The organism is Cutibacterium namnetense, assembly GCF_001642025.1.
In the GTDB taxonomy this organism is placed as follows: Bacteria; Actinomycetota; Actinomycetes; order Propionibacteriales; family Propionibacteriaceae; genus Cutibacterium; species Cutibacterium namnetense.
On the sequence record NZ_LWHO01000010.1, the window covers coordinates 49,240 to 106,910 of the forward strand.

The following is a 57,671-nucleotide window of genomic DNA, read 5'->3' on the forward strand; positions in this document are numbered from 1 at the left end:
GTCACCTAATCCCGACCCATCCTCATCTGGTCAAGGGCCGTGCACCAGCCACGCTAGACGAGGTAGCCGTCAACCAGTCCACCGCCGACAATAACGCCGCAATCGGCTCGAAGATCACCGTCAACGATCCTTCCCGAGACGGGGCAAAGTCCATCACCCTCACGGTGGTCGGCGTGCTCGACCCGAACTCCCGCACCACGACTACCCCGACCTCCCCGGAGGTCTATCTGTCGGCCGCCAGCCTCGCAAGCATCAGCGGTCACCGCGGTGCCAACACCGTGTATGTGAACTCCGATCGCCCCGCCGCACAGATCGTCCGGGAGGTCTCAAAGGTCGTTGGCACCACGGCAACGGTCCGCACCGCCGACGACGAGCGAGCCCATCAAGCCGATCAAGCCTCCCAGGGATTCGCCGCCATGACGGCCTTCATGACAGCCTTCACCGTAATCGCCTTGGCTGTCGCTGCGATGGTTATCGTCAACACCTTTACGATCCTCGTCGCACAACGCACTCGCACCCTTGCCCTGGCGCGCTGCATCGGTGCCACCCGGAAGCAGGTGAGACGTTCGGTTCTCGGGGAGGCGCTCCTCACCGGTCTCATCGGATCGGTTGTCGGAACCGGCCTGGGCATCGGCGTCACCCAGCTAATGCTTATAGGTCTCAAGGCCGCTGGGTCCCCGATCGACACCTCGGTGAGCGTCACCGTGAGGTCCGCCATCATCCCGGTCCTCGTGGGCGTCGTCGTCACGACTCTGGCTGCCCTGCGTCCGGCGCGACGCGCCACCAAAGTCACTCCAGTGGCGGCCCTCCAGCCGGTGACCGAAGCGCCCGCCCACAAGATTGGACGGGTCCGCGTCGTGTTCGGAACGCTGCTCTTCCTCGCCGGTGCTGCCCTCGTCGTCATCTGCGCGGCGGGTAGCATGGAGACGAAGAACGCCGTTATGTGCGGGGTTGCCGGCGGGCTGATTAGTTTCGCCGGAGTACTCGTACTGGCTCCTGTCCTCATCAGCAGTCTGAGCCGAACCATCGGTGCCGCTCACCTTGGTGGGATCCCCGGGGAACTGGCTGTTGAAAACACCCAGCGCAACCCGCGACGCACTGCGACGACGGCATCGGCCTTGCTTATCGGCGTCACCCTCATCGCCACCGTGGCCACGGGTGCAGCCACCGGCCGGGCCTCTATTGGCAAGATGATGAACGGACACTTCCCCGTTGACGCTACCGTGAGAGCCCAGGGCCCACTGGACAGCACGACCATTCACGACGCTAAGAAGTCCGACGGCGTCTCACAGGTAGCCACTGTGACGACGGTCTCCGGCACGGTTGAGGCCGGTGGCACTGCCACAGAGGTTGCTGTCCAGGGAGTGTCTCCGGAGTTCCCCAAGGTCGTCCGTGACGAGTCCGCCGCCGAGGGACTTGACGACAACCACGTTGTGGGGGCTTTACCTGGGGTTGCCGATGGCAGCAAGATCACCGTCACCATTCATGGCAAGACGGCCAACTTGACCCTGATCCGGCACGGCGAGGAGAACGAGGGACTTATCGCCACCCGAAGCGTCGTCACCAAGCTGGCGCCCCATGCCCGGCCCACCGAAATGCAAGTGCGCTACCAGGACGGCACAGACCACGCCAAGGCCACCCAGGCCCTCTCCAAGTCGATGTCGGCCCACTCAGGGGTGACGGTCACGTCGTCGGCCGATCAGCAGGTCCAGATCGACAAGATCATCAATACCATGCTTGGGATGGTCGTCGGGTTGCTGGTGATATCGGTCATCATCGCCATGGTCGGCGTCGCGAACACCCTAGGGCTATCGGTGGTAGAGCGCACCCGCGAGATCGGACTATTACGCGCTCTCGGTCTGACCCGCGCACAAGTCCGATCGATGTTCGGCAAGGAAGCACTCATGCTTTCGGGCATCGCGACGCTCCTAGGCATCACCCTGGGAATCGGGTACGGCATCGCCGGATCCCACGCCCTCTTCAGCTCTCTCCTGACCGTTCAGGCATCCGTGCCGTGGTTGCAGCTGCTCATTGTCGCCCTTGTGGCCGTGCTGGCCGGATGGCTGGCCTCCGTGATTCCAGGCCGCCGGGGAGCCAACATCGAGCCAGCGGTAGCACTGACCGAAGAGTGAGCAGACTTGAGCGCGCCCCAAAGGGCTAGGTGACGTTCAGAGCAGGCCCTGCTGTTGCAAGGCCGGAATCACCCGGTCGCGCAGCAAAGGGGCCTGCCGCACGTCGTTGTGACAGTGGTCGAGGTCGGTCCACTCGTACTCGACGATCTCGGAGTCCGCGATGGGCTCGGGGTAGGTCTCACACCAGTTGCACAGGTAGACCGCGCACCGGATGCCGTCAGCGTCATGGTTAGCTGCGGGGGCTTCGAAGGTGCCGAGGTGAGTGAGGTCGGCAGGGTCAAGGACGAGACGGGTTTCCTCCCGGGCCTCGCGGATGGCGGCCTCCAGCGAGGTCTCTCCCGGCTCGATCTTGCCTCCCGGCAAGATGACGTGATCGGCTCCCCTCTTGCGGACGTTGAGGCAGGTTCGGCCGCGCATCAAGCACACGGCAGCAAGATTGAGTATCACGCGGTCAGAGTACTCGGCGCCCCGGGACCCATCCCACGGAGCCGCCACACGCCGGATTGATGACGTCTGGTCGCGCTCACCCCTCGATCAGCACCGGAAGGTGCCAACACCCGCCTCTAAACTCACACACCGTGACCGAACCCGACCAGCAACTGCATCGCAGCCTGCGCAATCGACACATCCAGCTCATCGCCTTGGGCGGCGCGATCGGAACCGGTCTGTTCTACGGAGCAGCCGACTCGATCACAACCGCCGGACCGGCGGTCATCGTCAGCTACCTCGTTGGTGGCGTGGTGATTTATCTCATTATGCGAGCCCTTGGCGAGATGAGCGTCCATAACCCAACTTCGGGTGCCTTCAGCGAGTACGCGCATCGATGGTGGGGAGATCTCCCCGGGTTCATCTCCGGCTGGAACTACTGGTTCAACTACATCTTCGTGTCGATGGCCGAGCTCTCGGTGGTCGGAATCTATATCAACTACTGGTTCCCTGCCGTCCCCCGGTGGGTGTCAGCGGCGGTACTGCTCGCCATCGTCACCACCGTCAACCTTCTCCACGTTCGCGCCTACGGAGAGGTGGAGTTCTGGTTCGCTATCGTGAAGGTCGTCGCGATCATGGCCATGATCGTCCTGGGGCTGTGGGTCATGTTCTTCGGCGCCCCCTCCGCCCCAGCAACTGGCATCGGCAACCTGTGGCGCCATGGCGGATTCTTACCTCACGGCATCACCGGGATGCTCGCCGGGATTATCATCGTCATGTTTTCCTTTGGCGGCACCGAACTCATCGGCATCACCGCCGGTGAGGCCGAAGATCCGCAGCGTTCCATCCCCAAGGCCATTAACCGAGTCGTCGGGCGCATCCTGCTGTTCTACATTGGTGCTCTCATCGTCATGGTGGCGATTGTCCCGTGGACGAAGATCGACGGAAATGCCAGCCCCTTCGTCCAAATTTTCGACCTTGTCGGGATCCCGGGAGCGGCGGCCATCCTCAACCTCGTCGTCCTCACCGCAGCGGTCTCAGCGTATAACTCTGGTTTATACGCCAATGGACGTATGCTCCACACTTTGGCTCATCAGGGGGATGCCCCCGCCTTCCTTGGCAAGGTTAATAAAGCCGGATCACCGTGGGCTGGAGTACTGCTATCTAGCGCGGTGACAGCCATCGCGGTAGTTGTCGTCGGGCTGCTGCCAGAACAGGCGTTCATGTACATCATGTCGATCGCCATGATCGCCGCCATCATCAACTGGGCGACGATCATCATCACCCAGATGTTCTTCCGTCGCCGCCTCGACTCCGAGTCCCGCGCCAAACTGCGTTTCACGATGCCGGGGGCCCCCATCACCAACTGGATCGTGCTGACCTTCTTGATGCTCATGGTCGTCGTCATGACGATCATGCCGCCCTACCGGATCGCGGTGGCCATCGGCCCGATCTGGCTGGCTGCCCTGACTCTCGGGTGGCGGCTGTCACGGCACCGTCAGACCTCATAAGCGGGCAGATCGGTGATCGAACAGCGCCCACGGCCGTTCAGACCAACACGATCACCTGTACCAGCAAGATCTTGACGATAGTTCCCAGCGCGAACAGGGCACCATAGGCGGACTCGATTCGTTCATCGTTAACGAGGGAGTTGGCGTAGCTAAGGATGGCCGGCTGGCCGACGAACCCTGCGAAGGCACCCGTAGCGCGCTGGGCCGAAAGCCTCATGAACCAGGCTGCCGCGATGACGACCGCACCACCAAGGACCAGGGTGACTGCCGAGACGCCAATAACCGCCAAGCCCGTCCAGCTCACTGCCTGGGACAGGAATGCCGGCCCGGAGGCCAGCCCGACGCATGCCAGGAAAATCATCAGGCCGAGCTGACGCAGGATCGCGTTCGTTGCGTGCGGCAGCTGCCAACGCAACGGCCCCGTCCGGTGAATCGAGCCCAAGATCATGCCCATGACCAGCGGCCCTGCAGCGGTTCCCAGCTCGAACTGCAAGCCCCCGGGCAGTGCCACCATGAGAGCGCCGAGCAACAAGCCAAGGGCGGCGCCCAACCCCAGAGACAAGGCGTCCACTTGGGAAACACGAGCTTCCGAGTCACCGAAGAGGTCCGCAGCGTCGGAAAGGCGATGAGCAGGCACAACGCACAGCACCCGGTCGCCGGGCTGCAGGACGAGGTCGTCGCGCGCCAACATATCGAGGTCCCTGCGACGCACTCGCGTCACCTTGCCACTGGTGCGCCCGCGCACATCGATGCTACCCAGAGTGCGACCCACCAGGGCTGGGTTGGATACCAGGAAGCGTCGGAAATCGATCTCGTTGCGCTCATTGGTGAGGCTGCGCTCGGAGACGTGGCCGAGGTGTTCGACAGCGCGATCAACATCGTCAGGGTTTCCGACCACCAGCACTTGGTCACCAACGTGGAGGTCGTCGTCAGGGGTGGCCAACCGCATCTGGCCATCACGCAGCAGATAGGACATCCGAATCTGGTCGTCAGTAAAGCCTGGGGTCTCCCGGATCGACGTCTCCTGGTCGACGACCGTCGACACCGAGGTAAGCCCAGCCTCAGCCATCGAGGTGTTGTCCTTGGTGGCCGACCAACGCTTTTTAGCAATAAATGCCACCATGATGAGCCCGACGACGACCCCGACGGGATAGGACAGCGCGTACCCCACGAGAGTGTCCCCGGCCCCGTGCGTAGCCGTCGAGGCGGCATCAATGGCTGGTGAGGTGAGGACACCGGCGTACAGACCCGCGACGTGGGCCGGAGTTAAACCGAACAGTCGCCCCAGGCCTAGTCCCGCTGCGGCCATCGCTGCCAACCCGACGACACCGGCGAGCATGAGGCCCCACTGGCGCTTGAGGTCAGATAAGAAGGTCGATCCAGCAGCCAGGCCGACGGTATAGCAGAACAGCACGACGCCCAGGCCCTTGATCATCCCGAGGTTGTGGCCGAAGCGAGGATCGAGCGCACCCACGACCAGTCCCATAAACAGGGCTCCAGCGGCACCGAACCTCAGCGGGCCGAACTTGACTTGGCCTAACAGGGCCCCGGAGGCCAGGACGATCAGGATCGTCAGCAGTTGATGCGTGGCGAGAAAGTCAGTCAGTACTGTCATGAAGCTCCTGGCATCGTGCAGACGCTCCCGCCGCGACGGCAGGATGCGTCGTCGCAGCAATCCCGGTAGATCCGGGACCTAACCCTTGGATTGTAGGCCTTAGCTCAGACACAGACGCCGCACACAGCTGCATGGATCAATACCATCCAACGTGAAAGTGGCGCCGCACCGAGTCGCGACGGCACCGGGGATGCGCCAAGTAGGACTACCATCACGGCTTGACGAAAATGCGAATTGGGTTGCCCTGGTGGGACTCAAGTTCCTCGATCCCCGTCTCGATCTCCTTCAGGGGGATGACCTTTGAGATCGACTCCGTGAGGTCCAGGCGGTGGTAGGACAGCATCTCGGCAAGCATGGCGATGTCCTGAGATTTGTAACCGAGGTGGCCGAGGACCTGCTTGCGGTGCAGGTTAAAGTTCAGGAACGGGCCAGCGTCAATATCCTGGGGGGACAACCCGACCGAAACTGCTTTGCCATCGACGTCGAGAGAATCGACGCAGGCCCGCAGGGTGGGCTCGATACCAACGGCATCGAAGGCAACGTCGATCATCCGCCCATGAGTAATGTCCTCGATCTTCTGCATGAGCTCAGGGTCATCGCTACGCAGGGTGTGATCGGCGCCGAGTCGCTTGGCACGCTCGAGGACGGCATCATTGAGGTCCACAGCAATAACAGGGACGCCGCCGGCAAGTTTGGCCAGCTGGACGAGGTGGGTTCCAACACGACCGACGCCCCAAATGGCCACGGCATTGCCCATGTGGACCTTGCCGGTACGCACGACGGCAGCGTACGGGGTGGATACGGCGTCGGCGAGCAGAGCGGCCTGGTCCATCGGAACGTTGTCAGGGATTTTTGTCATGCCGGAGGCCTGGGCAATGTGGTACTCAGCCCACGCGCCGTCGTAGGCGAAAGCCATGAGGTTCAGATCCAGGCAGTCAGTGAAGGCGCCGCGACGGCACTTGCGACACTTGAGGCAGGGACGGCCAGCAGAGGGGATAACGCGATCACCTTCCTTCCAGCCAATGACCCCGGCACCAAGTTCGACGATGGTTCCGGCCGCCTCATGGCCCTGGGTCACTACCGGAAGAGATGCCGGGAATGCGCCGCTAATGAGACTCAGGTCAGAGTGGCAAATACCGCAGTAAGCGACTTTGACGAGCACCTCACCGGGACCCGGGTGCGGGATTGGGATGTCCTCGAGGGTGATGGACCGATCTGCGGCGTGGAAACGTTCGGCAAGCATGGTTTCTGTCATCATTGATCCCTTGTGAGCGCGCCGACCCCGTTGCCGACACTACTGGTACCGAGGGTATTACGAACGGAGTGATTCATCTCCCGAAGCTCGATCGAAGACTCAGCTGCAGGATGCTGTTCGATGTCGGCGTAACCCCCAGCTAGTCAGGACAGTGCGGCCTCGACAGCCTTGGCCAGCACCTTGTGTCCTTCCTCGGATGGGTGATCTCCGTCGTCAGTGAGCAGCGCCGTGTCATCACGCATGCCATCTGCTCCCCTGAACGGGGTACGGACGTCGACGTAGACCGCGCCAACCTCATCGGCGATCTTCTTGACGTTGGCGTTGAACGCTTCGGTGATCATATCGGTCACCTTGACGTAGTCGGGCCCGTTATCGCGGCCGGCCTTGCCGTCTAGCCCCACATCCGAATACCCGGTGACGACAACAGTCGCCTTCGGCGTCTTCATCCCGGCCTTGACACGCTCCAGGATCGTCCGCACTCGATCAGCCACATCGTTAACATCATCAGCTACACATGACGCATCGGAATGGGCGCACTGTCCCACCATCGTGTCGAGGTCGAAGTCATTCGCTCCGATCGTCACTATCGTTAGATCAGACGTTGCCAGCAGAGCTTTCGCACTATTGGACTCAAGCTGGGTCAACACATCAGCGGTCTGGTAGCCCGATACTGATTCGTTATGCACAGCAGCCTTCGCCCCGGCTTTACGTGCCATATCGGTACCGACCCTCTCGACGAACGTCGTGCAGCCGATACAGGTGCCTCCCTGCGGTACCGAATCGCCCAGGCCCAGAGTCGTCAAAGTTCCGCCATGGCCTGTCAGGTGCCGGGTTGCGTGCGCCACGGGTATTGGGGCCGCTGACGGCGTAACCATCGACGGGACAGCCGAGAACATGGTCACTGCTGGGTCCGGCACGCTCGCAGCGTCGGATCCGTGGCGAATTTGAAACACTGACCCGAAGGCATGGGAATGAGGTCGCAACCCGATCGCGGCCCCTGCTACGACCGCCACGACGACCACAACACTGAGAATCCTAAGAATTCTCTTCATACTCTCATCATGCCTTGTTGAACCCCACCTGTCTGCTCCCCAGAGCGGCAATCCGATCGGCTTTCAGCGGATCCGCAGCAAGCCCACGCCGACGTGGTCTGAGGTTAACCGCGGTGAGAAGGCAGTGCCAACTGGGCATGAACGACCGTCCGCCCCATATGCACCCGGCCGGTCGACTCGGCAGTAAAGACCCTCGGATCCTCACTGCCCTGGTAACGCGCCACTTGCATCCCACGCATGGTGTCGGTGAGCTCGTCCACCTGCTCCGACAGCTGCTCGATCCGACGCTCCATCTGGAGGATTCGTCGGATCCCGTTTAGGTTAATCCCCTCTTCCTGGGACAGATGCTGAACCATCCGCAAAGCAGCGACGTCACGCATTGAGTAGCGACGCCCCCGTCCCCGAGTGCGTTCGGGCACCACAAGCCCGAGCCGATCGTAGGTGCGCAAGGTCTGCGGATGCATTCCGGCAAGCTCTGCCGCCACCGAGATAGCGAAGATGGCAGCGTCTTTGTCGATCACTGCCAGATCGACGGCGTCGGACAGGTTTCTGCTGCGCCGCACCATCTCACTTCACCTCCCACGGTCGCGGAGAGTCCTGCCGGATAGCGTCCCGAAGCCTCTCCACGGCATACCGGGCGTTGTCGTCAAGATTCTCCGGGACGGTGATCTCAACGGTAGCCAGCAAGTCCCCCCTGCTGCCGTCAGAACGCGGCACACCACGTCCTCGCACCCGGAAGGTCCGGCCATTCGGTGTCCCGGCCGGAATCCGAAGCCGGACGGTCGTTCCCGTCAGAGTGGGCACCTCGACCTCAGCCCCCAGAGCGGCCTCCGGAAAAGTCACCGGCACGGTGACGGTGAGGTTGTGACCGTCACGGCCAAAGATCTCGTGAGAACGCACCGCCACCTTGACGTAAAGATCACCCGCCTTACCACCGTTCTCTCCTGGGGACCCCTTGCCCTTAATGCGAATGCGTTGGCCATCCTCCACGCCGGCAGGGATACGGATCTGCATGGACTTGGTGGACTTGGCCCGACCCGATCCGTGGCAGACCTGGCAAGGATCCTCGACGACCATGCCTCGACCGTGGCAGTCGGGACAAGGCTCGGACATCTCGAACACCCCACCAACCGAACTGGCGTGCATGCCCGACCCCTGACACGTCGAGCACACTCTCGGCACAGTCCCAGCGCGAGCTCCAGTCCCCCGACATGCCTGGCAGGGGGCCTGAGAGACCAAGTCCATAGTGACGGTAGTCCCAGACACGGCGTCATCGAAGGAGATTGTCGTCTCCCCTTCAACGTCAGCTCCCCGACGTGGCGACCGGGATGCCGTGCGCCGGCCTCCGCTAGCCCCAAAGAGATTGCCGAACAAGTCACCGAACCCGTCCCCGTTAGAGGCAGTGCGGAGGAAATCCTCTACGTTAACGTTGGTCTGCGCTCCACCACGCGGGAACCGGAACCCACCTGCCGACCCAAACAGGCTACGAGCCTGGTCATACTCCTTGCGCTTCTTGGCATTCGACAGCACGTCGTTGGCCTCCGAAGCCTCCTTGAAACGGGCCTCAGCACTTTTATCACCAGGGTGGGAGTCGGGATGGTTGTCCCGGGCGATCGTGCGGAACGCTTTCTTAATTTCTTCGGGCTTTGCGTCCTTGGAGACGCCAAGGATCTTGTAGTAGTCCTTCTCGGCCCAGTCTTTGGTACTCATCTAGTTCCTCCCTCCCTGGTCATCGTCGGGTTTGCGGCCATGACCGCCTTCTTCAATCATTGTCGGCCAACAGCGCCGTCACTCGTTACGCGGCGTCTCGTCGGTCTCGTCCGCCGCAGCGGACTCGTCATCAGCTTGGCCGGACTCATCGGGCGATGTTGCGTTGGGATCCGGGTCCGAAACAGCCACGCGCGCCGGACGCACGACGCGATCGCCAAGCTTGTAGCCGGGCTGCATTACCTGACTAACGGAGGTGACACAGACCCCCTCCATCGGCATCTGCATGAGTGCCTCGTGGAGGTTCGGGTCGAAGGCGTCGCCCACCTCACCGAAGCTGGTCAGCCCGTGATTGCTGGCAACCTTCTCTAACTCGTCGACAACGAGCTTGAAACCACCCTCAACCTCACCGTGCTGACGAGCCATGGCGATTGAGTCGAGCACTGGCATGAGGTCGGTGATGACCTTGTCCACGCCGGACTGACGCGACAACGCGCGGTCACGGTCAACGCGCCTCTTGTAATTGACGTATTCGGCTTGTAGACGCTGCAGATCCTCGGTGCGCTCAGCCAGCAGGGCCTCTAGTTGGGATTCGCGGGATAGCTCCTCGGGGGCCTGCGAGTCAGTGGCCGACTGATCAGCGTCGATGTCGACGTCACCAACAATGTCGGCAAAGCGCTCGTCAACGTTGTCGTCGCGATTTTCGTCGGCCTGGTTGTCGTCAGGATTGACGTTCTTATCAGTCATCTGTGTTCCTCCACGTGAGTGCCGACCGCCGGGCCGTCGTTACGGCGACCCGGCGGCGGAATTGGGGTCAGGCCGTGGCCCCGGTCACTTCTTCTCGTCTTCGTCGTCTACGATCTCCGCGTCGACGACGCTGTCATCGCCGGACTCCGAGCTGGCCGACTCACCATCCTGCCCCTGCGGGTTCTCAGCCTGGGCCTGCTGAGCGGCGGCGTAGATCGCCTGGCCCATGGCAGAGGCCTTCTGGTTGAGGTCGTCCATGGCGGCCTTAACCTCATCGTCGTTGTCGGTGCCTTTCAAGGTCTCCTTCAACTTGGCGATGGCCTCGGTCACCGGGGCCTTGGTGCCCTCGGGGATCTTGTCGGAGTTCTCGTCGAGGAGTTTCTCGGTGCGGAATGCCAGGGCGTCGGCTTCGTTACGCATCTCGACGGCCTCGCGGCGCTTCTTGTCAGCCTCGGCGTTGGCCTCAGCCTCCTTGACCATGCGATCGATCTCATCCTTACCCAGGGCGGACCCGCCGGTGACAGTCATGGACTGCTCCTTGCCGGTGGCCATGTCCTTGGCGTGAACGTGGACGATGCCGTTGGCGTCGATATCGAAGGACACCTCGATCTGCGGGATGCCGCGCGGAGCCGGCATCAGGCCGGTCAGCTCAAAGTTGCCCAGCGATTTGTTATCGCGGACGAACTCACGCTCACCCTGGAAGACCTGAATCATCACCGACGGCTGGTTGTCTTCAGCAGTGGTGAACACCTCCGAACGCTTGGTCGGAATGGTGGTGTTGCGCTCGATGATCTTGGTCATCACGCCACCCTTGGTCTCAATGCCAAGGCTCAGCGGAGTGACGTCGAGCAGCAGCACATCTTTGACCTCACCCTTCAGCACACCAGCCTGCAGAGAGGCACCGAGGGCAACAACCTCATCGGGGTTGACGCCCTTGTGCGGCTCCTTGCCAGCGAGTTCCTTGACGAGCTCAGCGACGGCGGGCATGCGGGTCGAGCCACCAACGAGGATGATCTCGTCAATCTGCGAGACGTTGAGGCCAGCATCCTTCATGACGGCGTTGAACGGAGTGCGGCAGCGCTCGAGGAGATCGGAGGTCATGCGCTGGAACTCGGCGCGGGTCAGCTTCTCGTCCAGGTGGAGAGGTCCGGCTGCACCAGCGGTGATGTAAGGCAGATTGATGTGGGTCTCAGAAGCCTGCGACAGCTCGATCTTGGCGCGCTCGGCAGCCTCCTGCAGACGCTGCTTGGCCATTTTGTCAGCGGCCAGATCGATGCCGTTGGCGTTCTTGAACTGGGTGACGAGCCAGTCGACGATGCGCTGGTCCCAATCGTCACCACCCAGGTGGTTGTCGCCATTGGTGGCCTTCACCTCGAAAACGCCGTCGGAGATATCGAGCAGGGAGACGTCGAAGGTGCCACCACCAAGATCGAAGACCAGGACGGTCTGCTCTTTGTCAGTCTTATCGAGGCCATATGCCAGGGCGGCTGCGGTGGGCTCGTTGACGATACGGTCGACGGTCAGGCCCGCGATCTCGCCGGCCTCCTTGGTGGCCTGACGCTGGGCGTCAGAGAAGTAAGCCGGGACGGTGATGACGGCGTTCGTAACGGGTTCACCGAGGTAAGCCTCGGCATCCCTCTTGAGCTTCTGCAGAATGAACGCGCTGATCTGCTGGGGCTTGTAGGTCTTGTCGTCGACGCCCATGGTCCACGTTTCGCCCATATGACGCTTCACAGAGCGGACGGTGCGGTCAACGTTGGTGACGGCCTGACGCTTGGCGACCTCGCCGACGAGAGTCTCACCGGAGTTAGTGAAAGCGACCACCGACGGGGTGGTGCGGGCACCCTCAGCGTTCGGGATGACGGTGGGCTCGCCGCCCTCGAGGACCGCGACGCACGAGTTGGTGGTTCCGAGGTCGATACCGACTGAACGAGCCATAGTTGATTTCCTCCTGATGGACGAATGTTCTGGGACTACATCCCCTTGAGCGACTTCGACTCAACCTTAGACTCTGAGTCCCCGGCACTCAAGTTGACGTAGGCTGATTTTCCAAGAAATTGAGCTCAGTAGACTCAACCGATGGGCCGCCGGGGGTATTCCAAACCCATCGAAACTCTGCCAGGACACCTTCAGATGGCTCTGTGCGGCCATGAAAAATGCCGGACGGACAACCCGCCCGGCACGGCAGCTTCCGTACGTCAGATCAGTGGAAATACGGGATGAGCAAGTACAACCCGTACAAGACGATGAGGCCTGCGACGCCAATCGCCGTCCAGCCCAGCGCCACCAGCCCGGCGGCACCGTCACTGCCAGCCTCCGTGCGAGCATGCGCCCGGTCCAGCATTAATGCCCCACCCGAAACGACGGAGACAATGAGAACAGTGGCCGCGATAGTGACGATGGACACCAGCCCTAGCGAAGTCCAATCGATATTCATGCTGCAGTCCCTCCGGCTACGGCGGAGCCCTTACGGACGCCCACCTGGGTGGAGTCGTTAACGTTCCTATGGTCAACCTTGTGCTGGTTGGCCTGATGCACGATCAATGCGGCCATGATTGCCAGCAAGGCGAGGTCGACAATGACGCCCCAAGTACCGACACCGGCGACGGCGGAGGTGACGGCACCTACCAGAGCGGCTGCCGGCAATGTGACGAGCCACGCGATGACCATCTTTCCAGCGGTGGCCCAGCGAACCTCAGTACGACGGCCGATGCCCGAACCCAAGATCGACCCCGAACAGACGTGGGTGGTCGATAGCGCGAAGCCCAAGTGTGAGGAGGCCAGAATGGCGGCAGTGGAGGCCGTCTCAGCCGCAAAACCCTGCGGAGATTCGATATCACATAGACCCTTGCCCATGGTCCGCATGATGCGCCAACCACCCGAGTAGGTACCTAGACCAATGGCACAACCAGCAGCCAGGATGACCCACCATTCCGGGCCAGTGCCGGAGGCCTGGTATCCAGCCGAAATGAGGACCAACGTTATGACACCCATCGTCTTTTGGCCGTCAGAAGTGCCATGCGCCAGAGCGACCATGGAGGCTGAGGCCCGCTGGCCATTGAGGAACATCCGCGAGGAGTGGTGGGCAGTGTGGTCGGTGATGCGGTAAGCCAGCCAGGTGGCCAATAAAGCCGCGATACCTGCAACGAACGGGGCGACTAAAGCCGGCAGGACGATCTTGCTCATAATCTTGCCAGCGTCGATGCCGCCCATGCCGGCCTCAACCAGCACGGCGCCGATAAGGCCACCAAAGAGAGCGTGGGAGGAGCTGGATGGCAGACCAAACAGCCACGTTGCCAAGTTCCAGATGATGGCGCCGATAAGCCCTGCAAACACCATGGGGGCGGTAACCAGGTGGTCGTTGACGATCCCGCCTGAGATCGTCTTGGCGACCTCAGTCGACAGGCAAGCGCCTACGACATTGAGCACGGCCGCGATAATGACAGCCACCTTGGGCTTGAGCGCTCCGGTTGCCACCGACGTCGCCATAGCGTTGGCCGAGTCATGGAAGCCGTTAGTGAAGTCGAATGCCAACGCCGTCACAACGACGATGACCACGATTAACAGAGTCGAACTCATGCAAGATCCTTCGTGCGGGCCGTAACGCCCCCGGACGACGAGCTGGGATCCCCCGCCCCTCACCGGAGCGGGGAGGACGGTCAGCCAGAACCCGGGAGCAGCTCCGGCCGGCTGACACGTTACGCCCAGTTGGCCCATCTTCGCGCGGCGGGATCGACTCAAATGACATCGAGGTGAACGATTTTCGCCTGCCGCACTGCGTATCTGGCGCAAGGTTTCACCGGGCAAGCCTGACGATCACGGTATTTGGCATGGCAGTCCCCGCCATCGCACCACCGTGCTCATACTCTCGTTAGCCAAGAGTTCACCATGAGTTCACATCAACGCTGACCCCAACAGGCGCTAAGTCCTTTCCATCCACACCGGGGAGCACGAAGGCCACCAGGCAAAGCTGATTTTTCGCATTGCCCCTTGATTCATGGCACTCCCCCGCAACCTCACAGCTCTAGCCGCGCCCATGCCAGTAGGCTGGATGCACTTATCCAACCGAAGGAGTCGGCATGTCCCCCGCCCCACTGTCTGCCACCAAGCTGGCCCGCATGATCGATCACACCCTGCTGACCCCTGAGGCCACCCACGACGATGTCGCCAAGTTGGTCGCCGATGCCAAAGAGTATGGGACGTGGTCGGTGTGTGTGTCACCGTCGATGCTGCCGCTGGACCTCGACATGGGGGACGTGCATTTGGCTGTCGTATGCGGGTTCCCGTCAGGCAAGCACACCAGCGCTGTGAAAGCCGCTGAGGCTCGCGAGGCTATCGCCGCTGGAGCCGAGGAAGTCGACATGGTGATCAATCTTGGGCTGGTCAAGGAGGGACGTTGGAAAGACGTCACCGCCGATATCGCCGCCGTCAAGCAAGCCGTTCCGGATCCGAAAATCCTCAAAGTCATCATCGAGTCGGCGGTACTGACCGACGACGAGATCGTGCGGGCGTGCAGGGCTGCGGAGGGAGCCGGCGCCGACTTCGTCAAGACCTCGACGGGTTTCCACCCCAGCGGCGGCGCGAGCGTCGCGGCAGTCAAGACCATGGCCGACACCGTCGGTGGACGGCTGGGCGTCAAAGCTTCAGGTGGCATCCGCGACTACCAGACGGCATGCGCGATGGTCGAGGCCGGGGCGACGCGGCTAGGAGTTTCCTCGACCGCCAAGATCCTTGCCGGAGCACCCCAGGAGTGACGCCGTGAGCGGGGTTTGCGCTGTCAAAGCACAGGCTGGGTCGGCTCGGGGGTGACCTGAGCCGCGGCCTTGGCAGCAGTCTCGCGGCGCTTCCAGTTGAGCAGCCACGAAACTTCGTTGCATAGCAGTTGGCGGCGCGACGCCGAATAATACGAGCGCGGCGAATGGCCCATACCGTCGTATACGACGCTATTGCCTATCACCCAGCACATCGGCTGGAATTCCTCGCCGGTCTCGTGAAACAGCAGCGGAGTCGCAAGTGGGTTAATGTCCAAGTCGGAGTAGCGTTCGTCATAAACCACTACCTGCTCAACACCGCGCAGAATCGGGTGATCTGCCGCTTCAGGCATAGGCTCAAAAACGGCGTAGGACCTCTCAGGATGTCCACTCGTTCCCAGCACCCATTTACCGCCAAGGATGGACGGCCACAGCTCCCAGTCACAGAAGGTGTTGCATGCGGTGTGTAATCCGAGGATCGGCTTGCCAGCCTCGTGATGTTCCAGGATCTTGTTGTGGGCACGCGACCACTCCGGGATGTAGTCCCACTCCTCCTCCGGGTCACCACCCCCAGTATTGACAATGAGCAGATCCGCACCGGCGAGGTGATCCAAGGCTTCCGGGTAGGAACGCCTCACCTCCACCTGATGGCCCCGCTCAGTTAAAATCTGGGAGACGGCCTCAGAGGTCGCGTCAAAATCGTGGATGGTGTCCGCATAACGCCCAGCCCCCGATAACACGAGAATGTGTCCCATCGGACTTCCTTCCTGATCCTGGGTAAACCCAAGGGATCACACTAGGAGACTAGCCCGCAAAGGGCGAACCGGTGGCGTTAGAGCTTATTGTCGAACCCTCCTGCCAAGACCGGGGCAGCGACGTTCTTAGACATCCGCATCCGCCAGCCTTGTCAGCCTCGATAAGCCTCGATAGTGACAACGACGCCATCGCCTAGATCGACCGAATCACCGGTAGACAGGTCGACCGTCTGGCCGCTCTCCAACTGCAACGGCTCCTGGCCCACGCGATGAATGATGGTGCCGTTCGTCGAGTGCATGTCAGTGACCTCAATCCCCCACTGACCGGGGGCGAATCTGACGTGCGTACGGCTGATGTCTTGTCGCGGGGATGGCACCCGCATGATGCCCTCGCCATTCTCGCTTCGCGGAGCGCGCCCAATAAGAACGGGACGGTTGAGGTGGGCCACCTCTCCAGTGCTTGAGACGAGGGTGGCAGCCGCAGCATCCGAGCGCGAGGACAAGCGGCTGGCTGTCGAGCCCGACGCGAAGCGCCAATCGTCGTTGTCGTGGGAATAGCCCTGAGACTGGTCGAACCGCGGCTCATCAAGCTGCTTAGCAGCGGTATCCGGGGCGAGGGCTGCGACGACGTCCACGGACTCCGGGTGTACTCCCACCGGCTGGCTACCGGTATGGACTTCACCACCAGTTTGTACCGACTCGTCTTGGGTTTCACCGTCACCAGCGCCCTCCACAGATCCCGGCACGGCAGCATGCGCCGGCACGGAGCTGACGGGTTCGTACCCGGTAGCCGCATCCTCGCGATCAGGCCCCCAGATCTCGTCAGTTGTAGCGGCCCCCGTGAGCGGGGTCGACTCGGGGACCTCGCCCGGAGCTGGAACCTCCACGAATCCGGGAGTGCGATCCTCATCATCGGGAGTCTTTCCCGAATCCGAAATCCACGGCCTGAGCGCATCGTCGGTCTGTGGCACGACGAAAGGTTCAACGGTGCCGGTAGCATCAATAATGAGTTTGCTCGCCTGGGCGACGCCCAGCAGCAACGGCATTGACAATCCCTGCTCGGCCTGCTCCATCTCGACGATGACGGTTGCCGGGTCTAGCTTCTTTTCGCTCCACGTCAACAGATCGTCACCGTGGTTGACGACCTCGCCGGTGGAGGCGTCCTTGACGACGATCTGGCCACGCGCCAGGGAATACATCTCCCCGTTAGTCCAGAAGAACAGCCCCAAGCTTGGCATCTTGGCCAGCCCGATGGCCGAGAGGGTTTTGACAAGCGACTCGGGACTTTCAGCCTCAGCTACTTGCCGCCAGATAGACGACACCAGGCCAGAGTGACGCGGGGCGGCCGGCTGCATGACGACGAGGCTGCTCGGCCCGGCCAGCACCACCCAGGAACCAGGGGTGTAAGTGGCACGCCAGGCACCGAAAGTCTGGGACATTGATCCTCCAGAAGTCGAGGCACGTTTAAAGCCATTATCCCGCGGACATGGCTCCCACGTCGACGAACCCCCTCAATCGGCCGCGAATTGGCCGGTACGTACCGGTACACATGTGGCCTCTCCACCGCGGTGGAGAGGCCACACAGTCGCATCGGGGCAGCATCACATCAGTGACGCGATGGCGTCCTCAGATCACTTCTTCTGCTCAGAGATGACAGCCTGAGCTGCAGCGAACCGAGCGATCGGTACACGGAACGGCGAGCAAGACACATAGTCGAGCCCCGTCTTGTTGAAGAAATGGATCGAGTCCGGATCGCCACCGTGCTCACCACAGACTCCCAGGGATAGCTTCGGATTAGTCTGGCGGCCCTTATCAACGGCCCCGGCGACGAGCTGGCCGACGCCTTCCTGATCGATCGAGGCGAACGGGTTATCCTTGAGGACCTTCGTGCGCAGGTACTCGGTGAGGAATCCGTTCTCGGCGTCGTCACGGCTGATGCCCAGGGTGGTCTGCGTCAGATCGTTAGTGCCGAAGCTGAAGAAGTCGGCAACCTCAGCAATCTTGTCAGCAATCAGGGCAGCACGCGGCAACTCGATCATGGTGCCAATCTTGACGTCGACCTTGGTACCGGCGGACTCAAACTCCTCGTCGATAGCCTGCTGGACGATCCGACGATGGGTCTCGAGCTCGATGGGGGTAAAGACCAGCGGGATCATAATCTGGATCTGGACGGTCTCCCCTTCCTTCTGCAACACCGCCAAGACAGCGCGGATGATCGCGCGAGCCTGCATGTCGGGAATCTCCGGGTAGAGCATGCCGAGACGGCAGCCACGGGTACCGAGCATCGGGTTCTGCTCGTGCAGCTTCTTCACCTGGGCCAGCAGACGACGCTCCTTGTCGAGCTCACCGGCGTCAGCGCCCTGGGTCTCCATCTTCTGAACCTTGAGGGACTGCTCAACAAGGTTAGGCAGGAACTCGTGGAGAGGTGGGTCGAGCAGGCGGACGGTGACGGGCAGGCCCTTCATCGCAGTGAAGATGCCCTCGAAGTCGTCCTGCTGCATGGGCAAGATCTTGTCGACGGCCGCCTGACGCTCCTCCGGGGTGTCAGCGGTGATCATCTCGTGCATCGCCGGCAGACGATCAGCACCGAAGAACATATGCTCGGTGCGGCATAGCCCGATGCCCTCGGCCCCCAACTCGCGAGCCTTGGCAGCGTCGGTGGCGTTATCGGCGTTGGCCTCGACCCCCAGATGACGGATGTCGTCGGCCCAGGAGAGCACCTCCTGGAAATCCGCGTTGATCTGCGGCGGGATGAGCTTGAGGCCGCTGGCGAAGACCTCACCGGTGGATCCGTCCAGGGTGATCATGTCCCCCTCATGGATGATGGTGTCACCAATGGTGAGGGTGGCAGCCTTAGCGTCAATCTTGATGCCACGGGCACCGGCGACGCAAGGCTTACCCATGCCGCGGGCAACAACGGCGGCGTGGGAAGTCATGCCACCGTGGGCGGTCAAGACGCCCTGGCTGACGATGACGCCGTGAATGTCGTCAGGGGTGGTCTCGAAGCGGATGAGGACAACCTTCTCACCCTTGGCACCACGCTCAGCAGCAACGTCAGCGTCGAAAACAGCCTCACCAACAGCAGCACCTGGGGAAGCCGGCAGGCCCTCGGCAACTGGCTGCTCGGTGTGGTCCGGGTCGATGGCCTCGTGCAAGAGCTGATCGAGCTGAGCCGGCTCGATCCGCATGAGGGCCTCTTCCTTGGTGATGACTCCCTCGTCGACGAGGTCGCGAGCCACCTTGAGGGCCGCAGCGGCAGTACGCTTGCCGTTACGAGTCTGCAGCAGATAGAGCTTGCCATTCTCGACGGTGAACTCCATGTCCTGCATGTCGCGGTAGTGCGACTCCATCTTCTTCATGGTGTCGATGAGGGCGTCGTAAGCCTCCGGCAGCACTTCCTTCATCTCAGCAAGGGAGCGCGGGGTGCGGATACCGGCGACGACGTCCTCGCCCTGAGCATTAACGAGGAACTCACCGTAGAGCTCCTTGGCTCCGGTGGCGGGGTTACGAGTGAAGCAGACCCCGGTAGCGGAAGTATCGCCACGGTTACCGAACACCATCTGCATGACGTTGACGGCCGTACCCAAATCGTCGGGAATCTTGTTGGCCTTACGGTAGACAAAGGCACGCGGGTTGAGCCAAGAACGGAAGACAGCATCAACGGCACGCATCAACTGTTCACGCGGATCCGTCGTCCAGTTGCCACCGAGCTGCTCGTTCGACAGCTTCTTGAAGGTGTCAACGAGACCCTTGAGGTCATCGGCACTCAGATCGGTGTCGGATTCCACGCCCTTGTGCTCTTTAAGGGCGGTCAAGGCATCCTCGTAGACGTGAGCGTCGATACCCTCGACGACCTCGCCGTACATCTGAATGAAGCGGCGGTAGCAATCCCACGCAAACCGCTCATTGCCTGCTTCTTTGGCAATGGCCTCGACGGTGTCGTCGGAAATGCCGAGGTTGAGGATGGTATCCATCATGCCGGGCATCGAGATCACGGCGCCGGATCGCACGGAGACCAGCAGAGGCTTTTTGTCGTCACCGAGAACGCGACCGGTGCGCTCTTCGAGTCGTCTGAGACCCTCCCATACCTGGGATTCCAGACCTTCAGGCCACTCACCCTTCCTCGTCATAGTGTCCACGCAGGCTTCGGTGGTGACGGTAAATCCGTCGGGCACCGGGACGCCGAGACGCTTCATCTCGGCAACTCCTGCGCCCTTGCCGCCGAGCAGCGGTTTCATCTCCGCGTTGCCCTCGGACAAGTCGTACACGTAACGGTCAGTCATGCCTGATCTCCTTCGATCTGTGCCAGCCTGTTCATCGAATCACGGCGTTCGGGTCCGCGCGACTGCGCCGCGAACCCGAGGCCCGGCCCTCAGTTGGGCCGGATACGGTCATTCTTTCACGCTCAGGGCGCATTTTCACTCGCGGGGACACCCATGAATGACGGATAACACCGTAGTCGTCGCCATCGAGCCCCCGAGCCACCTCGCTCTTCACGGTCAGGGGCGCGTGCGATACGACCCCGCAGGTCTGCGCAGCCGAGTGCCCGCCGTCTTGGCTCGCTGATCAACGACGTCGATGACCTTCGTTGCTGACTCCTCCAGGGCCAAGCCAGTCGTGTCCATGATGGGGCACCCTAGTCGGCGCTGAATTTTGCCAACCTCGTCCAGCTCGTCGTAAATCGCGGCGAGGTCCGCGTACCCGTCCTCGTTACCGTACCCGCCTAGTCCGCGCACTCGGCGTCCACGGATTTCCAGCAGACGCTGAGCGTCGATCGTCAACCCAACGATGCGCCACCGATCCACTGCAGCGAGCTCGGCCGGCGGAGCGATGCCAGGAACCAGCGGGACGTTGACCGTCTTGTAGCCCAGATAGCCCAGGTAGATCGACAATGGCGTCTTACCTGAGCGGCTCACGCCCACCAGGCAAATATCAGCCTCGGTCAGGCGGTCGGGAATAGCGCCGTCGTCGTTACGGACCGCGAATTCCATCGCGGAGATCCGGGTGAAGTAGTCGGCCTCCACACCTACCGGACGACGCGGGACCGCATCAGCATCCAGGCCAGAGGCCTCCTCCATCGCGTCGAGCATCGGGCCCATGAGGTTGAGTTCACGAATACCCATCTCCTCACACGCATCGGAGACCATTCGGCGCATATCGGGCAGCACCAAGGTATGTACAACGCACACCCACTGCCCTGCCTCGTGGGCCTCCGAAACAGCTTCCAGCGCTGAAACCATTTCCGGGACGGTGCCAATCATGGGATGGCGCACGATGTGCCAATGGACCCCCTCGAACTGACTGCGGGCAGCCCGAGCCAGACGAACGGCGGTCTCACCCGTCGAATCGGCGATGACGTGTATTTCTAGGGGCGACTCTGCCATGTCGCCATCCTAGGACTGCCGCGGCCGGTGATGCTCTTCCCCCGCCGCATCGAAACTAGCGCGCCCTACCCCTGCGCGGCCCCTACCGTCCAACTACTATCCGTAGCCGTCAAAAAATGCCCCGAACCGGGGGCGTCAACATCACCATCAACGTGTCAACGTCACCACCAACGTTTCTGGGCAGCTACGGGCAGCAGGGCCAAATAGGTCACCCCAATCTGGGAGACTGCCACCATGGACGCTGCTATCCAGGACCCCGTTGACGAGCTCATCGTCGCCGAATCGCCACAAGCCAACCCGATTTGGGTGCTGGGGCGTCCTTCTTTGGTGCAAGTGGCCGGGAAACGGGTCGCGGCGTGGGCCGACGACTGCCGCAATATCGTCGACATCCCTGACGCCATCCGCCTCAACCCCTGGACCACCGGCGACGCCTCAGACAGCGCCGTGGTGTGGATGGGCCTGCCTACCAGCCTCGATGAGCTCGACGAACTGTTAGGGAAACTCTGGCACCTCCTTGGACCTGACGCACATATCGTCGCCGGTGGACGTATCAAGCACATGACCCGGTCCATGAATGACGTCGCCGCCCGCTGGTTTGACGACGTCCACGCCAGCCTCGGGGTGCGCAAAGCCCGTGTACTGCACTTCTCGTCACCTCGGGAACGACCCGCCGTCATCGGTGAATGGCCGCGCACTAACACCATCAAAGGATTGACGATCCGAGCTCATGGAGGCGTCTTCCATACCGCCGGACTCGACGCCGGAACTTCCCTGCTGCTCGACCACCTCGACGCCATCGCAGCCGACGTCCACTCCGACGCCGTCGACCTGGGGTGCGGAAACGGTGTCATTTCCGCCCACCTGGCCCGACAGCTCCCCCAGGCCACGATCCACGCTACCGACGTCTCATGGCAAGCCGTCAACTCCACCCGGCTCACCGCTGAGGCGAACGGGCTCAACATCGTCACTCATTGGTGTGACGGGCTAGTCGATGTCCCCGACGAGAGCGTCGACGTCGTCGTCACCAATCCGCCCTTCCACCAAGGCACTGCCCAGGATCACGCCCCAACCCTGGCCATGCTGGCTGACGCTGCCCGCGTGCTGCGCCCCGGCGGGGCCCTGTGGTGCGTGTACAACAATCACCTCCCGTGGGCGTCACATGTGCAGCGCACTGTTGGGCCGACCCGCCAAGTCGCGCGGAATCGTCGGTACACCGTCATCAGAACAGTGCGTCGATAAGCCGATCGCACAACGGTCCGCAAGGTTCACACCGTGTCGCGAGTCACGACCTCGACCGAACCCGCTCAAACGCACCTACCGTAGTCTCATGAGTTCTCGCGTCATCCTCGTCAGCGACGATCGCTCCAGTCTTCGCTCCCCCGGCACTTTGCTATGGCCTGATGCCGCCGGCATGCGCGGCATTCACACTGGTGAGTGGGCCGCCCATATTTTCGAGTACGCCATATCTTTTGAGGGGAATATGACGCAGGTGCGGGAGCTAGCTGCCACCAACGGTGTCGGCGTACTGCATCCCCACGGCACTCTGGCCACCGAGCCGCCTGGCCTCATCGTCTGCGACGTCGACTCGACCGTCACACGCACTGAGGCCATCGACCTACTGGCCGAGTGTGCCGGGAAAGCCGACGAGGTCCGTGAGGTCACCGCCCGCGCTATGGCCGGAGAATTGGACTTCGCAGAGTCCTTACGGGCGCGAGTGAAATGTTTGGAAGGGTTGCATATCGGGGCCTTCGAGGAGGCACGGAAAGCCACTGTCGTCACCCCTGGTGCAGCTGAGCTGGTGGCCAGCGCACATGAGATTGGGGCTGCTGTCGGATTGGTATCTGGTGGGTTCACGGCCCTGGTTGATCCATTGGCCGAACAAATCGGGGCTGACTTCGCAGCCTCCAACGAGCTTGAGATCGTCGATGGCCACCTCACCGGACGAGTGGTTGGTGACATCGTCGACCGGGCCGCGAAAGCGACCTGGCTAGGCCGCTGGGCCTTGGAATGTGGGGTCGATCTTGAACGGACGATAGCCCTAGGCGATGGCGCTAACGACCTCGATATGTTCGCAATCGCCGGGCTGCCGATCGCCTTTTGCGCGAAGGCGGTCGCCGTCGAGGCTGCACGAAACACCATCAGGTGTGAGCGGATAGACGCAGTCCGCGCCGTGTGGGCTCAGTGACCATGATCATAAGAGCATGAGCATCCTTCCTGGAACCCTTCATTCGGCCCATGACGGCGCTTGGCAGGTCGCAGAGCATGGCTGTCAGGTACTGGCCTGGCAGGCCGACGACAAACCCGTCATCTGGTTCGACACCGAGCACGCTGATGAGTCCGAGGCGGTAATCCGGGGAGGAATTCCGCTGTGTGCCCCGTGGTTCGGTCACGGCCCCAACAACGACCAGGATCCCCAACATGGCCTGGCGCGTCGAACCGACTTCGAGGTAACGGTCGCTGCTCCTTTCCGCGTCGTCGGGGTTGCGGAGACAGCGTCCATCGGAATTCGTCACGAAGTCGTCATGACCAACGCGGCCTTGGAGATGACGCTCACCCTCACCAACCATGATCAAAAGCCACGCCTCGTCGAAGGGATGTGGCACACCTACCTGCGCGTCGGAGATGCTGCACAGGCGCGGGTTAGGGGCGTTCGCGGCGCCAGCTGGCACAATTTCGCCACCGGTGGCAAAGGGTTCTGCGACGCTGACGAGCTTGCCATGGTTCCTGATACTGACACCGTCATCCAGGGAGTCGGACCAGCCCTAGCCCTCCTCGACCCAGCATGGGGACGCCAGATCCACCTGGAGACAACGAGTTGCCCCAGCGCTGTGGTCTGGAACCCACGCTCGTCGTTGGCAAATGTCGCTAACCCGACGACCCAGGCGTGGCGCGATTTCGTGTGCGTCGAGACCGGGGTTTGCAAGGACAATGCGGTTGTTCTCAGCCCAGGCGGCAACCTCACCATGTCCACGCGGATCAGCGTCGAAGCATTGTGATCATGGCCAACATCAGACGCCATCGCGATCGATGACGCGCCCGACCAGACACGTGGAGCTGCGCCGCGAACAGCTGTGCGAACACTTCGACCATCCACGAGCAACAGTGCTCACCTGGTCTCAAATAGCAGGGGTGGCCCATCCCACACCAAAGAACGCCATATACAGTGTTGTCACGGTTTAGGACCGCCTTCACCGGGAACGAAACAGTGTTTCTTCGACGGCTCACAGGTTGCGCTGTGTACCGTCACCGACAACCAGCCGCACGGCGGCAGGAGGACAGATGTCAGAGCGGATTGCCAACGCAGCCCTGCGTCAGAAAGTGATGAGCGCGGACGACGCGGCTGCCCTCATCCATGACGGCGACCAGATCGGATTCGGTGGATTCACTGGGTCGGGCTACCCCAAGGTGCTGCCAGGCGCACTGGCCAAGCGCATCCAGGAATCCCACGATCGTGGTGAGAAGTTCACCGTCAACGTCTTCACCGGAGCCTCGACCGCTCCTGAACTCGACGGCACCCTTGCCTCCGTTGACGGCATCGGCTGGCGCATGCCGTATCAGTCCGATCCCCAGATGCGAAGCAAGATCAACGACGGCACTTCCTTCTACACCGACATCCATCTGTCACAGTCGGGCATGATGGTGCGTCAAGGCTTCTTCGGCAAGGTTGACTTCGCCGTCATCGAGGCCACCCGGATCACCGCGGACGGAGATGTTGTCCTCACCTCATCGGTCGGCAACAATGCGGTCTACTGCGACACCGCCGAGAAGGTCATCATCGAGGTCAACTCATGGCAGTCCGACGACCTCGAAGGAATGCACGACATCTACGGTGGTTTCGCGCTTCCCCCGAACCGGGTGCCGATCCCGATCACCCATCCCGGTGACCGGATCGGTGACAAGTTCCTCCACATTCCCCAGGACAAGGTTGCGGCGATCATCGAGACCGATGGCCCCGACCGCAACACCCCGTTCAAGCCGATCGACGACGACTCCCGCAAGATCGCCGGATTCCTGCTCGACTTTTACGACCACGAGGTCAAGCAGGGACGCATACCCAAGAACCTGCTGCCGCTGCAGTCCGGCGTCGGCAACATCCCGAACGCCGTCCTTGACGGCCTGCTCCACTCCGACCTGGAACACCTGACCTCCTACACCGAGGTTATCCAGGACGGCATGATCGACCTCATCGATGCCGGCAAACTCGACGTCGCTTCCGCCACCGCCTTCTCGCTGTCGCCTGACTACGCGCACAAGATGAACGAGAACGCGGCCTTCTACCGCGATCACATCATCTTGCGCCCACAGGAGATCTCGAACCACCCCGAGGTCATTCGCCGCCTCGGCGTCATCGGCGCCAACGGCATGATCGAGGCCGACATCTATGGCAACGTCAACTCGACCCATGTCATGGGCTCGCGGATGATGAACGGCATCGGTGGATCCGGCGACTTCACCCGCAATGCCTACATTTCAGCCTTCGTGTCCCCGTCGACGGCCAAGGGAGGCGCCATCTCGGCGATCGTCCCGATGGTCTCCCACGTCGACCACACTGAGCATGACGGCATGGTCATCATCACCGAGCAGGGCATCGCCGATCTGCGTGGTCTGGCACCGCGTCAGCGCGCCCCGAAGATCATCGAGAACTGCGCCCACCCGGACTACCGTCCGATGCTGATGGACTACTACGAGCGTGCACTGCGTGGCAAGTTCAAGCACACCCCGCACCTGCTGGGTGAGGCGTACTCATGGCACACCCGGTTCCTCGAGACCGGCACCATGAAGAAGGACTGAAATCTCACAGCCCAGACCCACAATCGCCCCAGAACCGTTTCGGTTCTGGGGCGATCATTATGTGCGATAGTCCCGGCAGGTGACGATTTTCGTCACGCCACGTCATGGTGCGCGGCCACACACAGTGACTGCGCGCAAGTCAACATGCAAAAATTCCCGCCCCATCCCACAGACAGGCACGCTGGCGCTGCCACCACAGGCGAGTCGGGAGTTTTGATCAACGGTGACTGCACTCTCAGTCCCGAGCATGCTCAAGGGCACATCCGAGTGCCAGGAGGGTGGCCTCGTCGTATAGCCGGCCGCCAATCATGATGCCGATCGGCAGTTCGACGCCGCCAATCATGATGCCGATCGGCAGTTCGACGCCGCCGATCCTCGTGGTGTGCAGCGGCAAGCTCATCGCCGGACGCCCGGTGATGTTCCACAGGCTGGTCCACGGCGTGAAACGGCACTGAGCATCAAAATCGGCGGCTGGGTCCTCGTCGTCGCGCAAGGCTCCCACCGGCAAAGGAGGCTGGGCCAGGGTCGGGCTGACAATAACGTCGAATCGCTGCCAGTGCTGTCCGACTTGACGCGCCACCATCTGAATGCCCGCCAACCCCTCGGCCAGCTCGATTCCGCTACGGCGTCGACCCCCAGCCCGCAACCATCGCGACATTGGAGTGCAGAACTCTTCACGTTCGGGTGGAACCGGGATCGCAGCCGCCCCCACCTCCCATACGCACCGGAAAGAGTCCCATTCACGCGGGCCGAACGGGGCACTCGTCGGCTCGACAAGGTGGCCCATGGACTCCAGGGTGGCGGCCGTCCGGTCCAGCGCTGCCAAGATATCCGGATGAACGCAGGCGTCGGCTATGACCGGTTCGCGCAGGAGGCCGATGCGCAGCCGTCTCGGCTCACGTTCGCACGCCGACAGGAAGGACTCGGTCGGGGCCGGGGCGTGGAACGGGTCCCCGGGCCACGGCTCGGATAGCACATCGAGGGCGGCAGCGGTGTCGCGCACCGTGCGAGTCAGCACCCCACCACAGACCAGTCCGGGACCATCGACCCCGTGGGGTCCGGCCGAAACTCGGCCGCGGCTGGGCTTGAGGCCGACGACACCGCAGCAGGAAGCCGGAATGCGTATCGACCCGCCGCCATCGGATCCTTGGGCGATCGATACTTGACCCGCACCGACCGCGGCCGCAGCACCACCAGAAGACCCGCCAGCCATTCGGGCATGATCCCACGGGGTGACGGTCGCCGCCCGACCGTCCGGCTCGGTGTAACAGGGAAGCCCGAACTCGGGAGCGGCCGTGGTGCCGATGGGGATGGCACCGGCGGCCTTGAGCCGAGTGACAATGCCGTCGTCGTAGCGCGATGGTGTCCCGCCGACAGCTCGACTCCCGACGGCTCGGGGCGCCCCAGCCAAGGCGTTGAGGTCCTTGACCGGGCAAGGAACGCCATATAGCGGGCCGGGACGAACCTGCCCGGCATCGAGTTGACGCTGGAGTTCACGGGCGGTGTTCTGAGCCCCCTCGTCATCAATCCAGGTCCAAGCGTGACATTCGTCGGCATGTGCCGCTTCGAGGGCAGCATCAACAACGTCAAGGATCCCGACGTCACCGGCGGCGATGCAGGTGGAGGTTTCCAGAGTGGTCAATGGATCCATACTCATGGTCCTACCACATTCGGTGTCTTTGCCTTTCCCCTTTGAAGTCCAGTTATCGTGATCATCTAGTCGATGCGCAACGAAGAGATTTCGCATGACAAGCCACTCGGGTCAGGATCTGTTCACTTGGCCGACCACTACGTCTAGGCTAGAGCAACACGTCGCCAGGAGGATCGTGACCGAGCAGCCCACGTACCCACAGCCCCGCCATGCAGAGCCAGAAAATGTCTCACCGAGCGCACCACTACGTGCCAGCGCGGAGACAATCGCCACTCTCCCCCCACCCGAAGCCCCCGAGGCCCAGGCCACGTCGTCGGCAAAGGTGGGACGGATCGCCGCCGGGTTCTACCTCGCCGCAGCAGTCACTGCCGCCGTTGCACTCTTAATCGCGTGGTGGCAGTCCATTCACATGCGGACTTTCATCCAGGCCACAAATCTCATGACGTGGACTCACCCCCGCCCCGGGTCCCTGGCGTCGGTTCTGCTGGCTACTGCCATGATGTCGATCGCCGCCGCGATGGTGGCCATGCCTGGGATCCTAGCCGTCAACACCTGGTTGGGACGCCGCTGGGTACGTTGGGGTGCCATCGGCGGCGTTGCCGTCGGGTGCGCGGCAGTGACCCTCAACTGGGTGTCATGGATCGGGATGCCCTTCCTCGTAGCCGCCGGCGTCATGGTCTGGCTGCCGCCGGTGAGACGCTGGATGGACTCACTGCGACCGGTCACTCACGAAGCCAAGCGCCCGACCGCCCCAGTGCGGTACGGCAGGGTTCCGCAACACTACTGAGGCATCCGGGTTCGCACAGTTGCGATGTAGTGCGCTAAACTATCCCAAGTCTTCAGACATTGCGGGCGTAGCTCAATGGTAGAGCGCCAGCTTCCCAAGCTGGATACGCGGGTTCGATTCCCGTCGCCCGCTCCACACGGAGGGCCTTGTCAACGAACAGTTGGCAGGGTCTTTCATCATTCTCAAAGCCTGCCAGTACGCCATTTCGTGCCCAGCTACCTCGCGGACCCGCCCTGGACCATGCTGTCCAGTGTGTCCGCAATCGCCCAGCCGCGGCCCTCGGTGGCGTGCTGGTAGATGCATGTTGGGATCACTCATGCGGATCGTCAAGTCCTTGGTGAACGCACCCGACCCCACGCAGACGTGGTCATGACCGCTTGTGCGGCTGAGCGCGCCTGCAGATCGGCTGGAGCTGCTCGGCATCTGCCTCGACATGCTGTGCCAGGACATTACAGATGCTCTGCTAGTCGAGCTCGCCGAGAACGGCCTACACGTATCAGCACTCTTCCTTGATAGCGTTCGCGGGCACTTTGGTTGACGAATGGTATGTGACGCGTCCGCAACCGTGAGTGGATTCTCTGCTGTGCATAGACCACCGAGCCCGCTCGCAGAGACGGCGCGCCAAGGTTTCAAAGTCCAGGGCACCGGCATCAAGTTAAGACGGTTCAGCCCAAGCACCAAGGCACCTCAGTCAAATAGGCTTGGGAAAACACTAGTTATTCAGTATCAGCTTTTGATGACGATCGTGGGATTCTGAGACGGATCAAGCCACCGCAACGTAGCCTCCAACTCCGCATGAGAGTTCACCCCCACGCACCCGCCCGTATGCCTCGTCGCATAATGCAAGAAAATACCGGCACCCGAACCCGCACCCCGACGAACCGGCGAAGCATAGTTATACGACAACACCACCGCCTGCCGATACAACGAACCCGCATAATCAGCCAAACGCTCATTATTACTCGTCGACAAATGAGAACAATCCTCACGCCACCGGTTGTAATCCTTAGCCGCCGGATCCTCAATCCACCACGAACACCGACCAATCGTCCGATACGACAACTTCGTACCCGGATTACCCACACCAAACGCCGACACCACACCAAACGTGCCCGCCGGAGTCGTATTCGTCCCCTGACGACGCCGCCCCGCATCAACAACCCCACCAGAGCCGAACACCGACCCCACACCAGCAGCAGACACCCTCACCCAACCACGCGAAGACCCCCTCCACTGATAACGAACCCACGTACCATGAGTACCCGACGTACGATCAGCAACCATCACCTGCCGCGACGAACGCCACGACACCCGAGTACCAGGCGCATACACCGACACCGCCGACGATGTAGCCGCGTGACTCCTAGTCGCACGAGGTTGAACAGCATGAGCTTGGTTGGCATGAGACCGAACTGGATGACCCGGCTGTAGCGCGGCCGCCACCGCGTGCCGGGAGGTCAACTTCTTGGGCCGAGCCGGCGTCGCACCCTGGCGCGGAGACGTCGAAGCCGTGCGACGCTTCCCGGGCGATTGTCGATTACGCGACGGCGTGGAGTGCGGTTTCGGTGAAGCCGTCGGGATCGGTGCCGACGAACTCGTGGTCGGCGATGAGGCAGCTGACGAACTCGTCGACGCCACCGCGTCAGCCGGAACCGCTGATTGCTTCTCGTCCCTGGTACATCCGGTCGCAGCTACGGCCACCGCTGCCGCAAGAACGCAGGCAACTCCACGCATGATTCGTCCTCCCGCTTAACCTGGCCATCCCGTACCAGTTGATCTGCATCGCCTAGATTACTTTCCCTCAGCTCAATCCCGTCCGCAATGTCGTCAAAAGATGCTCAATGAACCCCTCAGCATCGACGTCGCACAACAGATCGACGTTGGGTTCCTTGCCCCAGCGCCCCAACTCGTCACCGACAGTTTGACCGCGAGTCAGCGTCCCGGCTAGTTCGACATCGACAGCCAACGGGCGCGTGCTGGCAAATCTCCCCGTCACAGCGTTGGCGACCACCAAGGGATCATGCAGATAGGCGCACCACCCCAGGCCGTCAGCCTGGTGAAACTGGAAGTAGAACCGCAAAGCGTCACTCAGGACGGCTATGACCGGGTGATCCCCCAGATTTTCCACGGCGTGCAGATGCTCGTCGTCGAGACGAATGACCTCGGTAGCCTGCAGCGCCCCCAGCACAACTCGCCTCGACGCCTTCCCCCACGCCTCGAACACCTCATGGCCGGCTTCTGGGTCCACCGCGATGTTCCACTCACTCGTCGGCCCAGTGTTGCCACGATGATTGATCGCCCCGCCCATGACGTGCAGCCCCCGCAACAACCGCGGCAATTCCGGTTCCTCCCGCAGCGCCAGCGCGAGATTCGTCAATGGCCCGGTGACGATACCCACCAACTCTCCTGGGTACCGGTGCGCCAGATCAACCCACAGTTGTGCCCCACTACGCGAATCCGGGCGGCGCCCGCACTCCCCTAGCACAGCGTGCCCCAACCCGTGCGGCCCGTGGGTCTCCTCGGCGGTCTTGAAAGGCTCGGCGAGCGGAACGTCCGCCCCTCGGGCAACCGGCGCGTCCATCCCAAGAAGATCAGTCAGCCCAAGCGCGTTTCGCAGCACATCGTCTTGTCCCACGTTGCCGGCTGTCGTCACCACTCCGACGGTCTCAACGTCGTCACGACAGGCCAAGTAGGCCAGGGCGAAGGCGTCATCAATACCCGGATCACAGTCCAACAGAACGGGCAGGGAGCGCGTAGAAGTCGGCATGTCGCCACACTAGGACTTCGACCGATGAAACGTCATCCTCCGATGAGCCCACCAGACTTGTGACGAGGTTTACGCCGACGTTCCGGGGAACAGACCGTGCTCCATCCCCGCGATGATGAACTCAATCTTGAGATCGAGATTCCCGCGCTCCCCCATGTTCTGCATTCCGAACAGTTCTGGCAGCTCACCGACGATCCCCGCGAACCTGTCCAACCCGGTGCGACCGTCCTCGTCGAGGGTTTGGTACGGCTGGATCGACATGTACGTCTCCAGGACCGTGTCCCCCGCGAAATCCATGGCGAAGGCTGCCCCGTCCTTACCCCCGGGGATACCAAGCCCGGCTAACCTTTCCACGATCGCCGTGATCCGCGGCAGAGCTACTCCGAACGCCTCGGGTCGGGTGACGATGACGGTGGCCGCCTCCGGATAGCGGGCACACATCTGCCACTGCCGATCCACGACGTCGCGCAGCACCTCCTGCCAGGTGCACAACTGGGGATCCGGTTCAATCTCGGCGGCTATCGCACTAATCGCGGCAAGCTGCAACTCCTGGCGAGAACTGAACTCCCGGTACAAGGCGGTGGCCTTCACGCCGAGACGCTCAGCAACCGCCCGAAGGGTGAAACTGCCAATTCCTTCAGCCAGGGCGGCGTCAATGACCTGACGTCGTGTGAACGCCGGCTTACGCCCCGGCCGTTTGCTGATCACCGCTGGCCCACAAGCGACCACCCCACAGCCCGTTCCCGGGCATGCCACAGATCGGCATACCGGCCGCTGCTGGCGATGAGATCGTCATGGGTTCCCACTTGGCAAACCCTACCAGTGCGATCGACGACGACTATCTGATCCGCCGAACGAATAGTGTCGAGCTTGTGGGCGATAACCACAATTGTCGAATTCTGTCGCAGTTGCGTCATAGCCGCCTCGACGTGGGCCTCATTGTCCGGGTCCAAGGCCGAAGTAGCTTCGTCGAAGAGCAAGATCGGGGCGCGTTTGAGCAAGGCCCGAGCCACTGACACCCGCTGACGTTCACCACCTGAAAGTCGACGACCGCCCTCTCCGACGCTGGCATCCCAACCGCCCGGAAGACGAGCAGCAATCTCATCGACACCGGCCAGGGCTCCGGCCTGACGCACTTGCTCGTCGGTGGCGTCCGGGCAACCGATGCGGATGTTCTCGGCCAAAGTGGAGTCGTAGAGGTAGACGTCCTGGAAAACCATGGCGAGCTGGCCCATGAGCTGCTCGGTGGTCTGATCGCGGACATCAGCCCCACCAACCCGCACCGTTCCAGAATCAACATCCCAGAACCTCGCAATAAGCCGGAACAGGGTGGTCTTGCCAGCGCCCGAGGGCCCGACGATGGCCGTCAGTCCACCTGCCGGAGCAGTGAACGAGATGTCATGGACGACAGGGCAAGCCTGATCGTAACCGAAAGAGACACCCTCGAAGCTCACCTCACCGGGAGCGGGAAGACCCGCCGGGACGTCTGGCTCAGCAAGCACGGTAGCCGAGAGGATCTCGTCAACCTCGGCGACCGGTTCACGGGCCATCTCAATGCCTAGGGTCGCGGCGCAGACGTCCTCCAACACCTTCGTGTAGCGCAACGAGACGCCAATGAAGGCCACCGCCACGACCGGGCTCAGCCGTCCTGATCCGCCCAGGTTCGCAGCGAGCACGATGAGGGTCACGGCAATGCCCTGAGCCGCCAGCCCAGAGACGAAATTCGCCAACACCTCTAGCCACAGATCCTTGCGGGCAGCACGCCCACTAGCCACCTGGGCATCGTGAAGAGGTTTGTAGCCGCTGGCGCGCCCAGCTGCCCGCAGTGCAGGCTGGGACTGGCAGAACTCGACGATTCGAGCCGCCAATTCTTGCTCAGTGGGGTACGTCAACGCCTCACCGCGAAGCTTGAGGGCGCGCGAGGCGATCGTAAGAAGGTAGATGATCGGGATGGCAAGGAGCAGGGCCAACCCCAACTCCCACGACCACACCCAGGCCAAGACCATCATGACGAGGGTAGTGGTCATACCTTTCACCAGCGGGGCGGTGAAATGCCCTAAGCACTCACCCAGCGTCATGAGTCCGCGCGTCAACAAGCGCGAGAGGCGGGCAGGAAAGCTCGACCGGAACCACCCCAATGGCAGGCTGGCAACGTGATCACCGATACGGGTGCTGAGGTGACTCAAGACGTCCATCCCGCAGAGATACCCAGTACTCGCCTGAAGGTACGACACCACAGCCCCGGCAACGGCCAGGGCAGCGAGCACCCACACCCAGCCCCACCAAGTCAGGCCCAATGAGGACTGTCCCATCACGAAAGCGGTAAACGTCGGGATGACGGCAAATAAACCGACTCCCTCGATCACTCCTAGCGCACCGGCCCACGCCAAAGAACTGTGAAACCGCCGGGTGCCCTCGTCGGTCAATAATGGTTGGAATGCCCGTGCCAGGAGGATGTCCCCGGCCCAGGAAAGACGTGACGACGTGGTGCTCATCGGGTGGCCCCCGCCATGATTCGTCCCGCCGACAGCCGCACCCAGTAGGGCTGGTCGGCTAATTGCTCAGCGGTACCGCAGGCTGTGATGGAGCCGTTCTCCATGACGCAAATGACATCAGCCCCAGTCACCGACTCAGCGTGATGACCGATGACCAGCACAGTTCGGCCTCGGGCCAAAGCGGCCAGGGCCTGCTGAATCTCAACCTCGCAGTCTGGATCGGTGGCCGCGGTCGCCTCGTCCAGGACGAGGATCGGAGCATCGGCCAGCACCGCGCGCGCAATGGACAGACGCTGCTTTTGTCCACCCGAGAAGTTGGTGTCCTCACCCAGCACGGTGTCGAAACCGGCAGGCAGGGCATCGATGTCGGCGAGGATCTGGGCCGTGCGGGCGGCGTCACGAATCTGCTTATCGGTGGCATCAGGACGAGCCAGGGCGATGACGTCACGGATGGATCGACGCTGCAGATACGGGTCCTGCAGCACGAAGGAGACGAGTCGGTAGAGGTCCGCCGGGGCGAGGTCCTTGAGGTCCACCCCACCGATGCGCACCGTACCGAGATCGGGATCGCGGAATCGAGCCAGCATCGTCGCGAGGGTCGACTTGCCCGACCCGGACGGCCCCACCAGGGCCGTGACGGTACCCGGACGTAACGTCAAGCAGACGTGGTTGAGGGCCGGGACGTCACCGTCAGGAGTGTGATACGAGACGCTGACGTCGTCAAAGGTGACCGTCGTGTCCTCGGGAATCACAGAGCTGGCACTAGGTTGGTCGATTTGTTCGATGGACAGGACCTCCTGCAGACGCAACGCTGCGCCACCGGCCTGCTGGTACATCCACGCCGTATTCCCCAGCACCTCGATGGTGCGGGGCAGCACTAGGGCGATAAGGGAGCAGGTGAGGACATCGGCGACGCCCACCCAGCCGGCCCTGGCCATGAGCAGACCGAAACCGAGATTGATCGCCATAAGCGCAGGCACCGAAATCACCGACTGCGACAGGGCAGACGCCTTGATGAGCGGGCCGCACCAGTCCCAGTAGAACCGGGCAAACTCCTGGCAAGCAGCAGTGAAGCGGCGGTGAGCCTTGCCTGTCTGGCCGAAGTTCTTGACGACGTGGACGCCCTCGGTCAACTCGATGGCGTTGGCCGAGATGTCGGCAAGCTTGTCGTCCATCTCGGCAGTCTTAGCGGCCATCCCCCGCATCGACCACCACTGCAACAGGGCGTAGATCGGGAACGTCGCAAGGCAGAGCAAACCTAGCCGCCAGTCCACCACGAAGGCGTAAACGAGCAGCACCAGGGGAATGCCGATCGCCGCGGTCTGATCCACCGGGGCGTGGGCGACAAGTGCATGCACCTGGACGGTGTCGTCTTGAATGGCTTTGCGGACCCGCCCGGTGGACGATGAGCTGAACCACGCCAGCGGTGCTCGGCAGAGGCGCCCGATGATGCGATCCTGCATGATGCTGCGCAGTTTGAGATCAGCGAAATGTGTGACGACAAGGGCTACCACGTAGAGCAGGGCCTGAGTGCAAAAGGCCACCACCAACAGGTTCGCGGTGTGTACGAGGGCATCGTGGTCGACGTGGGCGCTCAGCAGGATGGTGCCGAGCTTCGTCAGGGCCAGATAGGGGGCCACAGCAACGACACAGGAGGCGACCACGATAGTCCGCGCCAGCAGGATCCGTCCCCGGATCGGTCGCATGAGCGATGAAAGGGCTCTGTCACCGGCACGATGCTTGGCCTGGTAGTCGTGGGGGCTCGCAGCGGATGCAGCGGCTTGGGCGGTCACGGGGGCTGGCATCACCGGCTGGGACGAGCCAACGGTGAGAGCAGGATCAGCTGGGGTGGCCCTGCTCACTTCGTCAGTCCCGCCCGCTGGAAGTGCTTGCGCCCCATCTTGATGCCCAGCCAGCCGCCAAGGAGCCCAACCAGAAACACCACGACGGACCATCCGGCGATCAGGCCCGGGGTGAACAGTGCTCGCATCTTATTGGAGTAATCGGCACCCATTTGCTTGGTGATCATGTCGTAGTACTCATCGGCGTTCACAACGATCGGTATCAGTGGCACGATCATCCAGAGAATGAAGACCGCGTAGCCGAGGGATGCCCGGCGCGGGTCCAGGCGAACATTGCGCCCGGCATTAGTGGCGATGAGGTCAGCAATGAAACCAAGCACGAGTCCGGCAGGGATCATCCAGATGGTGTGGCTGGGCGTCATGCCAAGCCCGACAAGCAGCCCAGTGATCGTCAAGGTGCCCATCTTCGGAACACGAGTCATTGACAAGATCAAGACAACGCCACCCAGCAATATACCGAGGATCCAACCGACGAACATAAACGCAGGGCCGGCGAAACCGATCATCCCGCAGGCGTAGAAAGCGACAAAGAAAATCACCGCGAAGATGGCGACAGTCACCAGATCGCGTGTGGTTAGGCGTGAGTTCATGATTTCCCTTTCAAGGTGGCGATATTGACCAGATAGTCCCCACACCGGGCCATGAGCTCCGGGTCGTGAGTGATGACGATGACAACTTTCCCGGCGGTGGCGAGTCCTGCGACGAGATCAGCGATGGAGGCGAGATGCCGGCGGTCGACGCCCGAGGTGGGTTCATCGAAGATGACGATCTCCTTGTCCTGCGCGATGGTGGCCGCGACGACGAGTCGCTGGGCCTGCCCGCCTGACAAGGACAAAGGGTGACGATCACGTTCGTCGGCCAGGTCGAGACGTTCCAGAAGTCCTGATGTGTCAGCGGCATCTCGATGCGGAGTATCAAGGCCGAGCGTGATCTCACGCTCCACCGATTCGCTAAAAAGCTGACGACGAACGTCCTGCATCACCATCCCGCAACATTTCTGACGCCTGCCGGGGGTCCAGGGCACTCCCATGCCGATGCGAGCTTCGGGAGGGGATTTTTCGAGCCCGCACACGATTCGAGCCAACGTCGACTTCCCCGCACCGTTCGGGCCGGTCAGAATCGTCACCGCACCAGCAGGCAGGAACAGGGAATCGATGTCGAGAATCGTCGAGCCGGGACGGTAGGAGAAAGTGAGGTGCTCGATGGTCAGCCCTGCCGGGATTTTCGTGCCGCCGGCTGCGGTGGAATCGGAGCGCATGAGCTTGCCTCGAATCACCGGAGCAAAAGGTGCTGGGGCCTGCGGTGGCGTGGGCAGGTCAACTGGGTGCACGTCGAGACTGCGCAGACCCCGCTCCAGCAACTCCTCCTCCGTCAAGACAAACAAGTCGCTACGACTCATCCGCTCAACAATCTGTCCACCGGAGACACGATGAACGTCGTCAACAAGTCCGCGGAACAGGTGCAAGCGGTGCTCAGCGATCACGAGGGTTTTGTTGGCGGCCTTGAGCTCGCCAACGAGGGTGCGAAAATCGTCGATTCCCTCGGCTGAGAGGTTCGAGGTCGGTTCATCGAAAAGTAGCAGGTCAACATCAGCCACCAATGCACAGGCGCAGGCGACCCGTTGCAGTTCCCCGCCTGAAAGAGTGTCGAGGTGGCGGTCGAGCAGGTGGGAGATACCGGTTTGGGCGACCGCACGGCAGACGGCTTGGCGGATCTCATCGGGATCGACCCCGTAGTTCTCCAGTCCGAAAGCCAGCTCGGTGCGCACGTTGGAGGTAAAGAACTGAGTGCGGGGGTTTTGGAAGATCATCGCGCAGGTGCGGCCGACATCATGCAGTTCGACACCGGCCAGGTCGGTGCCCTGGACCATGACTTGGCCTCGCAGCGTTCCCCCGAAGAACTTGGGGACGAGTCCATTCATTGTCCTCAGCAGGGTGGACTTCCCTGATCCCGACGCCCCTACCAGCAGGGTGAGCGTGCCCGGCCGGATCGTCATCGTGATGTCACGGAGTTGCTCGACGACCTCCCGCACGGGAGACGGGCCGTCGGCGAACGGCGAGGAGTCGGGGTCGAATGACGGGTAGCCGTAGCTGATGCTGTCGAGGCTGACGATGCTCACGCGATCACCTCGCTGGCACGCCACACAACCAGAGCGGCCAAAATCGTCAGCACGAGGGCGTCGCCGACACGAAAACGACTCGGCTGGGTGGTTGATCGGGATTTTTGTGCACCGAGCCCCTTAATGATGGCGGCTGCGGAAAGTTCATCGGCAATGCGGGCGGCCGAGGCCAGGAAAGGGATGACGACGTACTCGGCGGTGCGCATCGGGTGACGCACAGCCGACCGCGCCCCAGGGTTGAGGCCACGCAGGGTCATGGCTTGGACGATCGCTCGCAATTCACGTACCGCCATCGGGAAGAACCGCACTACTACCATGACGGGCACGTAGACGACCTGCGGAGCATGCATCCGGGTGAGGACCGCGCCGACCTGAGTGACATCGAGGACCTTGATCGCTGCCACCGCCGCGCCGAAAACCCCGGCGAAGCGGAACATCCAGAAGGCGATAAAGACCAGGAACGCCGATACCGTTGAGCGCCACAGCATTGGGAGCAGGAAGCAGCAGAAAATCCACACCAGGACGAAGATCGTCCAGTTGAGCCAGGTCCGCGGTCGGGTGGTTAGGACCAGGAATACTCCAACGACCCCAAGGCTGGCCATCACGAGGGCTGTCGATCCTGCCCCCATGAGCAGGATGTTGAGAACGATGACGTAGAGGGCGAGGGTGCGTGGATCCACTGTGCCGAACAGCTGTCGAGAGTGGCGAGTGCGGACTGCCGGAGTGACGCCGAAACCTGCCCCGGCAACCGGGCAGCCATTGGGAAGGCGGTGAGCTCCTCCAGGCAACGCCAGGGTCACCTCGTCATGCTTCATAAGGTAACCCTATCCCATAAATGATTGCTGTTAACAAATACCTCCTCTCCCGCCTTGGCCCGGAGTTGGCATAGCAGCGCCGTATAAGCCCCCTGCCACCACGTGAGGCACGATGGAAGGGCCGACGACCAGTTACCGAAGAACAGGTGTGAGCATGACTAACTTGGAGAAGACCCCATCTCGCGGCGAGAAGATTCTCGCCGCTGTGGTCGCCTTCGCCCTCTGGATGGCCGTGGTATTCGCGATTGTGGCGATTTTCGTCGGCTGGCGGTGGTCGCTGCGGTTGTTCGTCGGGGTGCTCCTCGTCGGCATCCCCGGAGAAGTCATTATTGAACTTGTCGGTCGAGGACAGCTGCCGAGCGGCGCATCCAGAGCCCGAGGCTCCCGCGGCTCGCGATTACTCCTCTCGGCACTCATCCTTATCGCCTGGGCGTTCATCGTTCTCGCGGCGACTGCCCTCATCCAGCCGTGGTACGGCGCTACTGGTGACATGGCCTGGGTGATGGTCGTGGGGATTGCGGCGATCCTCATGCAGGAGGGCATCGACACCCGAAAGAAAAAGTCCTAGTCTTGCGAGAATCATTCCTGGCGAGAGGATTTGCCGGCTCCCCGCATGTGAGGTGCTGGCGAGCAGAACGTACGGGTTCGATCTCGCCATCGCCAATCGGTCGACGCGAGGTATGCCTCCACGCCATCCCATGGCGAACATCCACCGATCCGCTCCCCAACCGCGGCTACCCTGGAACACAGTTCATCGAGAGGAGACCCGCGTGGGCATCGGAAGCAACATCGGCAAGGCACTGCTGGCCCAAGCCCCCGACATGGCACCTGGCGCAGCCGTCTCATTACTGCGCGGCATCCTCGGATTCGCTATTGACGGCGCCTCGGGGTTGCCGGGGGTGCGTCAGGCCGCCGGGAAGACCCTCACGAAACACGACGGCGATGTCGAGCAGGCGATCAACTCCTTGGTCAATCAGCACATTGCGATGGCCGGGGCCCAGGGGTTCGTCTCCAACCTCGGCGGCATCGTCACCCTGGCCGTAACTATTCCCGCCAATATTTCCGGCGTTGCGATCGTGCAGGCTCGCATGGTGGCCGCCATCGCCCACCTGCGCGGTTACGATCTCGACGACCAACGGGTCCGCACCGCCATCCTTGCGACACTCATGGGCCAGCACGAGGTCGACAGCCTCATCCACGAGAAGAAGCTGCCGACGACACCAATGGGCATCGCTACCGCTCCGGTCGGTGACGCCGATCTCGAAAAGGCCGTCGCCCGGAACCTCGTCAATGTCCTCATGGGGCAGGTCGCAGGCAAGAAGCTACCGGTCTTCGTCTCCAAGCGGGTCCCTGTGCTTGGCGGCGGAGTCGGTGCCACCGCAGACGGGTTCACCACCTGGAACGTAGCTCGCTACGCCCGTAAGCAGTTCCCTACCCGCCGCCCACGCAACTGATACCCGCACAGGTGCGGGATACGGCCATGATGATTCGGGGGCAGGAGCGGTGGCCGACCACAGCGACGAGGGGTGTAGTCAGGATTCAGCGACGCAGGGATCGCACCCCGCCTAGCCCCCATGCGTATCCGGCAACTCCTAGGAGGGCGCAGGCGACGGCACACACCATGGCCACGGTAGACACCGTCGGCGCACTCCCCTCGACGGCGGCCGTTTTTCCTGGATAGCCGCCCGGGAGGAATCGCAGGAGGGTGTTTGACTGCGCGACGACCACAACCAGGTAGATCAGGGGACCGCACAATGGTCCGACTCGCCGCGACACCATTCCCGTGACGAACAATGCGATCCCGGTACACAGCACGCAAGTCACCGAGAACCCTATGAATGGCGACCACGGCAGCTGAAACCGTGCGGGAATTCCCGGTACCAGGACGGAATCACCATCAGGTATCAACTCGACGGGCAACGATCTCAGGACCCATCCCATGAGCAATGCAAGGCCAGCTGCGCAGCCGCATATCCACAGCCCCATCCACGCATATCCAACCGGGAGGGACCGAACCGATGTCCTCTCGACCCAACCCATGGCCGATGAAATGCACCACATGGTGATGGCACAACCCACCAGAGTGATCAGCTCAGGACCAGTCGCAGGGCGATCCCACACGTCTCCGGGCGCCACCGACAGACTCGCCTTCCACAGGAAGAAGGCCACGAGCAAGGCCACAAGCGGCGCAATGACAAGGGCAATAGCATCGCGCCCCTTCAGGAAAGTCACTGTACCCATCATCGGTGAAGATCACTAGGGGTCAATGAACACGTACTCACCGCGCGATAATGCTTCGCGTACCAATGACGGAATGCGGTTATATCCATGCCGTCAAGACTATTTCGTTCCGAACTCGTCACATCATCATGCTGGAATCCAGCCAGCCGAAGAATGGTGCGTTCCACGGAATTGACACCGTTGAGGGCCTCAGTCTGCTGAGATGTCAGCTCTCCGCCTCCGGTCTGACTCATAAAAGTACATGCGTCTCGGCCTGAAAATGATTGGGCCAGGCCCTCACCCGTCAGATCCGACAATTGCTGAGGGCCATATGAGGTCGGTCGACCGAGATCAATCACAAGTTGCCCCGGGTGTGCTTGGTACCCAGACTCAGCAAGCAGGACGTCACGGGAAACCACCGTTCGCGGCAGAACGGATAAGACGCGCTGAGCGGGTTTCGCGTAGGACGACGCGAGACTGCGATGTGGTGGCGTGACGCATACCCGTACACCTTCGTGCGACGAGCACTCAAAGGCTAGCGGCGCATCACGAAACAACGGCACTGGCAAGACGACGCCCACGACAGCAATGATGAGCGGCGGGGCGATCAAGGCCGCACAGGGTGCCACCCGACGCCAGCAGAACCAGTCGGCACGGACCTTGGACCAACGACTGGCGGTGAGGAGGCAAGACAAGGTGACGACGCAGAAGAAAATGGCACGCATGACCACGGCCGCGACCGTAACGGTGTGGGTGCCACTCGGTTCCGACATCCCCAAAGACCATGCAAAGGCCACCGAGCCATGACCCTTGGCAAGGAGATTTCCGTTGACGACGATCGGCATTTCGACCAGGACGATGCACACAACAGGTGCCACCAGCCACACGATGGGGTGGGACACCATTGCGGCCACGAGGTGAGCAACGGCCACCAAAGCCGCGAATGACAGCAGGACGACGATTAAGTCAGAGGCTTCAGCGACGGTCGGAGTCGCATTGAGCCACGTCTTAACGACCAGCGGCGCCGCCACGATGACCGTCCCGATGAGGAGGGCAGCCGTCTGCCGCCAGAACCAGTGCCAGTGGATGCCAAGAATGGACCGCGCCGGAGCAGCGCCCACAACCATGTCCGAAGGTGCCGTGCGCGCCGCCAGGCCCGCCCCCATGAGGCCAGCCACGATGGCCCACAGCGTACTGGATTCCCGGAGCGTGACGACGACATCCTGCACTTGCCACGCCCCCAGGCCCATCGGTCTCGCAGCGCAATGAAGCTGCACATGGCTCCACTGACCGTCACAAGAACCATGTTCAATGACGTGAAGGGGAATGCCATGCGGTGAAGACCGCGCAGCGGATGTATACCCTGAAGCGAAGTAGGCATCACGCTGCACCCCCGAGAAGTGAGGTATCCAGCCTCAGCATCGTTGGCGTTACGGACTGGATGCCCTCGGCCAACAGATTCCAGTTCGGAGTACGAGCCCTCGAAGATCAACTTTCCCTCGGACAGAACGACGAGTTGCGACACGAAGCCCTGGAGATCCTCAAGTAGGTGGGTCGAAACAATGACCGTCCGATCCTCGGCGAGCTCACCGAAGAGGGATCGCACCCCGATCCTTGATGCCGGGTCAAGGCCTACCGTCGGCTCATCAAGCAGTAGTACAGCCGGATCGCCGACAATCGCACACGCGATTCCCAGTCGTTGACGCACTCCACCCGACAGGGACTGAACACGCTCATCGACGCGGTCGAGAAGCCCCACACGATCGAGGGCTGCGCGTGCCCTCGCACGGCATTCGCCCGGTTCAACCCCTCGCGCCCAGGCCGCGTATTCCACGACTCTGCGGATGCGGAAGTGCGACGGGAGGGAAAACCGCTGGGGCAGGAATCCAACCAAACCACGGATGGTGTCGACGTCATCGCTGACATCGACACCATTGAGCCGAAAGTGGCCGGAGTCCGGTTCACGCAGTGTCGCGAGGATACTGAGAAGTGTCGATTTTCCGGCCCCATTTGGACCGAGCAGTCCCCACAAACCAGAGCCAAACTCACAGGAAATATCAACCAGGCTATGCCGGTGGCGGTACCGGTGTGATACGTGCTCAAGTTCGATCATTCATCGAACCATAGCGTAACCCGATTTCACCTGGGCTCCAGCCGAACTGTCAATCATAAGCTTCCCGGTTCCCCTTAGAACCTAGTCAGTACAGCATCGCTGATGCCGGGTCCGAGAGGATCTCCGCAACGTCGTGGAGGAATGTCGACCCCTGCTCACCGTCGATAAGACGATGGTCGAACCCGAGGCTCATCGTCGTCACCCACCTGGGCACAACACGCTCGTCATCACCAGTCCCGACGACCCATGGCCGCCGAGCGAGCGCACCGAGCACGAGGATCGCTGACTCTGTCCGGTTGACCACGGGAGTGCCAGCATCGAGCCCGAACACCCCGACGTTCGTAATCGAGAAGGTACCGTCGGCATAGTCAGACGGTTGCAGGTTGTCCTCCTTAGCGATCGCGACCACCCGAGTGATCTCCGTCGCCAATTCAAGCATCGTCATGTCCTGGGCACCGCGCACTACCGGCACCATGAGGCCGCGCGGCGTGGCAGCGGCAATGCCGAGATTGATGTGGTCGCGGAAGATGATTTCCTCAGCGACGTCATCCCATGCGGCGTTAATGACGGGTGTGCGCCCCATTGCCAGGCACACCGCCTTGCACCACACCGTCAGCGGGGAGACACGCAGGCCTTTGAAACGACGATCGGCACGCAGCCGATCAACTAGCTCCACCGTCGGGGTGACGTCGCAGGTGAGGAAGGCCGTCACGAGGGCCTTAGTATCCAAGGAATCCTTCACGGCCTTCGCTGTGACCTTGCGCACCCCACGCACTGGCACCTTGCGGGTGTGACCGTCGGGCTCAGTCGGGGCGCCACCGAGGAGACGCCGGGACATCACCGACAGGCTCGCCAGCTCGGCGTCGCCAGTAGAAGCACCGGTATCCACCGCTGCAGGAGCACCACGATGAGCAGCCGCTTTGACGTCGCTCCTGGTCACTGCACCCTGTGGGCCGGTGCCGGTCACCTCAGACAGCTCGACGCCGAGGTCCGCTGCCAATCGTCGGGCCGGCGGCTTAGCAAGGACGTGCTCGGTGCGGTCCATTCGCGGTGGGTCTTGACGAGAAGCCGGCTCGGTCGGGCGCTGCTCCGGTTTCGCCTCGGCGTCGTGTCGAGGTTCCGGTTGCTCAGGATGAGTGTCTGCATCCTCCTCGCGCGCCCGCTCAGCCGACACCGCGGCACCCCTGCGGCGCCGACGTCGACGCCCGGGCTCCGCTGTAACGTGGCCAACGAGGAACTCCGGCTCGTCCTCCGAACCGTCATCAATCGTCGCCAAGGGCGCCCCAACGGCCACCGTCTCACCAGGCTCAGCACACAGTTTTGCGACGGTTCCGGCGAACGGGCTGGGAAGCTCGACGATCGATTTAGCGGTCTCGACCTCGCACAGCACATCGTTAATCTTGACGGTGTCGCCAGGGGACACTCGCCAAGAGACAACTTCTCCTTCGGTAAGCCCTTCGCCCGGGTCGGGCATGCAGTAGTTCTTCATGTGAATGCCTCTCAGGATCAGAAGGCCAGGGAGCGGTCTACGGCGTCGCGGATGCGGTCGACGTCCGGGATGTGCTCTCCTTCGGCCTTGGCGGGCGGGTAGGGGGTCGACCAGCCAGTGACTCGCAGCACCGGAGCCTCCATAACGTAATACAGTTCCTCACCCAGCCGGGCCGCGATCTCCGCGCCAATGCCCTGGGTGCGCGGCGCCTCCTGGACGATGATTGCCCTTGTCGTACGACGCACCGATTCGTAGACGGTCGCCATGTCGAGCGGGGAGAGGCTACGCAAGTCGATGACCTCGAGTTTCCGCCCTTCCCCGGACGCCTCCTTCGCCGCCTCCAAGCAAGTATCGACCATTGGACCGTAGCAGATCAGGGTGGCCTCCTCGCCGGAGCGCGCGATTCGGGCCTGGTGCAACCCCAGCGTCGGTGTCTGCGCAACTTGGCCACGGGTGTAGTACCGACGTTTCGGCTCAAAGAAGATCACCGGGTCGGGGCTGTCGATGGACTGACGCAGCATCCAGTAAGCATCGTCAGGGTTGGAGCAGGTGACCACCTTGAGGCCCGGCGTGTTCGCGTAGAACCCTTCCGGCGACTCGGAGTGGTGCTCTGGCGAGCCAACGCCGCCACCGAAGGGGATGCGGATCGTCACCGGCAGGGACCACCGGCCACCGACGCGAGCCCGGTACCGGGCCAGCTGGGAGACGATCTGGTCGAAGGCTGGGGCGCTAAAGCCGTCAAACTGGATTTCTACACACGGGCGATACCCGCGCATGGCCATGCCGATTGCTGTTCCGACGATGCCCGATTCTGCCAGTGGCGAATCGATGACTCGACGGCCCCCAAACTGGGCTTTGAGGCCGTCCGTGATGCGGAAGACACCACCAAGGGTGCCGACGTCCTCCCCCATGAGGACGACGTGATCGTCGGCTGCCAGCGCGTCAGATAAGCCAGCGTTCAAGGCCTTGGCAAGGGTGGTCTCCCCCTGCGGACGCGCGCTGTGCACTAGTTTCTCGCTCATCACTTATCCTCCCACGACGCGATTTCCTCAGCGTCAGCCAAGACGTCGGGGGTCGGCTCGGCGTACACGTCCGACATGAGGTCAGCCATCACGGGCGTGGCATTGTCGTGAACAGCAGCGCGAACCTCAGCGCCGAAGGCCTCCTCACGCTCAGTGAGGCCGTCAAGCCACGCCTGGTTGATGACTCCGCGGTCTTGCAGATAGGTACGCAATCGGACGATGGGGTCGGTCTTACCCCAAGTCGACTCCTCCTCTGCGGTGCGGTAGCGGGTGGGGTCGTCGGTGGTGGTGTGTGCGCCCATGCGGTAGGTCCACGCCTCAACGAACACCGGCCCCTTTCCGCTACGGGCATATTTGAGGGCCGATCGCAGCACGGCCACCATGGCGATGACGTCGTTACCGTCGACTTGCACCGCAGGGATGCCAAACCCGGTGGCGCGGCGGAACAGGGATGAGGGCGACTGCACCGTGGTCGGCTCTGAAATCGCCCATTGGTTGTTGACGCATACGAATACCACGGGGGCGTTCATTGAGGCTGCGAAAACATAGGCCTCGTTCGTGTCTCCCTCGCTCATCGCGCCATCACCGTGGAAATTCAGCACGGCAGCCGGATCACCGCCAGCCTCAACGTCACGCTGGACACCCATGGCGTAGCCGACGGCGTGCAAGGTTCCCGACCCGATCATCACCGGATAAGCGCTGAAGCGAGTGGCGACGGTGTCCCAGCCACAATGGGCGGTGCCATCCCAAGCCCCAAGGATGTCAGCCAGACTGACGCCCATGGCGTGGGCTAAGCCCTGCTCCCGGTAGGTGGGAAACACCTGGTCTTGTTCTCCCAGGGCTAACCAAGCGCCAGCCTGGGTGGCCTCCTGGCCCAGCAGCGGCGGCCACAGACCCAATTCGCCGTGACGCTGCAGAGCGGTGGCCTCGACGTCGAGGCGTCGCGTCATGACCATCATTTCGAGGGCCTTGACGAGGTCGTCGTCGCTCAAGTCAACAGGAAAATCGGGGTGTGTGGTGAGGTGTCCCTGCTCGTCGAGGATCCGCACCATTGCAGGATCAGGACGATTAACGGGGTGTTGCCGCGCCGGAAGGACGAACGGATCCGCACTGCCTTCGTCGGCACAAATGGTCTCGGTCACATCTTCCTCCTGGTTAAGTGTTCCGTAGCTCAATTCTGGACGCCGACAAGTCCAGTTCCAAGCGAAACCTACCGTTCCGTAAAAAGTCACCAACGATGAGGTTACCGTTCCGTAAGTTGCCCGTGTGGTTCCTACCCCGGACTTCGATTGGTGCAACAACATGCGTACCCTCAAACGGTGAGCAAAACAGTGGCGGTCATCGGCGCCGGGATGACGGGCCTGGCAGCCGCGCACCACCTGCAAAGCCACGGCTGTCGGCCCGTCGTCCTCGAAGCAGGGCAGGGTGTCGGCGGCCAGGTCAGGTCCCGTCGTCTTGGTTCCGATGTGGTCGATATGGGAGCTGAGGCCGTGCCTCTTCGCGCCCCAGGCGTAGCCGCGCTCGTTGCGGAGCTGGGGTTGGCAGACTCCATGCGGCACCCTGCTCCGGGGCGCACCTTATTGTCGAGCCGGCGCGGGATCGTCGAGATGCCGGACGGGGTGACACCCGTAGGACCCACGAAGTTTCTCCCCACTATTTCCTCGCGCATCCTGTCCCCTGCCGGACTGTTGCGCGCCGCGCTCGAACCCTTCAGCGCTCGCCCGCACCCTGACGACATCAGCGTCGGCCAGTTCATCGCCGAGAGGTTCGGTGACGAGGTGAGCCGAGCCGTCGTCGACCCCCTGCTGGGTGGCATTCATGCCGCTGACCTCGACACGTTCTCGCTGGCCGTTGCCGCCCCCGCTTTAGGACAGACCGTCAGGAAGGGCGACTCCATCGTCGCCAGGACTCTCAGGCACAACGCCGGCGGATGGTGGACACGGCTTCGCCACCATTCACAGCGTTCTGGCCCGCGCACCCCTGCCACGGCCACTTGGGAGCACGGCCTAGTGACTTTGCCGGAGGCACTAGCCGAAGGGCTCACCGTTCATACGAATACCCGTGCCACGGGGATCCGTCAGGTTGGCCACGAGTGGATAGTCGATGCCACCGGCCCGCGTGGCGTCGGATCAGTTGCTGTTGATGACGTCATCATCGCCACCCCCGCCAGGGTTGCGGCAGCTCTGCTCGCCACCGCATGCCCACCGGCTGCCGAGCTGCTGTCGCAGTGTGAAAGCACTACGGTTGCCACCCTGGTTATGCGAGCTGACCTCACTGGCCACCCGATCGCCACGGCCCAAACGTGGTTCATCGGTTCCGCGTGGTCTCCTCTGGTGCGTCAGGTGACCAACCTTTCAACGAAGTGGCACCTTGCCGAACCCACGTTCCGGATCACCGTCGGTCGGCAGGGCGGAACCCCCATCGACGATCTATCTGACGACGACCTCGTCGCCATAACCGTGGCAGAACTGAGACGCCTCGGATTGGCACTTGACCCCCGCGATCCGATCATTGAACGTCACCGCGGTGCCATGCCCCAACCGGCTCCCGGCCACCGGGAGCGCATGGCCCAACTCGCCGCGACCCTTGACGGCACCGGCCTCCATGTCGGAGGGGCCGGTATCGACGGCGCCGGAGTCGGCACTGCAATCGTTGCCGGACACCGTCTTGCACACCACATCACCTCGGAGGAGGAGAATTAGTGACTATCACTGAGCACCCTGGCCACCTGACCCGTCCCGGCAGTATGCCCGCAGGACACCCCGGCGGCCATCCGGGAGGTCATCCAGGTCATAGCCCGCTCGTCCGCGAGATCAAGCATGACCTCAACGACAAACCTTTCATCGTCATCTGGGAAGTAACCCGCGCCTGCGCCTTGGTCTGCCAGCACTGCCGCGCAGAGGCCCAGCATCATGCTGCTCCTGGCCAACTCACGAATGCCCAGGGTCATGAGCTCATCGATCAGCTCACCAGCTACGAGCGCCCCTACCCGATGCTCATCCTCACCGGCGGCGACTGCTTTGAACGCCCCGACCTCGTCGATCTCATCGAATACGGCGTCAGCAAGGGCCTGCACGTGTCAATCTCGCCATCGGTGACCCCACTATTTACCCGTGACCGAGTCCAGGCGGTGCGGGAAGCCGGGGTGTCGATGATGTCGATGTCCTTGGATGGTGGCTCAGCCGCGACCCACGACGCCTTCCGAGGTTTCCCTGGCACCTTCGACCGCACCGTCGAGGCCTGCCACATGCTTCGCGAGATTGGGATGAAGTTCCAACTCAATACGGTGTTCACGGCTAAGAACATCCACGAGGCCCCCCAGATGCTCAAAAACGCCATCGACCTCGGCGCGGCGACGTTCTACACGTTCATGTTGGTACCGACTGGTCGTGGCGCCCAGCTCGACATGCTCTCGCCCCTGGAGCGCGAGGATGTCCTGTACTGGCTGCACGACAACTCCACACGCATTGCCATCAAGACCACCGAGGCCCCCCAATACCGACGCATCGCTTTCCAGCGCGAAGCCGTCCGTCAGGGCAAGGAGCGACCTGTTCGCCACGGCGAGCTCTACGAGTGGCTAACCCGCCAGACCAACGAGCTGCTGGGCGAACATATTGAACAACCGCGCCCGCCGCGCACCCCGCTGGCGATCAACTCTGGGTCTGGATTCGCGTTCATCGACCACACCGGAGATGTCTACCCATCGGGATTCCTGCCGATCCACTGTGGATCGATCAAGGAAAAGCCCTTCCCCGAGATCTACCGCGAATCGCCGGTTTTCCAGAAGCTGCGCGATCCAAAGGGATTCTCCGGTAAGTGCGGGGCGTGCAACTTCAACCACTTCTGCGGTGGATCCCGCTCAACCGCCTATGCCATGACCGGGGATTACCTCGCCTCTGATCCCTCCTGCGCCTATGTGCCGCCGGGCTATGACGGTGAGCTACCTGAAGGTGTTCCCGCCGAGGGGATTCCGCGAGTTTGATCTCAAAACCTTAAGCGACGCCGTGACGAATTCGTCACGGCGTCTGCCGTATTCCGGACGTGATCGGCCAGTGCGCCCTGACGAGCGGCGTCGCTGCTAGTACCCACGCGCAAGCACATGTGCCTCATCCTTGACCGCTTTCACGTCAAGGTATCGACGAGGTGAATTCCTGGTGGTGAAGTTCGTCAAAGCCATTGCCAGGATGGCCGAGAATAGGCGAAGCTAGCTGTGTATGCCTTGGAGCACACACCATCCGGACGAATCCAGGGAGAACCATGAATCACCGACGTAAGGCCCGCATTGCCGGCCTATCGGTGCTGTGCATAGCCGCGGGCAGCTTCGTTACTAACCCGGCTTTCGCAGCACCGAGCACGAGTGGCACCCGGGCCGCGTCGTGCAATGGCGACAAAAACATCGACGTCTTCAATTTCAACGACTTCCACGGCCGTATCGCTACCGGGGCCAACCTCTTCACTCCGGTCGTCGAGGCCCGCAACGCCAACGGAAACGACAAGGTCCTGCTGCTCAATGCGGGCGACAATGTCGGCGGCTCGACCTTCGAGTCTGGCTCCCTCAACGACGAACCCACCATTGACATGCTCAACGCAGCTGGTGTCGAGGCCAATGGCGTCGGCAACCACGAGTTCGACAAGGGCTGGCAGGACCTGGCCGGGCGCATCGTGCCGCACATCAACAGCCCCTACCTCGGCGCCAACGTCTATGCCAAAGGCACCACGAAGGTGCCTGCTCCCCTCAAGGCGTCGACGATCATCGTCAAAGACGGGGTGCGCATTGGCGTCGTCGGTGCTGTCACCCACGACCTGCCATCCCTGGTCTCCCCCGCCGGTATCTCCAACCTCACCATTGGTGATCCGGTCAAGGCCGTGAATGCTGAGGCCAAGCGCCTCAAGAGTGAGGGGCTCGCTGACGTCGTCATTGCCGAATATCACGAGGGTGCCGCCGACGGATCCGGTGATGCTGCCAGCCAGGGCGGCAACTTCGCGCCAATCTATGCCGACACGTCCAGCGACGTTGACCTTGTTTTCAACGGCCACACCCACCAGGTGTACTCCTGGAAGGACAAGGCCGGTGCCCCACTCCTGCAGGCCGGCTCCTACGGTCAGCACCTGGCCAAGGTGAACGTGGCGTGGGATTCACAGCAGAAGAAACTGTGCTCTACCGACGCCTCAATCATTGACCCGGCCACAACCCCGGCTGACAACCCAACGGTCGCCAAGATCTCTTCGATCTACGACGATGCCAAGGCCAAGTCGGACAAGGTTGGCACTACCGTCATTGGGCATGAAACCGCACCGATCACCACGCCGTCGAACGAGTCCGATCAGAAGTTCGGCGCCGAGGTCCGCGACCGTGAATCGACGATGACCAATATGGTCGCCGACATGTTCAAGGACACCTTGGGCAAAGACGACCCAAACTTCATCGGCCTGCAGAACCCTGGTGGAACCCGCGCGTCTCTGCTCGACAAGGACATCACCTATAAGCAGGCAGCCCAGGTGCTCCCCTTCGCTAATACGTTGACGACCACCAAGATCACCGGTGCCCAGTTCAAGAAGGTGCTCGAACAGCAATGGCAGCGCACCGAAAATGGCGAAGGCCCGTCACGTCCGTACCTGCAGCTTGGGGTGTCCTCGAACGTCACCTACACCTACGACGAGTCACGCAAAGAGGGCGACCGCATCACCTCCATCCAGATCAACGGCAAGCCGATCGATCCCAGGGGCACCTACACCGTGGGTTCCGGTTCCTTCCTCATCGCCGGTGGTGACAACTTCACCGAACTCGCCAAGGGATCCAAGCCGGTCGACACCGGAAAGATCGACCTGTCCGCCTGGGTTGACTGGATCAAGGCTCAGAAGACCCTCAAACCTGACTTCGCCAAGCGTGCCGTCTCCCTGACGACCTCCCTCAAGGAGGGCATGTCCAAGGATGCCACCTTCACCATTGGCAAGCCGGCTGACAAGGCAGTTGCCCCCGACACCGTCGACTTCACCTCGAAGGACTCCGTCGTCAACAAGACGATGAAGGCCCAGATCGTTCAGGGTGATAAGACCGTCGACGTCGCCACCACCCCGGTCAAGGACGGCTCGTCCTCCGTGACCGTCAAAGTACCGACCGCCAAGGGTCTGGTCAGCGGTGAGGCCACCATCGTCTTCACCTTCCCGGATTCCGGCACCACGGTGCGCTTCGCCGCCAAGCTGTCAGTACCGTCCGGCGATCAGCCTGGTGGCGCTGTGATCCCGGCCCCGAAGCCGGGCCAGTCTGGCACCCCGGGCCACGACGTCAATCTAGGAACCCCCGGATCTGACAAAGGCTCCAGCAACGGCAAACCCGGCCTGCCGAAAACTGGTGTCTGATCCGAGGATCGACACAACCTCATACTGAAAAACTCTGGCCTGAGGGGGTCCCGGGCCAGGGTTCTTGTGTGTCTGAGTTGGGGCAGCAAAGAGATGAAGTCTGCCGACGTGGTGGAAATGCCGGTCATGACCGTGAGTGCTGCCACTTGTGGCAGCAACAACCACCATTAGAATCGCGATTACCGCACCACGTGATGGTGGCGAGGACGGTATTCAATCCCGCCTCCAAGATTCAGGGTGTGCCTCGGATACGTCGCCGTCAGGCAGGTGACTCCTACCAGGCTTGTGAAGCCCGACATAGCGTCCTCCCTGGGCCTCCAGCTCGGCCGGGGATCCGTTCTCCTGGATCTGGCTGTGTTCCAGCACGAGCACCCAATCGGCAATCTCCACCGTCGACAGACGATGGGCAATGATGACGGCGGTCCGGTCGGCAGGGATCGTCCCCAAAGCCCGCTGCACCAAACGCTCCGAGGGAATGTACAGGGACGAGGATGCCGACTGGAAGGTGTGTAGCTCGAAGAACTGACGAGCGTACAGCAGGAAGGTCGTCAGGACACCGACCGTCGTTCATCTGCGCAGGGCGGAGTAGCCGCCGGTGAGCAGCATGAGGCCGACGGTGATGTTGCCGATCAAGGTGATGCCCGGCATGAAGATCACGAAGAGCCGCATCGCCCGGACACTGATGCCGCGACACCGGTCAGCCAGCTAGGTGAAGATCTCCTGATTACGCGGCTCGCGATAGTAGGCCTGGACCGCCTCGATGCCGGTCATCGTCTCGGAGAACTGGATGATGACCTGGGCCGAGGCGTTGCGGACCTTGCGGAATGTGCGGCTCGACTCCGCCGAAAACCACTTCACCAGCGGTGAGACGAAGAACAGCGACGCCAGCAGATGAGGCCCAGTCGCCAGTCCATGACAAGCAGCAGCATGGCACCGGTGGCGATGGGGTGAGGACGGCGGACATGCGGCCGTCGGACCCATGCCCCATAAGCTCGGCGATGCGCTGGTCCTCTGCTGCGCGCTTCTCCTCGGCGGTGGACATCTCGAAAGTGCTGTCGCGTTCAGCCTTCCCGTCGGTCGCGATCAACCTACTCTCCCGGATTCTCCACGGACTCGCCGGACATCCCCCTGCTCAGCGTCGTAGGCGCTCAGCAGCTCTCGGTACTCCGGGACTGTCGCCAAGAGCTCCGAGTGCGTGCCGACGCGGATGATCGTCCCTTCCTGCGGCAAGGCGACCAACGAGGCGCCTGAGATGTACTAACCGGAGACGTTAGTTGAGCTGTTTGTCGAGTGAGCTCGCATGATCTGGGCGGCGAGGTCGTGGAACTGTTCGACCGCTTCAGCTGGGTTCAGAATGCGGATGTGGTCGCCGAGATAGAGGAGCTGTCGCACCGATTCGACATCGGGGTAGCGGACAGTGATCAGAGTCCACGCATCCTCGGTATAGGTGACGTTGGCCATGCGGGTTCCGAGAATTCGTTGGGCCAGGTCCAGGCGGGTTGAGCGCAGCAGCGCATGCACCTCGACGCCGGGGGTCGGCTCGAAGCTGGTCACCAGGTCGTGCCATACCGACCGCAGGTCTTAGTCTGGTCGGAGCACCGCGACATCCGTGAGGGGATCGCGCTCTTCGATACGGCTGGTGTTGAACATGCGGGGGTGCCCATCGACGTCGGCCACGAGATACCAGGAGCCAGCCTTGTTCACGAGCCCGTACGGGTCCGCGGTGAGCCATTGCTCGCTGGTTTCTCCGCTCCGTCGGTAGCACAGGCGGATGCGACGTCGCTCTCTCGCTGCGGTCAGCAGGCCGAGTTCCTTTCCGGTCGTGAACCACCCTGATGGGTCGATGAGGAGTACCTCGGACAGGGGCGGGGTACCAAGCACCTGTCCTCGCGTGGCGACGGCCGTCATTTTCTCCTGGGCGCTGGCGTGGACTGCCTGCAGCCCGACCTGCTCAAGAAGGTCGGCGTCCAGCCCCGCGACAGTGAGCAGCTGAAGCTCTCCCGGATCGAGACGAGCGACGTCCAGCCGAGCCCGGCCGTCCAGCACGATCGCGCCACCGTGTGAATCGGAACGCCCGCAGCTGGCAATGCTTCGACGTCACGCAGGATCGTGCGCGGTGAGACCTCGAATCGTCGGGTCAATTCTTGGCTCGTCATCCGCTCATGGGCCTGTAGGAGCAGCAGGATCGACAACAGCCTCGAGGACTTCATGGCCCCGATCCTCGCAGAAAACATGACATGAGTTGTCCTGTTTTGGTGATCGGCTAGTGCCAAATGATCCACTGACCCGAGAGACACCCATGTCGGCACCCAACCTGTTCCTGACCTACGTCAGCGACGCCAAGCGGTCCACCGCCTTCTACAGCGACTTGTTCGACATCGAGCCCAACTTCACCAGCCCGCGCTACGTCGCCTTCGAGGTGACACCCGGGGTGCTGTTCGCCATCTGGACCGGCCGCAACGGGGACACCACCCGCGACACGCCCCGCACGAGCGAGATCGGGCTCATGGTCCCCCGGTCGTCCGCGGCGGTCGATGACGCCTACCGAGAGGGGGTCGCGAAGGGCGTACACGTCATCGAGGAACCGCACGACGATGTGTTCGGCCGCACCTTCGTGATCGCCAACCCCGACGGCAACCTCATCCGGGTCAGCCCCGTCGACTGACCCGACAACCGATCCCCACGTCGCGGCGAGCACCAGCGCGGCGTCACCGTGGAGCGGGTCCTGTCCGACAACGGCGGCGTCTACCGCTCACACCTGTGGCGCAACACCTGCAACGAGCTCGGCATCAAGCACAAGCGCACCCGCCCGTACCGGCCGCAGACCAACAGCAAGATCGAACGGTTCCACTGCACCCTGGCCGACGGCTGGGCCTACGCCCGCTGCTACACCTCCGAGGCGGAGCGCCGTGGCAAGCTCGGCGACTGGCTGCACTACTACAACCACCACCGGCCCCACCCGGCCTGCGGGAACCAGCCACCCTTCTCACGATTGACCAACATCCCCGGTCAGTTCACTTAGCGGTGAACGTACAGGTAGTCACCCACGCAGACGACGCGCCCACCACGACCTAACCCTGATGGACGACATGGCAGCGCCACCCGGCACAAGGCAGGGACCGAGCTACTGTTCGTTGTCACCACAGTCGTGGTTGGTGGCCACGCCGCACGGCGCTGGAGAACCCTGACCTGCCACAGTTCATGCAGCATCCGTGGTGGATACGGGCAGAACCCGGGGCCGCCACGTGCAGGAGATCTCTCGTGGGTGGTTCGGATCGAGGGCGTTGAGCACCATCTGGTAGGCGACGGGATCATAGGGTAGGCCGCCGTGGCCATAGGCATCCAGAGGGCAGGCGTCCTGCACGGTCATGTTCTTGGCGCCCTTGAGGAAGGCTTGCGTGTAGGGCGTGACCGTCATGTCGAGCCGGGTGGAGATGACGGTGTAGGCGATACCCGGGACGGTGTCGCCGTCACGGTAAACCTGTTGCATCAACGCTGATCCCTTGAGCTGCTGGCCGTAGGCCTCCATGTTGTGGTCGTAGCTCCACGTGCTAAGGAAATCCTTCACGGCCTCGGGCAGGCCGTGGACGAGCTTGTCGAGACCGCCGGCAGTGGTGCCGTGGTTGGCGGCCACCAGTCCGATCAGCTTGTCGACCTTGGACGCTCCGCCGTACATCTTGATGTAGGTGTTCGGCAGGATGCCGCCACCCTGCGAATGCCCGACGAGGTCGACCTTCTCGGAGCCCGTCGCCTTCCGGACCCGATCCACAAAGACACCCAGCGCCTGCGCGGAGGCGCGCACATCACCAGTGAAGCCCCAACCCTCGTCGAGGATCCCCACGGGGACATTGGTGGTGAAGGTGTAGACGCAATACCCCTCATGGGCCAGATGGGGCCCGTAGAAGGACCACGTGGCGAACGCGTTGCCGCCAGTACCGGGAATCAGGATGACCGGTCGGTCGCCGGGCTTGACCTTGCAGGAGAAGTCGTTCACACCCCGCGGCGCCACGCCCAGGTGCTTCTCGCTGTAGGAACGCGCCATCGACGACGCGTGGAATTCCGGCCCGACGCCGTTACCGGGAATACCGTCGGGGCTGTGGACTGCCGGGATCAGGGGATGGATATCCCCCGGCGAAGGAACGGCCTGCGCAATCGGCGCGGCAGCCATCAGGACGGCCACGCTCGCGGCCATGACGGCGAATCGTGCTTTGATCTTCATCAGTGACTCCTCAGTGGAACACGGGGAAAATTCCATGAATTAATTTATTCATTTCAAAAAGGGTGGACTATAATAGTTTCATCACAAGTGGCGACCTGAACGATGCATCACATTGAGAATTCTCCTCGCTCGGTCAGTGAGGTCATTCACCCTCCTAAGGTAATTTCCGAGAGTTTCCATACGACTTGGTGGCGGGGGATCAGCGAAGGCGCAGCTCTCCGCCAAGTAGACGTTCCTCGGGGTGTCCTGCAGCAGACTTTTGGCGTTCCACATCTGGCCTGCTGCAGACCTTTGGCCTTCTAGCCAGACAGGCGCCACGCCCAAGACCGACTGAAGCCATCCGCATGATCCGACCCCAGCGAGGCTCCCTGCAACAAATAACCGCCAACTGTGAACGAAAGTTACCTAATATGTCCGAAAGCTATCTTTCGTGAGCCCGCCGATCATGCTAATTTCGCGGCTACTTGGCGCGCTATAGCTCCGTGTATCACGCTCGTCACCCCACCGAAGCGCCCTCTTCATATATGCTGGTACCTCGCCAGTCATCTCCAGCCCGATTCACCCTGGCGGCTGCTGGTAGTTGACATTAGAAGAAGGAATTGCCATGCGTCGAAAGTCTGCCCTCGGATTTGTAGCTTTGTCCCTGTTCGCCACAGGGATGGGCGTTGCCGCAGCAACACCGGCAACTGCCTCGCCGGCGGATACGGCAGCGCCAGTTCGCGTCGACGCTTCACGGTGGACCACCCAGGGGCGTTGGGTGACCGACGCCCAGCACCGCGTGGTCATCACGCAGGGGATCAACGAGGTCGCCAAGAGCGCCCCCTACGCCCCCGATGCCGTCGGTTTCGGTGAAGACGACGCAGCCTTCCTCGAGGCGCAGGGGTTCACCAGCGTCCGGCTGGGGGTGCTGTGGGCCGGCGTCGAGCCTCGGCCGGGCGTCTACGACGACGCTTACCTGGCCCGGGTCGAACGCACCGTGCGGATCCTCAACGCCCACGGCATCGCCAGTGTCCTCGACTTCCATCAGGACATGGTCAACGAGAAGTACCAGGGGGAGGGGTGGCCTGCCTGGGCCGCGCTCGACCACGGCATGCCCAACATCGTCAAGACGGGCTTCCCCGGCAACTATTTCCTCAACGAGGCCGTCAAATACTCCTTCGACTCCTTCTACGACAACACCAAGGCCTCCGACGGCATCGGTGTTGCCGACCACTACGCCAGCGCCTGGCGACATGTGGCCGAGCATTTCCGAAACGTGCCCGGCGTGCAGGGCTACGACCTGTTCAACGAGCCGTTCCCGGGCCACCGCTACACGCGGTGCCTCACGCAGCTCGGTTGCCGCGCTGCTGACGCGCGACTGTCGGCCGTCCAGCAGAAGACTGTCGACGCGATCCGCTCGGTCGACAAGGCCACCACTGTCTGGTACGAGCCGATGCAGTTCTTCAATATAGGTGTCGGGACCAACGTCCGGCTCACGGGATCCAACCTGGGGTTGAGCTTCCACGACTACTGCACCAGCCAGGCCACCCTCCACTCCTATGTCGGGTGCACTGCGCCCGACAACCGGGTCTTCACTAACGCAGAGAAGCATTCACGTCAGACCGGGTCGGGGCTGATGCTCACCGA

At 62.2% G+C, this 57,671-nt stretch carries 51 protein-coding genes, 1 tRNA gene and 2 pseudogenes (1 of these 54 running past the window's edge); 19 read left to right on the forward strand and 35 right to left on the reverse strand.

Annotated features, from left to right (window positions below; genetic code table 11):
• A partial coding sequence (locus tag A5483_RS09695) for an ABC transporter permease (protein ID WP_063811743.1) occupies positions 1–2,132 on the forward strand: 2,132 nt, incomplete at its 5' end.
• Between the two features lie 36 nt (positions 2,133–2,168).
• On the opposite strand, the gene A5483_RS09700 is transcribed toward A5483_RS09695, so the two are convergent.
• Positions 2,169–2,549, reverse strand: a complete 381-nt coding sequence (locus A5483_RS09700; protein ID WP_063811744.1) for an NUDIX hydrolase — start codon at positions 2,547–2,549, stop codon at positions 2,169–2,171.
• Between the two features lie 161 nt (positions 2,550–2,710).
• On the opposite strand from A5483_RS09700, the gene A5483_RS09705 reads away from it, so the two are divergent.
• Positions 2,711–4,069, forward strand: coding sequence for an amino acid permease (locus tag A5483_RS09705; RefSeq protein ID WP_063811715.1), 1,359 nt, complete (start codon positions 2,711–2,713; stop codon positions 4,067–4,069).
• Between the two features lie 37 nt (positions 4,070–4,106).
• Here the strand turns inward: A5483_RS09705 and A5483_RS09710 are convergent, their stop codons facing one another.
• From A5483_RS09710 to A5483_RS09750, 9 genes are all read right to left on the reverse strand, one after another.
• Entirely contained in the window at positions 4,107–5,684 is a 1,578-nt protein-coding gene (locus A5483_RS09710; protein ID WP_063811716.1) for an aspartate:alanine exchanger family transporter, read from the reverse strand.
• 211 nt (positions 5,685–5,895) lie between these two features.
• The gene (locus A5483_RS09715; protein ID WP_063811717.1) at positions 5,896–6,939 is read right to left on the reverse strand and encodes a zinc-binding dehydrogenase; all 1,044 of its coding nucleotides are present in this window, start codon (positions 6,937–6,939) and stop codon (positions 5,896–5,898) included.
• A 143-nt stretch (positions 6,940–7,082) separates the two neighbouring features.
• The gene (locus tag A5483_RS09720) at positions 7,083–7,991 is read right to left on the reverse strand and encodes an SGNH/GDSL hydrolase family protein (protein ID WP_002550293.1); all 909 of its coding nucleotides are present in this window, start codon (positions 7,989–7,991) and stop codon (positions 7,083–7,085) included.
• Positions 7,992–8,095: 104 nt separating this feature from the next.
• A complete protein-coding gene (locus A5483_RS09725; protein ID WP_002550309.1) occupies positions 8,096–8,557 on the reverse strand; it encodes a heat shock protein transcriptional repressor HspR in 462 nt (153 codons plus the stop codon).
• A 1-nt stretch (position 8,558) separates the two neighbouring features.
• Entirely contained in the window at positions 8,559–9,701 is a 1,143-nt protein-coding gene (gene dnaJ, locus A5483_RS09730; protein WP_002550278.1) for a molecular chaperone DnaJ, read from the reverse strand.
• Positions 9,702–9,779: 78 nt separating this feature from the next.
• On the reverse strand, positions 9,780–10,445 hold the full coding sequence (gene grpE, locus A5483_RS09735) for a nucleotide exchange factor GrpE (protein ID WP_002550273.1): 666 nt from the start codon (positions 10,443–10,445) through the stop codon (positions 9,780–9,782).
• An 84-nt stretch (positions 10,446–10,529) separates the two neighbouring features.
• On the reverse strand, positions 10,530–12,383 hold the full coding sequence (dnaK, locus tag A5483_RS09740) for a molecular chaperone DnaK (protein ID WP_002550313.1): 1,854 nt from the start codon (positions 12,381–12,383) through the stop codon (positions 10,530–10,532).
• A gap of 265 nt (positions 12,384–12,648) precedes the next feature.
• Positions 12,649–12,882, reverse strand: coding sequence for a hypothetical protein (locus tag A5483_RS09745; protein ID WP_002550284.1), 234 nt, complete (start codon positions 12,880–12,882; stop codon positions 12,649–12,651).
• Positions 12,879–14,024: an inorganic phosphate transporter gene (locus A5483_RS09750; RefSeq protein WP_063811718.1), complete on the reverse strand. Its 1,146-nt coding sequence runs from the start codon at positions 14,022–14,024 to the stop codon at positions 12,879–12,881. The genes A5483_RS09745 and A5483_RS09750 overlap by 4 nt, the downstream gene beginning before the upstream one ends.
• Positions 14,025–14,524: 500 nt before the next feature.
• Between A5483_RS09750 and deoC the strand changes: the two genes are divergently transcribed.
• Entirely contained in the window at positions 14,525–15,199 is a 675-nt protein-coding gene (deoC, locus tag A5483_RS09755; RefSeq protein WP_002550298.1) for a deoxyribose-phosphate aldolase, read from the forward strand.
• 23 nt (positions 15,200–15,222) lie between these two features.
• Here the strand turns inward: deoC and A5483_RS09760 are convergent, their stop codons facing one another.
• The 4 genes from A5483_RS09760 to A5483_RS09775 all read right to left on the reverse strand — a co-directional run bounded on the left by A5483_RS09760 (position 15,223) and on the right by A5483_RS09775 (position 21,335).
• Positions 15,223–15,951, reverse strand: a complete 729-nt coding sequence (locus tag A5483_RS09760) for a ThuA domain-containing protein (protein WP_063811719.1) — start codon at positions 15,949–15,951, stop codon at positions 15,223–15,225.
• A 152-nt stretch (positions 15,952–16,103) separates the two neighbouring features.
• Positions 16,104–17,390 (reverse strand): FHA domain-containing protein, encoded by a 1,287-nt coding sequence (locus tag A5483_RS09765; protein WP_002550297.1) that lies wholly within the window; start codon positions 17,388–17,390, stop codon positions 16,104–16,106.
• Positions 17,391–17,582: 192 nt separating this feature from the next.
• Positions 17,583–20,234 (reverse strand): pyruvate, phosphate dikinase, encoded by a 2,652-nt coding sequence (ppdK, locus tag A5483_RS09770; RefSeq protein ID WP_002550336.1) that lies wholly within the window; start codon positions 20,232–20,234, stop codon positions 17,583–17,585.
• A 216-nt stretch (positions 20,235–20,450) separates the two neighbouring features.
• Positions 20,451–21,335 carry a pyruvate, water dikinase regulatory protein gene (locus A5483_RS09775; protein ID WP_063811720.1) on the reverse strand — a complete coding sequence of 295 codons (885 nt, stop codon included), beginning with the start codon at positions 21,333–21,335 and terminating at the stop codon, positions 20,451–20,453.
• A gap of 234 nt (positions 21,336–21,569) precedes the next feature.
• On the opposite strand from A5483_RS09775, the gene A5483_RS09780 reads away from it, so the two are divergent.
• The 4 genes from A5483_RS09780 to A5483_RS09795 all read left to right on the forward strand — a co-directional run bounded on the left by A5483_RS09780 (position 21,570) and on the right by A5483_RS09795 (position 26,126).
• Complete coding sequence (locus A5483_RS09780; RefSeq protein ID WP_153023087.1) at positions 21,570–22,574, forward strand: class I SAM-dependent methyltransferase; 1,005 nt, start codon at positions 21,570–21,572, stop codon at positions 22,572–22,574.
• An 88-nt stretch (positions 22,575–22,662) separates the two neighbouring features.
• Positions 22,663–23,520, forward strand: a complete 858-nt coding sequence (gene serB, locus A5483_RS09785; protein WP_002550283.1) for a phosphoserine phosphatase SerB — start codon at positions 22,663–22,665, stop codon at positions 23,518–23,520.
• Positions 23,521–23,536: 16 nt separating this feature from the next.
• Positions 23,537–24,331: an aldose epimerase family protein gene (locus tag A5483_RS09790; RefSeq protein WP_002550303.1), complete on the forward strand. Its 795-nt coding sequence runs from the start codon at positions 23,537–23,539 to the stop codon at positions 24,329–24,331.
• A 283-nt stretch (positions 24,332–24,614) separates the two neighbouring features.
• Positions 24,615–26,126 (forward strand): acetyl-CoA hydrolase/transferase family protein, encoded by a 1,512-nt coding sequence (locus A5483_RS09795; protein ID WP_063811721.1) that lies wholly within the window; start codon positions 24,615–24,617, stop codon positions 26,124–26,126.
• A 235-nt stretch (positions 26,127–26,361) separates the two neighbouring features.
• On the opposite strand, the gene A5483_RS09800 is transcribed toward A5483_RS09795, so the two are convergent.
• Complete coding sequence (locus A5483_RS09800) at positions 26,362–27,783, reverse strand: amidase (protein ID WP_063811722.1); 1,422 nt, start codon at positions 27,781–27,783, stop codon at positions 26,362–26,364.
• 169 nt (positions 27,784–27,952) lie between these two features.
• Between A5483_RS09800 and A5483_RS09805 the strand changes: the two genes are divergently transcribed.
• Both A5483_RS09805 and A5483_RS09810 read left to right on the forward strand, forming a co-directional pair.
• Positions 27,953–28,564, forward strand: coding sequence for a hypothetical protein (locus tag A5483_RS09805; protein WP_002550288.1), 612 nt, complete (start codon positions 27,953–27,955; stop codon positions 28,562–28,564).
• Positions 28,565–28,625: 61 nt separating this feature from the next.
• A tRNA-Gly gene (locus A5483_RS09810) sits at positions 28,626–28,699 on the forward strand.
• A 591-nt stretch (positions 28,700–29,290) separates the two neighbouring features.
• Here A5483_RS09810 and A5483_RS12170 read toward each other — a convergent pair.
• Positions 29,291–29,773: a L,D-transpeptidase family protein gene (locus tag A5483_RS12170; protein ID WP_241497704.1), complete on the reverse strand. Its 483-nt coding sequence runs from the start codon at positions 29,771–29,773 to the stop codon at positions 29,291–29,293.
• A 301-nt stretch (positions 29,774–30,074) separates the two neighbouring features.
• On the opposite strand from A5483_RS12170, the gene A5483_RS12175 reads away from it, so the two are divergent.
• A complete protein-coding gene (locus A5483_RS12175; RefSeq protein ID WP_206598486.1) occupies positions 30,075–30,317 on the forward strand; it encodes a hypothetical protein in 243 nt (80 codons plus the stop codon).
• A gap of 48 nt (positions 30,318–30,365) precedes the next feature.
• Here the strand turns inward: A5483_RS12175 and A5483_RS09825 are convergent, their stop codons facing one another.
• The 7 genes from A5483_RS09825 to A5483_RS11970 all read right to left on the reverse strand — a co-directional run bounded on the left by A5483_RS09825 (position 30,366) and on the right by A5483_RS11970 (position 38,622).
• Positions 30,366–31,331, reverse strand: a complete 966-nt coding sequence (locus A5483_RS09825; protein ID WP_002550265.1) for a nucleoside hydrolase — start codon at positions 31,329–31,331, stop codon at positions 30,366–30,368.
• A 69-nt stretch (positions 31,332–31,400) separates the two neighbouring features.
• Complete coding sequence (locus A5483_RS09830; protein ID WP_002550261.1) at positions 31,401–32,039, reverse strand: TetR/AcrR family transcriptional regulator; 639 nt, start codon at positions 32,037–32,039, stop codon at positions 31,401–31,403.
• Positions 32,036–33,826 (reverse strand): ABC transporter ATP-binding protein, encoded by a 1,791-nt coding sequence (locus tag A5483_RS09835; protein WP_002550245.1) that lies wholly within the window; start codon positions 33,824–33,826, stop codon positions 32,036–32,038. Before A5483_RS09835 ends, A5483_RS09830 begins: the two co-directional genes overlap by 4 nt.
• Positions 33,823–35,631: an ABC transporter ATP-binding protein gene (locus tag A5483_RS09840; RefSeq protein WP_052647643.1), complete on the reverse strand. Its 1,809-nt coding sequence runs from the start codon at positions 35,629–35,631 to the stop codon at positions 33,823–33,825. The genes A5483_RS09835 and A5483_RS09840 overlap by 4 nt, the downstream gene beginning before the upstream one ends.
• Positions 35,632–35,684: 53 nt before the next feature.
• Positions 35,685–36,278 carry an MptD family putative ECF transporter S component gene (locus A5483_RS09845; protein WP_002550244.1) on the reverse strand — a complete coding sequence of 198 codons (594 nt, stop codon included), beginning with the start codon at positions 36,276–36,278 and terminating at the stop codon, positions 35,685–35,687.
• The gene (locus A5483_RS09850) at positions 36,275–37,807 is read right to left on the reverse strand and encodes an ABC transporter ATP-binding protein (protein WP_082864044.1); all 1,533 of its coding nucleotides are present in this window, start codon (positions 37,805–37,807) and stop codon (positions 36,275–36,277) included. The genes A5483_RS09845 and A5483_RS09850 overlap by 4 nt, the downstream gene beginning before the upstream one ends.
• Positions 37,804–38,622 (reverse strand): energy-coupling factor transporter transmembrane component T, encoded by an 819-nt coding sequence (locus A5483_RS11970; protein ID WP_153023090.1) that lies wholly within the window; start codon positions 38,620–38,622, stop codon positions 37,804–37,806. The genes A5483_RS09850 and A5483_RS11970 overlap by 4 nt, the downstream gene beginning before the upstream one ends.
• A 154-nt stretch (positions 38,623–38,776) precedes the next feature.
• Here A5483_RS11970 and A5483_RS09865 point away from each other — a divergent pair, with 154 nt between their 5' ends.
• Positions 38,777–39,190, forward strand: a complete 414-nt coding sequence (locus A5483_RS09865; protein WP_002550329.1) for a hypothetical protein — start codon at positions 38,777–38,779, stop codon at positions 39,188–39,190.
• A gap of 202 nt (positions 39,191–39,392) precedes the next feature.
• Positions 39,393–40,076, forward strand: coding sequence for an EcsC family protein (locus A5483_RS09870; RefSeq protein WP_063811726.1), 684 nt, complete (start codon positions 39,393–39,395; stop codon positions 40,074–40,076).
• 85 nt (positions 40,077–40,161) lie between these two features.
• Here A5483_RS09870 and A5483_RS09875 read toward each other — a convergent pair whose 3' ends face one another.
• The 6 genes and pseudogenes from A5483_RS09875 to pdhA form a co-directional block, all read right to left on the reverse strand.
• Positions 40,162–40,866, reverse strand: a complete 705-nt coding sequence (locus A5483_RS09875; protein WP_063811727.1) for a hypothetical protein — start codon at positions 40,864–40,866, stop codon at positions 40,162–40,164.
• Positions 40,863–42,092 carry a hypothetical protein gene (locus A5483_RS09880; protein ID WP_063811728.1) on the reverse strand — a complete coding sequence of 410 codons (1,230 nt, stop codon included), beginning with the start codon at positions 42,090–42,092 and terminating at the stop codon, positions 40,863–40,865. The genes A5483_RS09875 and A5483_RS09880 overlap by 4 nt, the downstream gene beginning before the upstream one ends.
• A 140-nt stretch (positions 42,093–42,232) precedes the next feature.
• Positions 42,233–42,955 (reverse strand): annotated as a pseudogene (locus A5483_RS09885) (ABC transporter ATP-binding protein); the annotation flags it as partial.
• 85 nt (positions 42,956–43,040) lie between these two features.
• Positions 43,041–44,429, reverse strand: a complete 1,389-nt coding sequence (locus tag A5483_RS09890; RefSeq protein ID WP_176607928.1) for a dihydrolipoamide acetyltransferase family protein — start codon at positions 44,427–44,429, stop codon at positions 43,041–43,043.
• 32 nt (positions 44,430–44,461) lie between these two features.
• A complete protein-coding gene (locus A5483_RS09895; RefSeq protein ID WP_002550249.1) occupies positions 44,462–45,466 on the reverse strand; it encodes an alpha-ketoacid dehydrogenase subunit beta in 1,005 nt (334 codons plus the stop codon).
• Positions 45,466–46,518, reverse strand: coding sequence for a pyruvate dehydrogenase (acetyl-transferring) E1 component subunit alpha (gene pdhA / locus A5483_RS09900; protein WP_063811748.1), 1,053 nt, complete (start codon positions 46,516–46,518; stop codon positions 45,466–45,468). Before pdhA ends, A5483_RS09895 begins: the two co-directional genes overlap by 1 nt.
• A 300-nt stretch (positions 46,519–46,818) precedes the next feature.
• Here pdhA and hemG point away from each other — a divergent pair, with 300 nt between their 5' ends.
• The 3 genes from hemG (at position 46,819) to A5483_RS12640 (ending at position 51,826) form a co-directional block, all read left to right on the forward strand.
• Complete coding sequence (gene hemG, locus A5483_RS09905) at positions 46,819–48,168, forward strand: protoporphyrinogen oxidase (protein WP_063811749.1); 1,350 nt, start codon at positions 46,819–46,821, stop codon at positions 48,166–48,168.
• Positions 48,168–49,448, forward strand: a complete 1,281-nt coding sequence (locus A5483_RS09910) for a TIGR04053 family radical SAM/SPASM domain-containing protein (RefSeq protein WP_002550258.1) — start codon at positions 48,168–48,170, stop codon at positions 49,446–49,448. The genes hemG and A5483_RS09910 overlap by 1 nt, the downstream gene beginning before the upstream one ends.
• Positions 49,449–49,723: 275 nt before the next feature.
• On the forward strand, positions 49,724–51,826 hold the full coding sequence (locus tag A5483_RS12640; protein ID WP_334339180.1) for a bifunctional metallophosphatase/5'-nucleotidase: 2,103 nt from the start codon (positions 49,724–49,726) through the stop codon (positions 51,824–51,826).
• A 213-nt stretch (positions 51,827–52,039) separates the two neighbouring features.
• Here the strand turns inward: A5483_RS12640 and A5483_RS09930 are convergent, their stop codons facing one another.
• Together A5483_RS09930 and A5483_RS09935 are read right to left on the reverse strand one after the other, a co-directional pair.
• Positions 52,040–52,288: an ABC transporter ATP-binding protein gene (locus tag A5483_RS09930; protein ID WP_042843246.1), complete on the reverse strand. Its 249-nt coding sequence runs from the start codon at positions 52,286–52,288 to the stop codon at positions 52,040–52,042.
• 243 nt (positions 52,289–52,531) lie between these two features.
• Positions 52,532–52,807 carry a 6TM ABC transporter family protein gene (locus A5483_RS09935; protein ID WP_002550327.1) on the reverse strand — a complete coding sequence of 92 codons (276 nt, stop codon included), beginning with the start codon at positions 52,805–52,807 and terminating at the stop codon, positions 52,532–52,534.
• Here A5483_RS09935 and A5483_RS12645 point away from each other — a divergent pair.
• Positions 52,789–53,037, forward strand: a complete 249-nt coding sequence (locus A5483_RS12645) for a hypothetical protein (protein ID WP_002524180.1) — start codon at positions 52,789–52,791, stop codon at positions 53,035–53,037. The two genes, A5483_RS09935 and A5483_RS12645, sit on opposite strands and share 19 nt — an antisense overlap.
• A 46-nt stretch (positions 53,038–53,083) precedes the next feature.
• Here A5483_RS12645 and A5483_RS12755 read toward each other — a convergent pair whose 3' ends face one another.
• From A5483_RS12755 to A5483_RS09950, 3 genes are read right to left on the reverse strand one after another with little or no spacing between them, the layout of a single operon-like run.
• Positions 53,084–53,380, reverse strand: coding sequence for a WCX domain-containing protein (locus A5483_RS12755; RefSeq protein WP_002514528.1), 297 nt, complete (start codon positions 53,378–53,380; stop codon positions 53,084–53,086).
• A gap of 27 nt (positions 53,381–53,407) precedes the next feature.
• Positions 53,408–53,815, reverse strand: a complete 408-nt coding sequence (locus A5483_RS12760) for a WYL domain-containing protein (RefSeq protein ID WP_442341956.1) — start codon at positions 53,813–53,815, stop codon at positions 53,408–53,410.
• Positions 53,731–54,060, reverse strand: a complete 330-nt coding sequence (locus A5483_RS09950) for an HTH domain-containing protein (protein WP_042842844.1) — start codon at positions 54,058–54,060, stop codon at positions 53,731–53,733. The genes A5483_RS12760 and A5483_RS09950 overlap by 85 nt, the downstream gene beginning before the upstream one ends.
• A gap of 65 nt (positions 54,061–54,125) precedes the next feature.
• Between A5483_RS09950 and A5483_RS09955 the strand changes: the two genes are divergently transcribed.
• Complete coding sequence (locus A5483_RS09955; protein WP_002549290.1) at positions 54,126–54,491, forward strand: VOC family protein; 366 nt, start codon at positions 54,126–54,128, stop codon at positions 54,489–54,491.
• A gap of 36 nt (positions 54,492–54,527) precedes the next feature.
• Positions 54,528–54,848, forward strand: a pseudogene (locus A5483_RS09960) (integrase core domain-containing protein); the annotation flags it as partial.
• A gap of 177 nt (positions 54,849–55,025) precedes the next feature.
• Here A5483_RS09960 and A5483_RS09965 read toward each other — a convergent pair.
• Complete coding sequence (locus A5483_RS09965; protein WP_063811730.1) at positions 55,026–56,045, reverse strand: esterase/lipase family protein; 1,020 nt, start codon at positions 56,043–56,045, stop codon at positions 55,026–55,028.
• A 604-nt stretch (positions 56,046–56,649) separates the two neighbouring features.
• On the opposite strand from A5483_RS09965, the gene A5483_RS09970 reads away from it, so the two are divergent.
• Positions 56,650–57,671: the 5' portion of a cellulase family glycosylhydrolase gene (locus A5483_RS09970; RefSeq protein WP_063811731.1), read on the forward strand. The gene runs 481 nt beyond the window's last position; only the first 1,022 of its 1,503 coding nucleotides appear in the window; the start codon lies at positions 56,650–56,652; the stop codon falls past the right edge of the window.

Coding starts and splice junctions, on each gene's coding strand:
- A5483_RS09700 (WP_063811744.1), bottom strand. CDS start 2,549: ATGCGCGGCCGAACCTGCCTCAACGTCCGCAAGAGGGGAGCCGATCAC.
- A5483_RS09710 (WP_063811716.1), bottom strand. CDS start 5,684: ATGACAGTACTGACTGACTTTCTCGCCACGCATCAACTGCTGACGATC.
- A5483_RS09715 (WP_063811717.1), bottom strand. CDS start 6,939: ATGACAGAAACCATGCTTGCCGAACGTTTCCACGCCGCAGATCGGTCC.
- A5483_RS09720 (WP_002550293.1), bottom strand. CDS start 7,991: ATGAAGAGAATTCTTAGGATTCTCAGTGTTGTGGTCGTCGTGGCGGTC.
- A5483_RS09725 (WP_002550309.1), bottom strand. CDS start 8,557: ATGGTGCGGCGCAGCAGAAACCTGTCCGACGCCGTCGATCTGGCAGTG.
- dnaJ (WP_002550278.1), bottom strand. CDS start 9,701: ATGAGTACCAAAGACTGGGCCGAGAAGGACTACTACAAGATCCTTGGC.
- grpE (WP_002550273.1), bottom strand. CDS start 10,445: ATGACTGATAAGAACGTCAATCCTGACGACAACCAGGCCGACGAAAAT.
- dnaK (WP_002550313.1), bottom strand. CDS start 12,383: ATGGCTCGTTCAGTCGGTATCGACCTCGGAACCACCAACTCGTGCGTC.
- A5483_RS09745 (WP_002550284.1), bottom strand. CDS start 12,882: ATGAATATCGATTGGACTTCGCTAGGGCTGGTGTCCATCGTCACTATC.
- A5483_RS09750 (WP_063811718.1), bottom strand. CDS start 14,024: ATGAGTTCGACTCTGTTAATCGTGGTCATCGTCGTTGTGACGGCGTTG.
- deoC (WP_002550298.1), top strand. CDS start 14,525: ATGTCCCCCGCCCCACTGTCTGCCACCAAGCTGGCCCGCATGATCGAT.
- A5483_RS09760 (WP_063811719.1), bottom strand. CDS start 15,951: ATGGGACACATTCTCGTGTTATCGGGGGCTGGGCGTTATGCGGACACC.
- A5483_RS09765 (WP_002550297.1), bottom strand. CDS start 17,390: ATGTCCCAGACTTTCGGTGCCTGGCGTGCCACTTACACCCCTGGTTCC.
- ppdK (WP_002550336.1), bottom strand. CDS start 20,234: ATGACTGACCGTTACGTGTACGACTTGTCCGAGGGCAACGCGGAGATG.
- A5483_RS09775 (WP_063811720.1), bottom strand. CDS start 21,335: ATGGCAGAGTCGCCCCTAGAAATACACGTCATCGCCGATTCGACGGGT.
- A5483_RS09780 (WP_153023087.1), top strand. CDS start 21,570: ATGGACGCTGCTATCCAGGACCCCGTTGACGAGCTCATCGTCGCCGAA.
- serB (WP_002550283.1), top strand. CDS start 22,663: ATGAGTTCTCGCGTCATCCTCGTCAGCGACGATCGCTCCAGTCTTCGC.
- A5483_RS09790 (WP_002550303.1), top strand. CDS start 23,537: ATGAGCATCCTTCCTGGAACCCTTCATTCGGCCCATGACGGCGCTTGG.
- A5483_RS09795 (WP_063811721.1), top strand. CDS start 24,615: ATGTCAGAGCGGATTGCCAACGCAGCCCTGCGTCAGAAAGTGATGAGC.
- A5483_RS09800 (WP_063811722.1), bottom strand. CDS start 27,783: ATGAGTATGGATCCATTGACCACTCTGGAAACCTCCACCTGCATCGCC.
- A5483_RS09825 (WP_002550265.1), bottom strand. CDS start 31,331: ATGCCGACTTCTACGCGCTCCCTGCCCGTTCTGTTGGACTGTGATCCG.
- A5483_RS09835 (WP_002550245.1), bottom strand. CDS start 33,826: ATGAGCACCACGTCGTCACGTCTTTCCTGGGCCGGGGACATCCTCCTG.
- A5483_RS09840 (WP_052647643.1), bottom strand. CDS start 35,631: ATGCCAGCCCCCGTGACCGCCCAAGCCGCTGCATCCGCTGCGAGCCCC.
- A5483_RS09845 (WP_002550244.1), bottom strand. CDS start 36,278: ATGAACTCACGCCTAACCACACGCGATCTGGTGACTGTCGCCATCTTC.
- A5483_RS11970 (WP_153023090.1), bottom strand. CDS start 38,622: ATGAAGCATGACGAGGTGACCCTGGCGTTGCCTGGAGGAGCTCACCGC.
- A5483_RS09865 (WP_002550329.1), top strand. CDS start 38,777: ATGACTAACTTGGAGAAGACCCCATCTCGCGGCGAGAAGATTCTCGCC.
- A5483_RS09875 (WP_063811727.1), bottom strand. CDS start 40,866: ATGATGGGTACAGTGACTTTCCTGAAGGGGCGCGATGCTATTGCCCTT.
- A5483_RS09880 (WP_063811728.1), bottom strand. CDS start 42,092: ATGGGCCTGGGGGCGTGGCAAGTGCAGGATGTCGTCGTCACGCTCCGG.
- A5483_RS09890 (WP_176607928.1), bottom strand. CDS start 44,429: ATGCCCGACCCGGGCGAAGGGCTTACCGAAGGAGAAGTTGTCTCTTGG.
- A5483_RS09895 (WP_002550249.1), bottom strand. CDS start 45,466: ATGAGCGAGAAACTAGTGCACAGCGCGCGTCCGCAGGGGGAGACCACC.
- pdhA (WP_063811748.1), bottom strand. CDS start 46,518: ATGGTGCGGATCCTCGACGAGCAGGGACACCTCACCACACACCCCGAT.
- hemG (WP_063811749.1), top strand. CDS start 46,819: ATGACGGGCCTGGCAGCCGCGCACCACCTGCAAAGCCACGGCTGTCGG.
- A5483_RS12640 (WP_334339180.1), top strand. CDS start 49,724: ATGAATCACCGACGTAAGGCCCGCATTGCCGGCCTATCGGTGCTGTGC.
- A5483_RS12645 (WP_002524180.1), top strand. CDS start 52,789: ATGCGGCCGTCGGACCCATGCCCCATAAGCTCGGCGATGCGCTGGTCC.
- A5483_RS09935 (WP_002550327.1), bottom strand. CDS start 52,807: ATGGGTCCGACGGCCGCATGTCCGCCGTCCTCACCCCATCGCCACCGG.
- A5483_RS09950 (WP_042842844.1), bottom strand. CDS start 54,060: ATGTTTTCTGCGAGGATCGGGGCCATGAAGTCCTCGAGGCTGTTGTCG.
- A5483_RS09955 (WP_002549290.1), top strand. CDS start 54,126: ATGTCGGCACCCAACCTGTTCCTGACCTACGTCAGCGACGCCAAGCGG.
- A5483_RS09965 (WP_063811730.1), bottom strand. CDS start 56,045: ATGAAGATCAAAGCACGATTCGCCGTCATGGCCGCGAGCGTGGCCGTC.